The sequence below is a fragment of the Holophaga foetida DSM 6591 genome, assembly GCF_000242615.2.
Classification (GTDB): Bacteria; Acidobacteriota; Holophagae; order Holophagales; family Holophagaceae; genus Holophaga; species Holophaga foetida.
Genome location: NZ_KI912268.1, coordinates 1,584,551 through 1,640,998, shown reverse-complemented (window position 1 = coordinate 1,640,998; position 56,448 = coordinate 1,584,551). Strand labels below are relative to the sequence as shown.

Genomic DNA, 56,448 nt, shown 5'->3' with positions numbered 1-56,448 from the left:
GCCCCCGGCGGCGATGGCGGCGGCGGCGTGGTCCTGGGTCGAGTAGATGTTGCACGAGGCCCAGCGGACATCAGCCCCGAGAGCCTTGAGGGTCTCGATGAGCACGGCGGTCTGGATGGTCATGTGGAGGGAACCGGCGATCCTGGCGCCCTTGAGGGGCTGGGAGGCGGCGAACTCCTCCCGGATGGCCATGAGGCCTGGCATCTCGGTCTCGGCGATGGCAATTTCCTTCCGGCCCCAATCGGCCAGAGCCAGGTCGGCGACGAGGTATTGGGATGGGTTCAACGCAGTCATGGGGACTCCCGCAATGTGCCAGCAAGAACAGGCTCTGCTCACCTTGAATCAAACCGGCGGGTTTGTCTGGTGAGCGCCGTTGGACTGAGTCGGGGTCCGAGCCTGGGACGGGGTCTCGCAGCGCTCCTCGGACGAGGGAAAAGGATAATCCAAAACCCACCCACTCCGGCTAGACTCATCTCCTAAATTCTGCGAAAAGGCCATGCAACCTCACATCATTTTCCGAATCCACACCGATTTGCGACTTGGCCTTGGGCATGTGGCCCGGGCCCTGGTGCTCCAGGCACACTGGCGGGCCCTGGGGGGGCTCGCAACCCTCGCTGTATCGGGCGACGATCGGGCCCGCAGGCTGGGGGAGGGGCATCATCCCTTCCTGGACCAGGTTCTGGATTGCCCGGTGGTGGATCTCGGCGAGGATCTCCACGCCCCCATCCCCCAATCCCTCAAGGACCAGGCTCATCTGGTGCTGATGGACCAGTGGGATACGACGTCGGAGCAGATCCAGGCCCTGCGCCCCCTCAAGATCGCGGTGCTGGAGGACGATGGTGATGCCCACGAGCAGGCGGACCTCCTCTTTCAGCCCTTCCTGGAAGGCTGCCGTTGGCCCACGGCGCCTGTGAAGAGTGTGGGAGGGCGCAAGATCCGCCCCTGCGAGGCCCAGCACGGAGCCTGCCGTGTCCTGCGGGGAGCCGAGTACGTGGTGGTGAGCCCCGAGGCTCTCAAGCGGCGTCCCAAGCGCGAGATCTCCCAGCCCCTCTCGGTGCGCAAGCTCCTGGTGACCTTCGGGGGCAGCGATGGGGCCGACCTTTCGGGCCGGGCTTTCCAGGTGCTTCAGCGTCTTTCGAATGAGCAGCGTTGGATGGGGACCTGCACCATTCTCGCGCCCAGGGGGATCCAGGCAGCCCCCTTCAAGGGGTGCACCCTCCTGGAGGGGATACCCGGGTTGACGAACCGCCTCCCGGAATTCGATGCCATCTGGTGCTCTGCAGGGGTGACCCTGAACGAGGCACTGTGTATGGGCATCCCAGTGGCGGCCTGGGGGCAGAATGAACGTCAGCACGAAATCCTGTCGGATCTGGCGATGAATAACGGTTGTCTTGATCTGGGCGTGGGGCCCGGGGAGAGCCTTGAACCCACCTATCACTCCCTGGAACAGTGGCTTGGCCCTGAAGGGCAGGACAGCCGCCAGGAGCAGAGCCGGGATGGCATGGGCCTGATCGACGGCCAAGGGGCCTCCCGTGTGGCGCTGGAACTGTGGAATCTCACGAAACCAGCCCTTGACGTCGAAAAATATCCGAGATAAGGTGGTCCTTCTGTCATTCCGCCGCTGAGCGGATTGCAGTTCCTGCCCGCCCATCGGTTTCGGAGTTCGGCTATGAGCACTTATTTTCCCAAGGCACAAGAGTTGGTCGATCGCAAGTGGTTCCTCGTGGACGCCACTGGAGTGCCCGTCGGCCGTCTGAGCACCGTCATTGCTGACGTGCTTTCCGGCAAGACCAAGCCCACTTGGACCCCCTTCATCGATACCGGTGATCACGTCGTGGTGGTCAACGCCGCCAAGGCCATCTTTACCGGCAAGAAGGGCACCACCAAGATGTACCGCCGCACCACGACCCAGCCCGGTTCCATGAAGGAAGTCCGCGCTGACGTCATGAAGATCACCTTCCCCGGCCGCATCATCGAGAGCGCCGTGAAGGGTATGCTGCCCAAGGGCCCCCTGGGGCGTGCGATGTATCGCAAGCTCAAGGTCTACGATGGTGCCGAGCACCAGCAGTCCGCTCAGCAGCCCCAGCCCCTGACCATCAAGCTGTAATTCGATAGAGGCATACCATGGCGATTTCCCAGCACTACGGAACCGGTCGGCGCAAGACTTCCTCTGCCCGCGTTTTCCTGCGCCCCGGCAGCGGCAATGTCACTGTCAACGGTCGCACCCTGGAGCACTACTTTCCCAATGCCGTGCTGCGCATGGTGGTCCACCAGCCCCTGGTGATGAACGAACTGGACAACAAGTTCGACATGGTCATCTCCGTGGCTGGCGGCGGTCCTGCCGGCCAGGCTTCTGCCATCCGTCTGGGCATCTCCCGCGCTCTGCTGGGCTACAACGAGCAGCTCAAGTCGGTTCTGCGCCAGGCTGGTCTGCTCACCCGCGATCCCCGCATGAAGGAACGTAAGAAGCCCGGTCAGAAGGCTGCCCGCGCCCGCTTCCAGTTCTCCAAGCGCTAGTCTTTTCGGCGCTGCCGGGACGATTACCGTGTTTTCTCATCGGGGAGCTGCGGCTCCCCGAACTTACGCAGGGCCGAACCCTTCGGCCGATTCGGGCGGGACACCGCCTTTCATCCCACCGCGACCCCGGTCGCGACATTACGGGAGGCCATCATGGCTGCCATTCAAATGAAGGAACTGCTCGAAGCAGGCGTCCACTTCGGTCACCAGACCAAGCGCTGGAACCCCAAGATGAAGAAGTACATCTTTGGCGCCCGCAACAGCATCTACATCATCGACCTGCAGAAGACCCTCCGTCTCTGGAACCAGGCCACCAACTACCTGACCAAGTGCGCCGCCGAAGGCAAGACCTTCCTCTTCGTGGCCACCAAGCCCCAGGCCCAGGACCTGATTGCCGAGCAGGCCCAGCGTTGCGGCGCCTACTATGTGAACAATCGCTGGCTGGGCGGCATGCTCACCAACTTCACCACCATCAAGAAGTCCCTTGAGAAGCTGAAGGAGATCGAGGCCACCCTCAACGATCCCGCCAAGACTGGTCTGCTCTCCAAGAAGGAAATCCTGGTGCTTCAGCGCCAGCACGACAAGCTGGATGCCTCCTTCCACGGCATCCGTGACATGCGCGGCATCCCCGATGTCATCTTCGTGATCGATCCCCATCGCGAGGACATCACCATCACCGAAGCCAACAAGCTCGGCATCAAGGTGGTGGCCCTGGTGGACACCAACTGCGATCCTGACAAGATCGACTACGTGATCCCCGCCAACGACGACGCCATCCGCTCCATCCTGCTCTTCTCCGAGCGCGTCGCCGACTCCGTTCTCGAAGGCCGTCAGTCCTTCCAGGACAAGTCCGACACCGACGACATGAAGGCCATGCTGGCTGAGAAGGCCAACGAAGGCGCTGAATAGTCAAGTCTCCATTGGGCGAACGGTCTGCCGTCTGCGGCGCCGTTCGCCCATGTTCATTTTTGAAGCGACATTCGATCCAAGGAGAATTCCATGGCATTTACCGCTCAGGACGTGAAGACCCTCCGGGACCGCACCGGTCTCGGCATGATGGATTGCAAGAAGGCCCTCGAAGAGAACGATGGCGACATCGAAAAGGCCGGTGACTGGCTCCGCAAGAAGGGCCTTGCCGCCGCCGCCAAGAAGGCCGACCGCATCGCCGCCGAAGGCATCGTGGAGGCTTACATCCACCCCGGCGGCCGCGTGGGCGTGCTGGTGGAAGTGAACTGCGAGACCGACTTCGTGGGCAAGACCGAGGGCTTCCAGCGCCTGGTCAAGGAGATCGCCATGCACATCGCTGCCCACGATCCCGCCCCCCAGTTCGTCACCAAGGAAGAGGTCACCGCCGAATTCATCGAGAAGGAGAAGGAGATCGCCCGGGCCCAGGCTCTGGCCACCGGCAAGCCCGCCAACATCGTCGAGAAGATCGTCGAGGGCAAGATGGCCTCCATTTACAAGGATGTCTGCCTGCTCGAACAGAGCTTCATCATCAACCCCGATCTGACCATCGCCCAGCACCTCTCCACCAAGACCGCCGAGATCGGCGAGAAGCTCAGCATCCGCCGCTTCACCAAGTATGTGATGGGCGAGGGCCTGGAGAAGAAGGTCGACGACTTCGCCGCTGAAGTAGCTGCCCAGACCGGAATGTAAGCGTCCTTCGAATGCGAAGCACGTGAATGAAACAACGCGCCCCCGGTTGGGGGCGCGTTTGTGTGTCCAGGCTTCTTTTCTGAGGCTACTTTCGCTCCTCGGGCATCCCCAGGGGGGCCTCCTTGGCGAAGCTGGCGACGGCGGCCTTGGCGCGGTTGAGGGGGGCCAGGGTGCCGGGACCGCCGATGCAGCCCCTGGGGCAGCCCATGCCCTCCACAAGATGAGGAACGGGCTTCAGCTTGCCCTGCTGGATCTCCTTGAGCAGACCGAGGCAGTCCGCTAGGCTCTCGGCCGTGCGATGGACCAGGCCATCCAGGGGATCGCCCGCATGGTGCCTGGCGGCGGCGGCAATGGCCAGGGCCACGTTCCCTGCCACGGGATAGGCCCGACCGGCGGTGCTGGCTTCTGGGGCCGCGGCCTCGTCGGGGATCGAGGCAGGATCCACCCCGGCGGCCTGAAAAATGGCCCCCAGCTCCTCGTAGGTGAGGACGAAGTCCACGATTCTGGCCTCCCGCAGTTCAGAGACCTCGGCCTTTTTGGAGACGCAGGGGCCGATGAAGACCACTTTGGCATCTGGGACTTCCGCCTTGATCCGCTTGGCGGTCTCCACCATGGGGGTGGAGCTGTCCTGGATGCAGGTGGCGAGGTCAGGGAAGGCCTGCCGGGCGGCCCGGACCCAGGAGGGACAGCAGGAGGTGCCGACGAAGGTCTGGGGAGCGCCTGGATCGGCCTGTCTCGCACGGTAGACCTCCAGCACCTTCTCGCCCTCCTCCAGGATGGCAATATCGGCCCCGTAGGCCACTTCTGCGGTGCCAGCGAAACCCAGGGCCCGTACGGCGGCCAGGATCTTCTGGGGGGTGGCCAGGGGGCCGAATTGGCCGACGAAGGAGGGCGCCAGTTCGGCCCAGACCGGGAGGCCGCTCCGGATGGCGTGGAGCACCTGAGCCATTTCAGACTTCTCGCCAATGGCCCCGAAGGGGCAGGAGACCACACAAAGACCGCAGGACACGCACTTCTCGTTCCTTATCTCGGCGAAACCCTCGGCATCGGCTTCGATGGCGTTCACGCCGCAGGCGGACTCGCAGGGCCGCTCCCGGTAGAGGATGGCGTTGTACGGGCAGACCTGGGCGCAACGACCGCAGTTGATGCACTTTCCCTGGTCGATCCTGGACTTTCCTCCACTGACCTTTACGGCGTTCTTGGAGCACACGGAGACGCAGGGGCGGGCGACGCAGCCCATGCACTGGTCCGAAACGATGTAGGACTTTCCGGGACAGCGCTCGCAGGCGATCTTGATGACGGCGACGTAAGGCTTCTCTACCACCCGATGGTCAGTGAGGGAGGGTTCCGGGTGGTCGATGACCGGTTCGTGGGCACCGAACTCCCGGAGATCCTGCCCCAGCGCCAAGCGGACTCTCTCGCGGGCGACTGCCCGCTCCTTGAATACGCAGTCCCGGTAGGTGGGGGTGTTGTGGGTGATGATCTCGTAGGGGATGGCTTCGATGGCCTGGGGCGGCTTCCCTTCACGGATGAGGCGAGCCACGGCTACCAGGACCTTTCGCCGGATGCTCATCACGGGGGTGTAGAGCCCCCTCATTTTCTCGAAGATATCCAGCTGAGCCAGCGCCATCCCTATCCCTTCATCAAGCGCTCCAGGGTCTCCTGCAGTTGCTGAACTCACCCGTGAAAGGGTCTCGTTTCCGATCTGGACCACCGGGGACTGTTCGCCGTCCTGGCAGCACTGAAGACAGGGTACCGGCGCGACTTCAACCCGGCCCGCCAACTCCTCGCTCTCCTCGAGCATGGCCAGCAGCTCCTGTCCCCCGTGGGCCGCGCAATTGAGCCCACAGCACACCTTGATCTGAATCATGAGAACTCCTTGGGCGAACGTGGTGAACACCCCGGTTCCGTGAACTCCAGGTGTGAAGCCTGGACTCCTGCGCCTCCGGTTAGTGGGTGTCCACTCATTCTGGAGTGGTTCGGGAATGCAGTAAACTACCCGAGCCACACCAGAATGGCATTTGAACGAGGTGAGCATGAGCACAACCGCATGGCTGTTCCCTGGGCAAGGTTCCCAGGCCGTAGGCATGGGCCTGGCCCTGGCGGAAGCAGAACCCGCCGCAAAAGCCGTGCTGCGCGAGGCGGACGAGGCCCTGGGCTTCGCCCTGAGCCAGCTCATGGCCGAGGGGCCTGAGGAGACCCTCAAGCTCACGGAGCACACCCAGCCAGCCATCCTGACCCATAGCACCATGGTGGTGCGGGCCTATGGCGACCGCCTCCCCAAGCCCAACTTCGTTGCGGGGCACAGCCTGGGCGAGTACAGCGCGTTGGTGGGCTGCGGTGCCCTCGGCTTCGCCGATGCCGTCCGCACGGTCCGTGAGCGGGGGCGTGCCATGCAGGTGGCTGTTCCCGTGGGGGTGGGGGCCATGGCCGCCATCCTGGGGATGGCCTCTGTGGATGTGGAGGCCTGCTGCCAGGAGGCTCAAATCCAGACCGGCCAAGTGGTGGTGCCCGCCAACTTCAACGGCCCTGGCCAGATTGTCATCGCTGGGCACGCTGGGGCCGTGGAGGTGGCCATGGAGCTCCTCAAGGGTCGGGGTGGCCGCAAGATGGTCAAGCTTCCGGTGAGCGCTCCCTTCCACAGCCCCCTCATGGAGCCTGCCCAGGTCGCCATGACGCCTGTGCTCAAGGCCCTCGAATTCAAGACCCCGATCTGCCCCCTGGTCAACAATGTGGACGCCCAGCTGGTCACCGACCCCGAGGCCCTGCGCCAGGGTCTGATCCGCCAGATCCCCGGAGCGGTCCGTTGGGAGGCTATCACCGACCTCCTCCTGGAGCAGGGTGTGACGACCTTCCTGGAGCTCGGCCCCGGCAAGGTCCTCACCGGCCTCGTGAAGAAGCAGGCCAAGGAGAAGGGCATTGAGGTCAGGGCCTGCTCCATCGGAGGACCCGAGGACCTAGTGGGCCTGGAGTAGGAAAGATCGCTCACGCGGAGGCGCGGAGAGCGCGGAGGAAAAGCAGAATCTTTTCTCCGCGCTCTCCGCGTCTCCGCGTGAGCCTCCCTACTCTCCCGCCTTCTCCTCTTTCTTCCCGAAGCGTCCCTTGGACTTCTGGCGGGCGCTTTCGGCTTCGGCGGTGGCGGAGGAGAGTACGATGATGGAGATTCGCCGATTCTGGCCGTCCTCTGGCTCCTTTCCCTCCAGGGGGAGGGTGTCAGCGTAGCCGGTGACCTTGCGGACCTGGCCGGATCGCAGACCTGAGGACTCCAGGATCCGACGGGCCGCACAGGCCCGCTCTCCGCTCAGTTCCCAGTTCGTGAAGGCCTTGGAGGCATACTGGGCGCTATCCGTATGGCCCCCGATGGCGATGTGGTTGGGCAGCTTGCCCAGCTCCGCAGCGATCTCCTTGAGGATGGTCATGGTGTAGGGCTTGACGTTGGCGGAGCCCGAATCGAACAGAACCTGCGCGGCCTTGTCCTGAACCTGGATGCGCAATCCCTCGTCCGTGAAGTCCATGGAGATCTGGTCCTTGAATGCCTGGAGGAGCTTGTCGTTGGAGAAGGCGGCCTCGATGGCCTTGGCGGTCCCTTCCATGGCCTTCTGTTCAGCTTCCGCTGAATCGAAGCCTGCAGGTTTGGCGCCTTCCCCACCTTCCCCATCAGGTCCATCCTTCATTCCCCGGCCCCCCGGGAGGATGCCCTTGCCGTGGGCATCCAGGATGGCCTTGCCTGCGGCGGTCTCGAAGAAATTGGGGTCCTGGAACATGCCAGCAATACCGGCCTTGGTGTTGGCATTGGCAGACCCGAGGAGCCACATCAGAAGGAAGAAGGCCATCATGGCGGTCACGAGATCGGCGTAGGCAATCTTCCAGGCTCCGCCATGGGCGGCGGCGTGCCCTCCCTTCTTCTTGATGAACTTGATTTTGACTTCGGGTTGGGGATCCGCCATCTCGCCCTACCTCGGCTTGATCTGGCGGACGACTTCCTCAAGCTCCTGGGCGCCCGGGCGTTCGGAGGAGGGGATGGCGCGGCGGGCGAACTCCACGGCGGTGACCGGGGCGGCTCCATTTCCAAAGGCCACGAGACCGGCTCTCAAGGCGTTGAAGAAGTGGCTTTCGATGGCGGATACCTGGTCCATGTTCTTGGCCAGGGGGCCCACAATGGCATAGCCCACGAAGATGCCGAGCATGGTGCCCACCAGGGCGGCGCCCACCTTGGCGCCGATCACGTTGGGGGGCTGGTCCAGGAAGCCCATGGTGATGATGATGCCCACCACGCAGGCCACGATGCCGAAGGCTGGCATGGAATCCGCCAGATTATTGACCGCCGCCCCGGGGGCGGCGCTCTCGGTGTGATGGACATCCAGATCCCGGTCCATCACCTGATCGATCTCGTCGATCTTGGCGCTGCCGTTGATCAGCAGCTTCATGGAATCACAGAAGAAGTCCAGAGCGTGGTGATCGTGGAGCATGGCCTCGTATTTCTTGAAGATGCTTGAACTGTGGGGGTCGTTGACGTCCTGCTCCAGGGCCAGGAGGCCTCCCTTCTTGATGTTGACGTAGACCTCGTACTGCATCATGAGGGCTTCCATGTAAACCGCCTTGGGGTATTTGCTGCCCTTCAGGGGCTTCATGATATTGGCGGCTACCGCCTTGATGATGGGCATGGGGTTGGAGGCCAGGAATCCACCCACCGCAGCGCCGACGATCATTGTGCCCTCTGGCAGGAGAGGGTGGAGCAGGGTTGCGATCTTGCCGCCTTCCCAAAGGAAGCCGACCATCACGGCACCCAAGGCCAACACATAGCCAATGATCAAAAACATGCCCGATCCCTCTCATTCCTATTCGGCCAGATGGCCAAAGCCTTGACTACAGGGAATCCTTGCGGCTCAAACGCTTCAGGATGGCCGGCAGGCGGTTGAGGGCCGCCTGGCACTCCAGCCATTGGCGATGGGGTCTGGCCATGTAGCCCGCCACGAAGGAACCCTCTGGCAGGTCCTTGCCCACCATGGTGTTGCCCGCCACGATGCTTCGGGAGCCGATGTGGAGGTGCCCGATGACCCCCGCCTTGCCCGCCATGGTGACGTAGTCACCCAGCGAGGCGCTGCCGCTGATCCCCACCTGGGAGATGATGAGGCAGTGCTTACCAATCTGGACGTTGTGGGCCACCTGGCAGAGGTTGTCGATCTTGGTTCCCTGCTGGACGAGGGTGGCGCCCAGGACACCCCGGTCGATGGTGACGCAGGCTCCCAGTTCCACATCGTCTTCAAGCTCCACATACCCGGCCTGGGGCACCTTCTCGTGGCGGCCATTCACCAGGACATAGCCGTAGCCGTCGGACCCCAGCACCGAATTGGCGTGGATCCGGACCCGGTTGCCCAGGCGTGTGCGCCGGTAGAGCACCACGCCGGAATAGATCTCGCAGTCATCCCCGATCCGGCAGTCATCTCCGATATGGACCCCGGGGTGCAGGGTGCAGTTCTGCCCGAGGGTCGTCCTGGCACCGATGGTCACCCCAGGAGCGATCCGGCATCCATGGCCGAGGGTTGCGCTGGGATGGATGGGAGCTTCGGACCAGGCTGGTTCCGTTTCAGGGTGGAAGATTCCAACGGCCTGGGCGAAACCCCAGTAAGGGTTCTCCATGATCAGCTGGGGATGCTCCCCAAGCTGGGCCTTGGGGTCGGCCAGGATCAGCCCCGCCCGGCTTTCCTGGGCCTTCTGGGCGTACTTGGGATTGGCGAGGAAGCTGACGGCGCCCGCATCGGCCTCCTCCAGAGGCTTGACGCAGGTGAAAACGCGATCCGGGGCACAGTGCCGGAGGGCTCCCCCCAAACGCTGAGCCAGATCCTCGGCCTTGATTTCTATCTGGGACATGGAATCCTCCCCTACGAGACTAGCCTTGCAGCGGTCTGGAGCCAAGGACTGAGGCTCGGGAAGGGCCACGTGATCCGATTATTTCGGGCGGGACACATTAGAATATGGCTTAGCCGCTTGTGAACGCTCCCGGAACCCTCTGCAAGGACGCAAGGCATGGACCACTGCATGGACCATCAGATCCGCATCATCGTCTGCGAGGACTCCCTCGCGACGCGAATCTGTCTGGTGGACGGGCTTGAGGCCCTGGGGCTGGCAACCCGAGGGGTGAGCGACGGCCAGTCACTCGACCGGCTCCTTACGGAGGGCTGGGGCGAGATCCTGATCCTGGATATCAACCTGCCTGGGGAGGATGGTTTCTCCATCGCGGAGCGAGTTCGACGCCACTATCCCGACCTGGGGATTGTCATGCTGACGGCCCGGGACCCCCTGGAGGATCGCATCAGGGGATTGGAAGAAGGGGCCGATCTATACTTCGTCAAGCCCGTCGACCTGCGGGAACTGGCGGCTGCCCTACGCAGCCTCCATCGACGTCTGGTTCCCGGGCGGGATGCCACGTGGAGACTCCATGCTGACTACTCCCGGCTGGATACCCCCTCTGGTCTGGGCATTCCCCTGACGGACGGGGAGCTGCGGGTCCTGGTGCCGCTCGTGGAACGTGCCGGAGAGGTGGTGTCCCGGGATGAGATTCTGGCGGCCCTCGGGCAGGCCCCTGACTACTACGCTACGCGTCGGCTGGAGACCCTGCTGAGCCGCCTGCGGAAGAAGGTGCTGGCAACGAGCAGCGATGAACCCCTTCCCGTGCGGGCTCGCCACGGGGAGGGTTACATCTTTGCTGCGGACGGGGGCCTGGGGGCTACTGTGGCAGGATGACCTCGGTGCGGCGATTCAGGGCCCGGCCCTGGTCCGTGCCGTTGTCCGCCACGGGGTAGTCGCTCCCGAACCCCTGGATCTTGAGCCGATCCCGGTTCACGCCCCTGGCGCCCAGATCCTCCGCTACGGCCTTTGCCCGGTCCACCGAAAGGGCCAGGTTGTGGTCCCGATTCCCGGTGATGTCGGTATGCCCGCACACGAACACCTTGATGTCGGGGAAGCTTTTCTGGAGAAGGGAGGCCTGCCGAGCCAGGAGAGGAAGGAACTCCGGTTTCAGTTCCGCCCGGTCCAGCTCGAAAGTGACGCCTGCGCCATAGTCGAAGACCAGGATCCTCGGGAAGCCAAGGGTTCTGGCCATGGCCGATTGGTCCGCCCCGAAGATGAAGGTGACTTCTGCCGTGTTCATCGACAGGAAGCGGATGCGCTTCTCGACGGCGGGGGCCTTCTCCATGGTGGCATCGAGCTCCAGGAGCTCAGCCGTGCTGGCCACGGTCAGAGACCTGGGCGTGGGGCCCAGAGTCTTGCCCCCCATGGTCAGGAGGGCCTTGTCCGGGGTGGAGGTGATCTGGACCTGGATCGCCTTGGCCGGGTCGAGCCGGGGCCTGGAACAGCCCAGGGAGAGCAGGACGGGCATCGCAATGACCGTAAATGCGAAGGTTGTCTTCATGGCATCTCCGGGAAATCGATCGTGGCAGCGACAGTGGTGGCGATGGGTTTGCCTTCTGCGTCCATGGCTGGCTTGAAACGATACCGCATTCCGAGGGTCCGGGCGGCCTCGGCGCATTCTGGGCGGGCAGGAGAGATGACCCGGCAGGCTTTGACGGTCCCGTCCTCCCTGATATCAAGGGAGATGGTCACCCGGGAGCCAGCGCAGGGGAGGGCAGCCGGGAGACCCACCGGAGAAGCCTCTTCCAGGAGCTGGGGGTAGGTCATGGGTCTCCGGGGAGCGGATGGAATGGCAGCGGGTCTGGAGGGGGCCGGAGCCGGGCTGATTGCCATGGGGCGGGGGGGTGGGGGCTCAGGCTCCTTGGACTGCTTGACCGGGGCAGGAGTGGAGGCCCTTGCGGGGGTCGGGCGCATCCGCCACAGAACCCAGACCATTCCCAGAAGCAGGACTGCGGCCAGGCCCACCCATCGTCCTGATTTCGATCGTGGGGGGGCCGTAGGCAGATCCGCCGTGGGGGCAAAGGCATCGGCGGAGCTGGCTTTGCCCCCGATGGAGATGGAAAGGGGCTGGCTGCCTGGACGGAGGGCGGAAAGGTCCCCAAGGGGGCCGCTCGCATCGATTCCCGCGCCTCCGCAGGCCTCCAGCAGGGCCTCCTTCATGGCGGCGATGCTGGGCCAGCGGGCTTCGCGGTCCCGTTCCAGGGCGCGCATGATGAGGTCTGCCAGGGCTGGGGCCATTTGGGGGGCATGGACTTGGATGGGCGTGGGGGGCTGGTTGAGCCGCTGGACCAAGGTCTGGAGGAACTCGTCACCTGCAAAGGGGAGGCAGCCGGTGAGGGCCTTGTAGAGGGTGATGCCCAGGGCATACTGGTCCGCCCGGGCATCCACTCGCTCCCCCAGGGCCTGTTCTGGGGCCACGTAGGCTGGGGTACCCATCATCCGTCCCGTGTGGGTGTGGAGGGTGCTCTCGGTGGTCTTGGCGATACCGAAGTCTGTCAGGAAGGGGCGGCCTTCGGCACTGAAGAGAATATTGGCGGGTTTGATGTCCCGATGGACCACGCCGCGCTCGTGGCTGTAGGCCAGGGCGTCCATGATGGGGACCGCCATCCTTGCCAGGGCCGTCTGGTCCAGGGTCCGGCCCGACTCTATAAGGTCGGCCAGGGTGGGACCGTCCACCAGCTGCATGGAGTACCAATAGATGCCGCTATCGTGGCCGAAATCGTAGATCTTCACGATGCGGGGATGGTCCAGGGAGGCGGCGACCTTGGCCTCCTGTATGAAACGCTGGGATATGTCGTCCAGGGGGAAGCTCGGCGAGAGGACCTTAAGGGCCTCCATGCGGTTGAGTTGGAGATTCCGAACCTCGTAGACGGTCCCTGATCCCCCTTGCCCCAGCAGTGCGAGGAATTCATAACGTTCCGCCAGGCTATCCACGAGGCGGGGCAGGCGCGTATCTGTAGGCAGAAGGGTAAGCATAGGGTCGGAGGCCATTCTATCGATGTCCCCTCCATGTCAGAAGGTGTGGGTGTATTCTGCACCCGAGCCTAGCCATGATGTCAGGGTGATGCTGATGCCCGAGTTTCTCATCCATCTTCCGGATCTAGCGCCCATCCCCCTGGGGCGGGAGAGGCCCGAGTATCGTATCGGGCGCACGCCGGACCAGGACATCGTGATCGAGAACTCTGCCATCTCGCGCCATCACGCCAGGATCTTCTGGACCGAGGCGGGGGTCTTTCTGGAGGATCTCGGTTCCCGGCATGGCTGTCATGTCAACGGGGGGCGCATTCATTCCGCGGTCTCCATCGGGCTCCAGGATGAGGTGCGCCTTGCCCACATCCCGCTCCGCCTGGAGGTGTGCAGTGAGGCCCCGCCAGTCATGGAAGCCACGGTCTCCCTGGCCCTGCCCGTGGAAAGCATGGGGGGGTGGCGGGGAGCGGTGGGTATATTGCATGAAATAAGCATGCTTCTTGTCAAGGATCTCCCTGCGGAAGCGCTGCTGCACGAGCTGCTGGATCGGCTCTTTGGCCACCTGGGGGCCACCAGAGGTGCTGTGCTCCTGAAGGAAAGCGGCAGTGGACTCAGAATCCTCGGGACCCGTGGTGAAAATAGTAATATAAATATTTCATCTAAAACCATCCAGGCTGTCTTGGAGCGCCGCGAGGCTCAGCTCCTTCAGGACTCGACGACCGGCGGGGGACTTACCCTCACGGTCATGACGGTTCCGCTGGAATACGAAGGGGAGGTCCTGGGACTCGTCTACTTTGACGCCGAGACGGGTGGCAAGAGCTTTGCGGAAGAGGACCTCCGCTTCGTGGCGGCCCTGTGCAATCTGGCCACCGCCAAGATCGTGCACCAGCGGGTGGCGGAAGAGCTCCAGCGCAGGAGGGAGCAGGAACGGGAACTGGAGGTGGCCGAGGCCTCCGCGAAGGCCAAGAGCGACTTCCTGGCCCGGATGAGCCACGAGATCCGGACACCCATGAACGCCATCCTTGGATTCGCCCAGCTTGCTGCACAGCAAGAACTTCCCGCTCCCGGATCGGAGTACGTGCGCAAGATCGAATCCTCGGGCCGCCTGCTGATGGGTCTCCTCAACGACGTCCTGGACCTCTCCAAACTGGAGGCGGATCGGCTGGAGCTGGAGGCCATTCCCATGGACCTCTCAGGGATACTTGGAACCATAGAGGACCTTTTCCTGGCCCAGGCCCAGGCGAAGGGGCTGGCCCTTCGCCTGGAGAAGGCACCGGGGCTGCCGAATGCCCTCCTGGGGGATCCCCTTCGCCTGACCCAAGTGCTTGTCAATCTGATTGGCAACGCATTGAAATTCACAGAGGAAGGGGCTGTCTGCCTGAAGGTCGGTGCCCAGAGGCTCGGAGATGGCCGCTGGAAAGCCTTCTTCTCGGTTTCGGATACGGGTATTGGCATGTCCGAATCCTTCACCCACCAAATCTTTGACCCTTTCGTCCAGGCAGAGGCCGCAACCACCCGGCGCTACGGCGGGACCGGGCTGGGGCTCTCCATCTGCAAGCGGCTCGTGGATCTCATGGGCGGATCCATCCAGGTGGAAAGCCGTCCGGGGGTGGGCACCCGCTTCTCTTTCAGCCTTGTCTTGGCTGAGGGCGCGGAACGGATCCCGGTCCCTGTTTCTTCCCGCGAGGAGTGCCCCTCCCTGGAAGGGCTCCGGATCCTGGTGGTGGAAGACTATCCGATCAACCAGGAGCTCCTGGCCGCCATCCTCTCGAACATGGGGGCCGCGGTGGACATTGCTTCCAGTGGTCAGGAAGCCCTCCAGATGGTCCTTCCGCAGCGCTATGCCGCGGTGCTCATGGATGTGGAAATGCCGGACATGGATGGGCTGGAGGTCACGGGGCGTCTCCGGAAGGACCCGGCCCTGGCCACGCTGCCCATCATCGCCATGACCGCCCATGCTGACCTTGAGTGTCGCTGGCGATGCCTGGCCGCGGGCATGAACGAATACCTGACCAAGCCCGTCGATGCCCAGCACCTCCACCGGACCCTGACCCGCTGGATCAATCTCAAGGCCTCCTCCTCACGGCCTTTCCTTCATCCGGCCATCTTCGATCCCCTGGCTCCCCTTATGGATGCCCCCGCCGCCCTGGATCGCCTGGGAGGCAACGCTGGCTTGCTGTTGAAGATGCTCAGGGGCTTCCTCGGAGAAATAGAGGGGCTGGAGGCCATTCCTGGGGCCATGGCGGCGGGGAATCAGGCCGAAGCCATGCGGCATGCCCACAACTTCAAGGGCGGGGCCATGATGCTCTCCCTTGCGGAGGCCGCCGAAGCCGCCCACGCCCTCGAATCCTGTCTCCTGTCCCAAGAATGCGAGGGGTGGGAGGGGCTATACCGACAGCTGGTCGAGGCACTGCACGCCTTCCGGGAAGTGGCGGCCCCGCTTCTGTGGGAACCGGACAGATGATGTGACAAAGGAAAAGCCCTCGGTCGAGGGCTTTTCCTTTGGGGGACCCTCCTCGCTCAGTGGCCGCCCAGGGCCAGCTTGCGCTCGGCCTTCTCAGCGCTCCTGAACTCCTGGGGAGGGGTCAGGAAGAGGGAGACCAGGAAGCCACAGATGGCGACGATGGCGACCGCGACGATCGAGGCGTAGTACATCCCGGTCTTGTGCAAGAGGGTTGAGCCGACGATGACGCCAGCAGTGCCTCCGAAGATGCCCAGACCCATCCAGATGCCGGTCATCTTGCCGACGATGTGGGCGGGGAAGTTCATGGAGATGAAGGCCAGGCAGTTGGGGATGATCCAGCCTTCGAAGAAGCCGACCAGGAAGAGCACCAGGGGGAGGACCTTCAGGTTGCCGGCGATGGCTGGGGACTTGACCAGGTAGGCGAAGACGGCGAAGAGCACGAAGGCGGTGCCCACGGCGGCTTTGGTGTTCTCCCGGAAGAGCTTTTCCAGGATGATGCCGCTGAGCAGGGAACCGATCATCAGGGAGAGCTGGACCAGGCCCATGAACTTGCCCGCCAGGAGCACACCGTGGCCAGCCCCCAGGGGAGCCTGGGCGGAGAGGTAGACCGGGGTCAGGTCATTGAATGCCTGCATGATCCAGCTGGTGAAGAAGACGCAGAGGATGCCGATGTAGAAGACCGGCAGCTTGGCGGCCAGCTTGAAATCGCCATCCGCGTTGGTGGGCTCGCCGGTCTGTTCGGAAACGAAGACCGGGGGTTTGGGGCCCATGGCCACGGCCACCAGCAGCACCAGGGCCAGGATGGGGAAGATGGACATCCAGGAGGCGGCAGCCAGGAAGGATCCTGTCTTCACGAAGGCCATGGGCACGAAGGCGAAGCCCAGGGCCACGCCCAGAGAGACGCCGATGCCTTGGACACCCGCAACGGTACCCCGCTGATGGTGGGGGAACCATTCGACGGACACGGCACCCACGGCGGCCATGATGGGACCGGCACCGAGGCCCTCCAGGATGCGGGCCAGGATTAGCGGGCCAAAGCCCTTGCCAAGCATGGGCACGGCGAGGGTGGCCAGGGCCAGGAGGGTCACACTCACTAGGAGCGTCCGGACCCAGCCGAACTTGTCGCAGCAGATGCCGCCGACGATGGCGCCGATGGTGACGAAGATGGTGAAGGCCACCATAAGGGCCCCGGTGGCTGCCCCCAGATCGACGCCGTAGTGTTTGGCCACATGCTCCAGGAGGGGGGCGGGCCAGATGAGCACAACCCCCTGGGCGATGGTCGCGAAAAGCAACACGAATAGAATGAACCAACGATAGCTGGGGTAGGTCTGATCTGACATGCGGATCGCTCCTTAGGGGGTGGGTGGGCGCAACGAGGGACTGTGCTTTCCGTGATGCGGAAAGCTGCTTACTGGTGGCATATGGGAACTGGATGAGCATAGTGGGATGAGGCGTGTGCGCGTTAATCGGAATACGGGATGTCTGGTATGCGGCTTATCGATGGTCGATTTTTTCTCGGCTTCGTCCGCACAAGAAAAAGCCCCCCGGTTTCCGGGGGGCTAGGAGGAAGTGCTTGGGGGTGGTTCCTATCAGTGGCCGCCCAGGGCCAGGGTCCGTTCCTTCTTCTCAGCACCCTTGAACACCGCAGGGGGGTTCAGGAAGAGGGAGCAGAGGAAGCCGACGAGGCCCACGATCCCCACGGCGACAATGGAGGCCTGGTAGAGGCCGGTCTTGTGGAGCAGGCTGGCGCCGGCGATGACGCCCGCGGTGCCGCCGAAGATGCCCACACCCATCCAGATGCCGGTCATCTTGCCCACGATGTGGCTGGGGAAGTGCATGGCGATGAAGGCCAGGCTGGTGGGAACGATCCAGCCCTGGAAGAAGCCCGCCAGGAAGAGGCAGATGGGAAGGATCTTGAGGTTCCCGTTGACGAAGGGGAAGCGGACCGAAAGGGCGAAGATGGCTGCGCCCAGGAAACCGATGGCGATCACGGTCTTGTTGCTCTCCCGGAAGACCTTCTCCAGCAGGAAGCCGCTGGCGACGGAGCCGACCATGAAGGAGACCTGCACCAGGGCCATGAACTTGCCGGCCACTTCCACCCCGTGTCCGGCGCCGAGGGGGGCCTGGGCGGCGAGGTAGACGGGTGTCAGGTCATTGAAGGCCTGCATGACCCAGCTCAGGAAGAAGATGCAGAGGATGCCGACATAGAAGACGGGGAGCTTGGCGGCGATCTTGAAATCCTGGTCCGTGTTGACGGGGTCGCCCTCCCCGGAGATTTCCGCGTCGGAAAAGACGGGAGGCTTCTTGCCCAGGGCGACGACCACCAGGAAGAGCACACCGACGATGGGGAAGATGGACATCCAGGAAGCGGCTGCCAGGAAGGAGCCGGTCTTCACGAAGGCCATGGGGACGAAGGCGAAGCCCAGGGCGATGCCCAGGGAGACACCCATGCCCTGGATCCCCGTGACGATGGCCCGCTCCTTGTGGGGGAACCACTGGACGCTCACGGCGCCCACGGAAGCCATGATAGGACCGGCACCGGCGCCCTCGATGATGCGGGCCAGCACCAGGGTGCCGAAGCCGTTGCCGAAGAGGGGCACCAGGATGGTGGATACCGCCAAGAGCGTGACGCTGACGATCAGGGTGGGGACCCAGCCGAACTTGTCACAGCAGATGCCGCCGACGATGGCCCCCACGGTGACGAAGATGGTGAAGGCCACCATGAGGGCACCGGTGGCGGCGCCCAGGTCCACGCTGTAGTGCTTGGCGATCTGCTCAAGCAGGGGGGCGGGCCAGATGAGGACGACACCCTGGGCCACGGTGGCAAAGAGCAGTACGAAAAGGACAAACCAGCGGTAGCCCGGGTATACGCGTTCTGTCATAAAGACTTCTCCTTTAGGGATCCATTGATTATTTCGATGGTTAAATCGGATTTGTCGTTAGATAGCGTAAAGGGGTTGAAGGGGCCTCTTCAATATGGAAAGCGATGCTGAAAGATGAATGTGACTGATGTCATAATCGAATGATTTGATTGCTGCATGATTCAATCATATTATGGGTGCAAATGCTGAACAGGCCTGCTAGGCTCAAGCCATGCGTTTTCTGGGCAGCCACGTCATCCACTTCCTGGTTATGGGTCTCGGCATCGGGCTGGTGCTCGGTATGCTCACACCGACGGCCCGGCCCGAGCGCACCCGGGTGAGCGTCATCAAGCATGTGGCCGGCTTGGTGGGGATCGGACTTGTCCTCGCCTGGCTGATGTACCTCTTCCCCCGTAATCCGATCCGGTTCTGACCGTGCTTCAGGAAGGGGTGGCCCTGATCCGGGAGCTCTGGTCCCGGGTTCTCGTGGAACTCCGCAGGACTTGGCGCCGGACTGAATCCACCTTGCCCGCCTTGGCGAGGGGACTTCGTTTCGTGTGGGAAGTCCTGCGGAAATACCACCACGATGACTGTCTCACCTATGCGGCGGGCATCAGCTTCTTCCTGACCATTTCGGCCCTTCCCCTGGCCACCCTATTCTTCAAGCTCATGGCGCTGGTGCTGGGGAACCAGGCCTACAGCCAGACCATGCAGCGGGCCATCGGCCAGATCTATCCCTACCTTCCCGGGAATGTCCTGGGGGACGCGGTGAGGCAGAGTCGGCAGATGGAGAGCTGGGGCCTGGGTTGGCTGGTCCTCATCATCGGCGCCCACTGGGGGATCAATCAGCTGGACCGTTCCCTCTGTCATATCTTCGGCCTGCGCTTCAAGGTCCACCGCCAGACACGGCAATACCACGTCCTGCGTCGACTGGCCATCGTAGTCGGGGGACTGCTCTTCCTGACGATGCTCCTGACCGCTGGTTTCGAGTGGACCTTGCGTCGTCAGGCGCCATTCTCCCCGGTGCCCATGTTCACGATCCTGCCTCCGCTCCTGGTGTTGATCGTGGGGACCCAGGTGCTACAGCACCTGCCACGTCGCCATGTCCGTTTCCGTCACGCCCTGCTGGGAGGCCTGGTGACCATGGTGTTCTGGTGGGCGGCCAAGTGGGGTTTCGGGTGGTATCTGGCCCACACGCCCACCTGGGGCATTCTCTACGGAACCCTGGGGAGCCTGATGGCTGGCCTGGTGTTCCTCTACTACAGCTGCTGCATCTTTCTGCTGGGTGCCGAGGTGACCGCCGCCTTCTACCGCCACGACACCACCATGAATGTCAGGGTGCCGGACGAATTGAGGCAGCAACGGCTCTAGACCACTAGTCTTCCCGCCCCCGCTGGCTTTCAGGAATCTCGAAGCCCTGGGCCCTGTATTCGTTGATCTTGTTGCGTACCGTCCTGAGGGCGATGTCGAGCTGCTGGGCGCAATGGGTCCGGTTGCCGTCCAGGGCCGCCAGGGTGCTGAGCAGCCAGAATCGCTCCAGCTCCGGCAGGGAGAGCCCCAGGGGGAGGGCCACCATGGCCCCGAGGGGGGCGTTCTTCAGGGGGATCGAGGGATCTGCGGTCTGGACGCCGGAGGGGTGGGAGGACTCCCTGGAACTCTGGGGTGCCGCCAGCTGCTCTTGTGCCGCAGGCAGGGGTTCCGGCGGATCCTCGGGGAGGTTCTCCAGTTGCTCTGGAGCCAGAAGCCAGCGGAGGTCCTTCTCCGTCAGCATCTGTCCATGGTTCAGCACGACCGAACGCTGGATCGCGTTTTCCAATTCCCGGATATTGCCGGGCCAGGGATGGCGGGCCAGGGCCACCAGGAAACTGGGGGAGAGCTGGGGGGTCGGACGGTCGTTTTCCCTCGAATAGCGTTCCGCGAAGTGGGCCGCCAGGAGGGTCAGGTCGCTGCTGCGCTCCCGCAGGGGGGGGAGCCGAAGGGGGATCACATTGAGGCGGTAATAGAGATCTTCGCGGAAGCGTCCCTCCTTGACCTCGGTGGCCAAGTCCCGGTTGGTGAGGGCGATGACCCGCACATCCACCGGGATGGGGCGGGTGCCTCCGAGGCGATCCACGGTGCGTTCCTGGAGGGCGCGGAGCAGCTTTCCCTGGACCGGCAGCGGCAGCTCTCCGATTTCGTCCAGCACCAGGGTACCGCCTTCCGCCGCTTCAAAACGGCCCGGCTTGGCCGTGTTGGCACCGGTGAAGGCCCCCTTCTCGAATCCGAAGAGTTCCGACTCCAGAAGGGTCTCGGGGATGGCGGCGCAGTTGATGGCGACGAAGGGACCCTTGCGACGCGGACTGGCGGTGTGGATGAGCTTGGCCAGCAGTTCCTTGCCAGTGCCGCTTTCGGCCTGTATCAGGATGGTGGCACGGCTGTCGGCGGCCCGGCGGGCCAGGATGAGGGTTTCCGCCAGGACTGGATCCTGGGTGAGGATCACTGGGGCGTCCGCGGGCTCTTCGGCCCTGAGGCGCTCCTCGCTGCGGATGGCCTTCTTGACGGCCTGCACCAGTTCGTCCGGGCTGAATGGCTTGGAGAGGTAGTCGAAGGCCCCCAGGCGCATGGCTTCCCGGGCGGTGTCCAGGCTTCCGAAGGCGGTGACCAGGAGGACCGGCAGGCCCGGATCCAGGGCCTTGAGGCGGGCTGTCAGCTGGAGACCATCCATCCCGGTCATTCTCAGGTCGGTGATGACGGCATCGAAGGCACCCGGGCGAGTCATGCGGAGGGCGTCCTCGCCGGACCTTGCCTGCTCGCAGACGAACCCTGCCCGCTTGAGGCTGAGGGCCATGCCATCCCTCATTCCGGGGTCATCATCCACTACGAGCACTCTGAGAGGGTTAGCCATTGTTGCTTCCAGGAGGGGCCTTGGAGCCTATATCGGTGACCCTTCAGGTTACTGGAGTTTTGGTCTTCAGACCGTCACTCTCTCTTTTTCAGGCGCTTGAGGGGCGGGGCGACGGGCAGCGATCCGCGAACAGGATCGCCGTGGCGGTCGATCAGGAGGTAGAGCTGGCGGCGGCTTACCCCCAGCCGCCTTGCGGATTCGGCACGGTTTCCATAGCTCCGCCGAAGGGCCCGGTGCAGCAGCATGCGTTCCAGGGCATGGAGATTGGTGGCCATGCAATCCGTTTCCATGGGCAGCTGGAGGGGGGGATCCCCTTCTGGTGCTTGCCCAAGGAGCTTCCAGCGGAGCACCCGGTTGTGCAGTTCCAGCAGATTGCCCGGGCAGGGGAGGCGGCCTAGTGCCGGGGGCAGGGGGAGCGCCACCTCCAGTTCCCTCGCAAGAGCCTCCAGGCAGGAGGGAAGGGCGTCCGGCGCCTCGTCCACCGTCCAGAGCCGAAGTGGCAGGCAACGATGGATGGCGGGGGGGGGAGCCGGGTCCTCCGGTCCGCGATGGGCCCCCAGGACGCCTCCTGGATGGGCCTTGAGCCATGTCTCCAGCATGGCTGGGGACGCCTGGTCGGCGTCATCCATGAAGGGTGTCCCCCGGCGAAGGGCAAGCTCGCGGATCGCGTGACTGACTCCGGCGCCGGCGATCCCATAGACCCAGATGGGCTCGGGTCGGGCCAGCAGCACTTCCAGATTACGGCCCCAGGATGCAAAACCTGGAAGGGCTTCCAGCGGGATCAAGGGGGCTCCTGCAGGTCGAGAATCAGTCCACGGGGTGGCGCATCAGCCGCCATCTCACCCTCAGATCATAGAAGATGGGGCGGATGGCCAGGAAGGCCAGGAATGCAGCCAGGATGAGAGTGGTCTTGAAGCCGATGTGCTTGAAGCCGATGGCACCGAGCAGTCCGCCCCCGAAGAAGCTGACCAGGATCAGGGAGTGCAGTTTGAGCTTGTCCCAGTTGGCCTTGACCCGCTCCACACGGCGATTCTTGGTCACATCGATATAGAGGGCCCGCCCGAGCTCGATGCCGAGGTCGGTGACGATGCCGGTCATGTGGGTGGTGCGGACTTCGGCGCTGGAGATGGTGGTCACCACGGAGTTGTGCATGCCCATGATGAAGGACAGGAGGACTACCGTGCTGGGCAGGAAGAAGCGCTGAGTGGCCTGCAGCTTGTACCCCATGAGTCCGAAGATCATCAGCAGGACGGCCTCGATCATGAGGCTGAGGGCGTAATGGCTCTGGTAGCGATGGCGCTTCCCGTAGCTGATGAGAAGGGAGGCGCATATGGCTCCCGCACAGAAGCAGGCCACGGTGGCCGCCGCCCCCATGGCCAGGGCTTTATGGCCGAGGGCCAGCTCGTCTCCGATCCTGGAGAGGGTTCCCGAGACGTGGGAGGTGTAGGTCTGCACCGCGAGGAATCCGCCGGCATTGACTGCGCCCGCCACGAAGGCCAGGGAGGTGGCCAATTGACGATTCAGGAACTTGGCACGGGCGGCCCCCGCGCCCCCCATCAGCAGATCTGCGTCCAGGGGGATTAGATCCATGAGCCTGCCCAGGAAACGCTGCGTTCCCTTCTGGAGATGCTCGATATCAAGATTCCCCTGGAGTATCTGGGTCAAGCGGCGCTGGACGATCCGGAGGAAAGTGACTGTTCTGCTGCTCATGGTTACGCTGATTTCCTTATGTCCGATCTTAGCAAGGCCGATCAGTGTTTCGATAGCTCGATTATCACAAGTGAGTGCAACATTTGGTGGCCAATAGACCGGGGTTGTTGCCGTGAGCGAAACATTCGATTTACCTCATTTGAAAATACCAGTTATCACTATTAGCTGGTTCCCCACTCAGAACCCCGGCCCCCTGTGCCGCACACAATTCCATACTGGCCAAACCCTCAGCTGTCTGTTTCTGGGTCATCTGGAATAGGCAGAACGCGGTGTGATCTGTCCTTTATTACTTTTTGTTTATCAATACTGCGGGTTGGATTGCCAAATCGCGCAACCTTGCTGAAACCCGGCCGGTCCAGACCAGGCCATTGAACGGGAGGTACCTAAATGACAAGGTTCTTCAGTAACTACACCGCGCACGTGATCAAGATTGATCTCGAAAAGTGCGTGGGCTGCAAGAAGTGCTACAACACCTGTCACGTTGACGTGATTCGGTGGGACGAGAAGTCCAAGCGGCCCTTCCCCAAGTACCCGGAAGAGTGTGCCACCTGCAACTGGTGCGAGATCGTCTGTCCGGTGAAGTGCATCGAGGTTATCCCCCGCAACCCCTGGCGGATGCCCGAGCCTTACCCGAAAGAGGAATATCCCCTGTCCTACGTGGAAAAGTGATCTCTCAAAAACGTAAACAAGGAGACAGACGATAATGACGAACGTAACTGATTTGGGCACAGTTTATAGCAGTGATGTGCTGGTGCTGGGCGGCGGCATTGCCGGCCTCCATGCCGCCATCAAGATCAAGGAGACGGACCCCAGCCTGGATGTCCTCATCGCCGAGAAGGCCACCACCGGCACCGCTGGCAAGGCCAATAAGGGCGCCGGGGTGCTGCAGGTGGTGGACGAGAGCGACGATCTCGATGCCTACGTGAAATTCAATGTCGAAGACAGCGGCAAGTACCTGAATGAACAGGATCTTCTCCGCAAATACGCCGTGACGACCCGCACGGTGGTCAAGGACTACGAGCGCTGGGGCATCCAGACCATGCGCGAAGCCGACGGCAGCCTCTCCCGCGCCGCCGGATTGCCATACTGGTGCCTTACCGCTGTCGACCTCGACCTTCTATTCAAGATGGTGGATGTCGCCAAGAAGCTGGGCATCAAGTTCGTGAACAAAGTCCAGACTGTGGAACTCCTGACCCAGGGCGAGAAGGTCGTGGGTGCCGTGGGTTTCAACATCGTCACGGGCGAGTATCAGATCTTCAAGGCCAAGTCCACTGTGCTTGCCACGGGCTCTTGCTGCTGGAACGTGATGCACATGTGGACCTCCGCCCGTGGCGACGGAATCGCCGCCGCCTGGCGCGCTGGCGCCGAGATGCGCAACGCCGAGTTCTCCAACTTCTACAATGTCGGCCTTCCCGGCGGTAACGGTGTTCAGGTGGGCTCCCAGCACTCCCTCTACAACAGCAAGGGACAGCGTCTGGCTGACCTGGGCTACACCAAGCCCCACGAGTGCGACTTCAACATTGGCATCTTCCTGGGCATGGAGAAGGAAGTCATGGAAGGGCGCGGTCCCATCGTCTGGGAGGAGACCGAGTTCTTCAACGACAACCCCCTGGGCGTTGGCGGCTTCCTCTTCCGCTGGGTCCGCCCCTGGGCCGACATCTTCCACCACAAGGAGATGGACAAGGAGAACAAGTACACCGTCGACCACCGCTGGAAGCCCATCGTCCACCCCCTCTTCATCGGTGAGTTCGGGGCCGTCAAGACCAACGGCAACATGAAGACCAATCTGGAAGGCCTCTGGGCCATCGGTGATACCTCCCGCGCCGGTTCCGGCTGGGCTGGCGCCGTGCCCTCCCCCAGCCGCCAGCGCGGTTCGGGTCTCTCCTACGCCTCCGTGACGGCCATCTGGTGCCACGAGGATGTGGCTGCCACCACCAAGACCCTGCCCGAACCCGAGATCAATGTTGAGCAGGTCGCCAAGTTCAAGGAGGCGATCTTCGCCCCCCTGAAGGTGGAAAAGGGTTACGAGGTGCGGGATCGCATCCACTGCATCAAGGAAGTGGTGGCTCCCCCCCGCTTCTCCGTGCGCAAGCACTTCGACCGCATGGACGAGGCCTTGGACAAGATCCACTGGGTGCAGGAGAACATGGGCCAGATCGCCCTCTACAACGACTTCCACCTCCTGGGCCTCTGGCACGATCTGAAGAACATGGCCCTTTGCGCCGAACTCTACTTCACGGCCGCCATGGAGCGCAAGGAGACTCGCGGTTGGCACGTGCGCGAGGACTTCCCCGAGACGGACAACCAGAACTGGCTGAAGTGGATCGATCTCAAGAACGACAACGGCAAGATCGCTGTCAACTACGAGCGCGTTCCCATCGAGAAGTTCAAGTTCCGGCCCGAGGGTTTCTGAGACCAACCGACGATCCAATCTGGAGGATTCTAAATGTTTCTTGAACGCTTCAAACTGACGGAAGCCGAAAAGGCTCAGCCGTATGCCAAGTATTTCTACAAAGAGATCGCACCCTTCGATCCCGAGGCCATGGCCAAGATGGATCGTCCCATCGATCCTGCCCTGGCCCTGCCCATTGAGCGCATGAACGATCTGCTCAACCCCGGCTACCTGGACTGCGAGGCTGGCTGGTGCGTCATGCCCGACGGCTCCGGCTTCATCGCCAACCTCACCCAGTGGCCCGGTGCCACGGTGGACATGATCAAGTGGTGGTTCGCCTGGCATGCCCTGGGCGACAATCTCCGCTACAAGATCTGGTTCCCCAAGGGCCACTTCGCCATCTCCGTCTCGGAGGAGGATCGCAAGCGCGCCCTGGATCCCGCCACGGACATCGACCACAAGCTCTGGGGCATGACCCATCACGTGGTGGAGGCCTGTGACGGTCCCACGGAGAACATCTTTATCAACTTCCTCGCCCCCGAGGATATGGGCTTCGACATGAGCCGCTTCCACTCCCCCAACGTGGCCTGCGCCTGCGGCGGCTTCGGCGTCTCCCAGATGATCAACCCGCCCCTGGGCGCCCCCAACTTCAAGGGTGCGGCGGCCATGGTCCACTTCTTCCGGGAAGTTCCTGGTGGTCTGGAGCAGCGCACCCGTTTCTGGATGGGCAAGAAGTTTGTGAACGCCAAGCCCGTCCACTGCCTGCCCGGCGGCGTGAAGCTCCCCCCCTTCGTGCCCATGTGCCTGGCCAAGCACAACGTCAAGGAATTCGCCAACCTGAAGTCCTTCCTGCCCCAGATCTACGCGGAGCACGGCGGCACGTTCTAAGGGCTCCTACACAATGACCCAGTGATGGGTTTTCCGAGCTTGTCTCGCCACTGTCGCCCGCTTTCAAGGAGAAACGCTATGTCTGTAGATGGAACTTATAAGATCGTGTCGAAGACTCCGGTGGGTGATCAGCCCGCAACCCTCACCCTCAAGGTTGAAGGCGAGGTCCTGACCGGCAGCAGCGCTTCGGATCTCGAGGGCGTCGCCCCTGTGCTGGACGGCAAGGTGTCGGGGAACACCTTCACCTTCTCCCTGTGTCCGAAGAGCCCTTATGGCGATCTGAAGCTGGAGCTCTCCGGCAAGGTGGAAGGCGACACCATCAGTGGTGATGTCAATTCCATGTTCGGACCGGCCACCTTCACCGGAACCCGGATCTGATTCCTCTCCGAAAAAAGCAGAGGCCCGGACTCATCCGGGCCTCTGCTTTTTTCGGAGGTGTAGGCTACATCTTCGTCAGGATCCCCTTCAGCAGCTCCCAGAATCGCCCCACGGAGGAGATGCTCACCTTCTCGTCGGGGGTGTGGACGTCCCACATGTCGGGGCCGATGGAAGCCATCTCCATGCCGGGGTATTTCTCGCCGATGATGCCGCACTCTAGGCCCGCATGGATGGCTACGACCTTCATCTCCTTGCCCGTCATCTCCTGGTGGACGGCCTTTACCAGCTTCACCAGATCGCTGTCGGGCTCGGGCTTCCAGCCTGGGTAGCCGCCCAGGTGCCGGGCCTCGAAGCCGCCGAGGGCGCAGTGGGCGGAAACCCGGTCCACCACGGTCATCTTGGAGGCGTCGATGGAAGACCGGTGGAGCATGCAGAAGGTCACCGCGCCATCCTTGGTCTCCAGGACGCCCAGGTTGGTGGAGGTCTGCACCAGTCCGGGGATGTCCGGGCTCATGGCGATGACGCCGTGGACCATGGTGAAGAGGGTGTTCACCACCGTCTGGGCATCGGAGGAAGACATGACCTGTCCGGGCAATTCCACCGCTTCCAGGGTGATGGCGAGGCCGGGATCATAGGCCCCGATGGCCAGGCGACTTTCGGCTTCCACATGCGCCACGGCGGTTCTGATGGCCGCATCCTGGGCGGGGTCCAGGGCCAGGAGGGCGAAGGCCTCCCGGGGGATGGCGTTGCGCTTGTTTCCCCCCTGGACGTGGGCGATGCCCACTTCGAAGTGCTGCTGGAGGTGGTAGAGGGTGCGGGCCAGGAAGCGGATGGCGTTGCCGCGGTGGTTTGCGATATCGATGCCGCTGTGGCCACCCTTGAGGCCCGAGACCTTGAGGCGGTAGCCCTTGTTGCCAGCCTTCGGCGCCCCCCAGGCCACCTTGCGGGTGGCGATGGTATCGATGCCCCCGGCGCAGCCGATGGTGAGGTAGCCCTCCTCCTCGCTGTCGAGGTTCAGCAGATACTTGGCTTTCAATATCCCGGCCTGGACGTTTTCGGCCCCGGTCATGCCCGTTTCCTCGTCGATGGTCACCAGGACCTCGATGGGGCCGTGGGGGATATCGGTGGAGGCCAGCACTGCCAAGGCGGTGGCCACGCCGATGCCATTATCTGCCCCCAGGGTGGTGCCTCGGGCCTTCAGCAGATCCCCATCCCGATAGACCGGGATGGGGTCCTTCAGAAAGTCGTGCGGAGTGCCTTCGTTCTTTTCGCAGACCATGTCCACATGGGCCTGGAGGCAGATGGCGGGGCGAGCTTCCCTGCCGGGCGTCGCCTGCCTTTTGATGATCACGTTCCCGACGGGGTCCCGCAGCACCTCGCACCCCAGGGCCTTGCCCTGGTCTGCCACCCACTGGGCCGCAGCCTGTTCCTGCTTGGAGCCTCGGGGGATCTTGGAAAGCTCCATGAAGTAGTTCCATAGGAGCTTGGGTTCCATGCTGTTCATGACATGCCTCCAGAATCAAGACGATGGGATGCGGCTCACCATAACACCCGGAACTGCCGAGACGTATACTCTCGATAGCCCCGGGGACATCCCATGTGTTCAGTCTTCTATGCTGCGCTGGCCCAGGTTGAGGTGGTCGACCCCCGGGATGCCGTACGGGAGGCCACCGGAAGCTGCCTGGGCCAACTGATGGGGCGCAGGGCAGGGGCTGCCCTCCTCTTTGCAGGCGTGGGCCTGGATCACCAGATCCTACTGGAGGGCATCCAGGCCCAATGGCCGGGGATTCCGATCATCGGCTGTACGACCGATGGGGAGTTCTCTGGCCTGAAGGGCTACACCGAGGACTCCCTCCTGCTGATCATCCTGGGCTCGGAGACCGCCACCTTCGCATCCGCCTGTCTCGACCTGGCCGAGCCCCTGGGGCCTCAATGCGAAGCCTTCCGGGATCGGCATCTGGGGACCTTTCCTCGGGTGGGGATTCTTCTGGCGGATGGGCTTTCCTATGGGGGTGAAGAGGCCATGAACGCCCTCCAGGGGGCCTTCGGGGCCGGTATCCCCTGGCTGGGAGGGGCATCTGCGGATCGGTGGGAGTTCAAGGGCAACTTCCAGTTCCATGGCACCGGGGTGCTCACGGGTTCGGCCGTCTGCCTTCTCCTCGGCGGTTCCTTCCGCTACGGGTTTGCCGTGGATTCCGGGTGGAAGCCCATCGGTAGGACAGGCGTCGTGACGCGGGCTGACCGGAACATCGTCCATGACATCGACGGCAAGCCAGCTCTGGACTTCTACCGCGAACTGATGGGGGACGGGGCGCTTCCCTTCATTGATACCCCCACAGCTGTCTACGACCCCTGCGACAGCTTCCTTTTCCTGCGGACTTCCATCTTCCCTCTGGATCCCGAGGGCGACTCGATCCGTTACAGCGCCAGCGTGGCCGAGGGCTCCCGGGTGAGGGTCACTCTCGTGGACAGGGATGCCATAGTGGAGGCCGTCCGGCGATCCGTGCATCGCGCGAAGGGCATGTTCGGTGAGGGGAGTCCCGCCCTGGCGCTCTGCTTCTCCTGTGCCGTGCGTCGGGTGATCCTGGGATCCCGCACCCTCGACGAGAGTCGGACCGCCTGCTCGACCCTCGGTGGAGGGGTTCTTGTGGCCGGACCCTATCTCTACGGCGAGATCTCGCCTCTGGAGGCCGGAACTCCCAGCCTCTACCACAACGAATCCTTCGTCACGCTGTTGCTGGAATAGGGGTAGGCATGTCGCATCCTGATTCCGGCAAGCCCTCCGATTCCAACGCGCTGGAGCGGGAGGTCTTCCTGCTCAGGAGGAAGCTGGAGCGCACCCGCCTGGCCATGCGTCTGCTGGAGAATGCGAAGGACCGCTACGATTCGCTCTACTTCCAGGCCATCACCCACCTCAGCGAGTCGCTGGAGCTCAACGAGAAGATGGTCTCGGTCGCTCCCCTGGGGGTGGCGGTATTTGTGGCCGCAACCGGCAAGTGCATCATGGCTAATACCGCCCTGGCCCGGATCCTCGGGGCCGAAGACCCTGGGCAGATCTACGCGGGGGATTTCCGCGAGATGCCCAACCTGCAGGGGATCGGCCTCCTCGAAGCCGCCGGGAAGGCCTTGGCCTTGGGCAAGGAACAGCGCCTGGAGATCAACCTCGTCACCTCCTTTGGCAAACGGGTTTGGATGGACTGCGTCATGGCGCCCTTCGTCGCCCGTTCGGAAAAACACCTGATGGCCATGGTGAACGACACCACTGAACGGCATGTCGCAGAGGAAGCCCGGCGTCATGCCCAGAAGATGGAGAGCCTGGCTCTCATGGCCGGGGGCATCGCCCATGATTTCAACAACCTCTTCCAGGTCCTTCTTTCCAACCTGGAGATGGTCCACTCGGGGCGTTTGGGATCGGAGCATGCGGGGCAAGCCTTCGAACGGATGCTGGACTGTGTCAGCCAGGCCCAGACGCTTTCCGGGCGCCTGCTCGAATACTCGGGCAAAGGGTTCCGCAATTCCAGGACTCTGAATCTGTACCCGTTCCTGGCCGAGGATCTCCCCCGCCTTTCCAGCCTGGCTGGTCGAAACGTGCTGCTGGAGGATGCAACGCCCTCCTCTTCCCAGACTTTCCAGGGGGATCCAGACCAGTTGAGGCAGGTGGTGGGCAATCTGGTGGTGAATGCTGCCGAAGCCACGACCCAGAACCAGAGTCCTATTCTGCTCAGTGTCTCCTTTCTGGAGGATCCCTCCGGCCTACCCATCGGCGTGTGGGTGGTCCCTCCTCCGGAAGGGCCCTGCCTGTGTGTCGCCGTTTCCGATCGGGGCTGCGGAATTCCCGGGGAACAGATACTGTCCATATGCGACCCCTTCTTCACGACCAAGGAAATGGGGCGTGGCCTGGGGCTGTCGGCTGCCCTGGGCATCCTTCGCGGCCACGGGGCCGGCTTCCATATCCAGAGCCGACCAGGAGCGGGATCAACCTTCAGGGCCCTTTTTCCGGCGGGGGCTCCCCTGGCGGCTGAAAGCCCCGTCGTGGCAGCTCCGGGGTTGTCGGTGGCTCCCCGCACGATCCTGGTGGTGGACGACGATCCGGACGTGCGCAGCAGCAGTGGGGAAATCCTTCAGGAATTCTTCGGGTATCGGGTCATCGAGGCCGTGGATGGGGTTGACGCTGTCGAGGTGTTCCGGAGGCATGCCGACCAGATCCAGGTGATCCTGATGGATGCCTCCATGCCCCGCATGAACGGCGGGGAGGCCCTGGATGCCATCAAGGCCATCCGTCCGGAGGTCAAGGCCATCCTCGCCAGTGGGTACAGCGAGTCGATGAACAGGGAGACCTTCCAGGCCCACGGCTTCCTGACTTACCTCAAGAAACCATACCGAATAAAGGAGCTGAAGCAGGCCTTGGACTTTGTCTTTGGGGTTCCCTTGCAACTCTAGTGTTCGAGGCCTCCTCTGTCTGGTACACGATGTCTAGTATGGTGGCCCTGAATAACTGGGACCACCTCCATGAGGGGCCACCACACTAGCTGAACCAGTGGGGAGTCTTCGAGGTCCAGGGCGAGGAGGGGTGGCCTTGGTGCAGGAGCTGAAAACAGCGGCGGGATTGAGGGCCCGTAGCCTCATCCCCGATGCCGAAGCGGGAGCTTTTGACGGCCAGGTGCAGCATTTCGGGTACCAGGGGGTGCTGGGGGTGGGCCTGGGCGAAATCGGCGGTAGCCCGGCACAGCCAGGTGGGGGCCGCAGGAAGGGCGTGGAGTCTTACGCCTTCTGAAGTGGCCTGCTGGCGAAAAGCCTCGGTGACCCACGCCGGTGTCAGCTTCAGGCGTCCCAGGCCGGTCTGGATCTCCTCAACGCGTCCCTTGGAGGAGTAGTTCCAAGCGTTTGTCTCTGAAGGGATGGGCAGCCACCAGTTGTCGCGGTAGGAATCGATGCGTTCCACGGGAGTCTCCCTTGTCCACCCAGGTCTGGCCTGGGGGATGAAGCCGGGATGGCGCAGCAGGACCAGCAGGGCTTTTCCCCGGAGGTCTTCCTGGGTCCCGGGTTCCTTCAGGACGTCCGCCTGGGGAAACCTTGCCAGGAGGGCAGGGGCCACTTGCTGCACGGCATCGAGGCGCCCCAGGAGCAGGGCGCGGGTAAAGACCACCCTTTCCAATTGTCCCTGGAGGGAAGCCGGAAGAGCCTTCGCGCGCAGGGCTTTCAGAAGCTCGTTCACGGGCAGCTGCTCGTTCAGGACCGCCACGCCGGCGGGATCCCAGAAAACCTTGGGTACGCTTCGGCCAGGCTTGGGGTAGTGGAAATCTCCGGTTTTCTCGTCGAAGTCCGGGGGCTGGAAGGTGATGGTGTCGCAGAGGCCGGAGGCCGCCCGGGCAGAATGGCGCAGGAAATCCGGGAGGTTTCGGCTGGCGGCCATGCGCATGGTCAGGGCCTGGTTGCGCACCCCGATTTCCAGATTTCGCCTCTTGAGGAAGCCATCCATCAGGTTCCGTGCCTCTTCCTGGCGTCCCTGGAGGTGGAGCAGGCGTCCCGTGTGGATCAAGGCGTGGGCATAGCCAGGGTGGGATGGGGAGAGGGCCTGGGCTGCCTGGATCAGCTCGGAGGCTTCCGGGTCGGAAGCTTCGGCCTTCATCAGCGCCGCCACGAGCCAGACCGGGGCCTGACTGCCCTTCCAGCGATCCAGGGCATGTCGCTTTTCCGTGTCGGAATTTCCCTGGAGACAGAGGATCCAGTCCGTGAGTTCTGCTTCCCGGATGCGGGGCGGAGGGGGCTTCAGGCCCTTCCGATCCAGCCGCCAGGAGGTCCAACTGACCCCGCAATCGTCGTCCAGGAATCGGTCCAGGAGGAAGGTGTAGTCCTGGAGGTCCCGGTAGAACTCGTGGGGAGGACCGGGATTCAGGAGCTTCTGGGCCAGGTCAACCACCCGCTGCTCCGGGAAGGCACGGGCCAGATACCAAGCCCTGGCTCGGTAGTGCCACGCCTCTTCCTCCTCCCCCGGCTCGGAAGTGGGTTGCCCCTCTTTCCTGGCGGGAGTGAAAGGATTAGGGCCCAGGCGCCGGTCGAGTTCGGCCATGGCCGCTTCCCTGGCTTCACCCTTGAGCATGGCCTTGCGGAGCACGGCGCGGGTGGCCACCGTGCGGGCGGTTTCAGCCCAGGGATGGTCTGGTTCTCCTGCGATGAGATCCATGCGGCGCACGGTTTCGTCAAAGTCCTCGGCATAGAAGTGGGCGGCGGCGATCTGGTAATCACGATCCTGGCGTGCCCAAAGGGGAGCCGTTCCCGGCAGAGGGGTTGGAATCCTGGGTGCCCTGCGAGTGCTCTGGAAGACCAGATCCTGGGCCTCGACCCAGGCCAGGACCCAGGGATTGGCCTTCCCGTGCATGGCCGCCCGGGCATGAAGGGTCTCCGCTGCACTCCCGAAGGCCCCCCCAGGGATGCGGATGTACCAGGCCAGGCCATCGGGGCTCTCTATCGTGATCTCTGGGCCCTGCTCCCCGGTTTCCTGCTTCCGCACTTCCCGCCACTCCTCGGGCCAGTTGGCTGGGTCGCTTCCATGGGGCGAGGGCATGCGCTCCTGCCAATACTGGAGCAGGGTTGCCTGTTCTTCGGGACCAAGGGGACGATCCGAGAGGTAGCGGTAGGCAACCACCAGATAGGAACGGGCGAAGGAGGGTTGGAGGACCCCTAGGCGGCCTGCGGCGTAGGGTTTGAGGGGCAGGTCAGGGTGCCGCTCCGGGGCCAGGACGACTTGGTCGATGGAGGGAGCGCAGGCCTGGAGTCGCCAAGCCCCCCAGGCGAGGCCTCCCAGGAGCAGCACGGTGATTATCCAGAACCGGGTGCGACCCCGTCTGAGTTGGCCGAAGACCCGCAAGAATTGAGACTTTTCCATCGCCAGCATCCATCCTGGATTGAATTATTTCCAGTAGACTCTGGTTCTCAACCCATCATCCTCGAATTGCATTTCCACTCGGGCGTCATGGACGCCCTCCAGCAGGCCGAAGTCTTTGCCGGGGGCATAGGGCGGCATGAGAGGGCGAAAGGGGGTGCCGAACCTCTTGTGGAGGCGCTCCACGCCCGGGGCCTCGCCCAGAGAGTCGGGTCCGAATACCGGTGCGGAACCGAAGACTCGACGGCAATCCGACTGGGCCTCTTCCACCGTTGCACCGCCGGATAGCCAGGGGGCGAGCCAGCGTTGAGCGTTCCATACCCGGGAGGCCTCGGATTCCACCGATGCCTGGTAGGCCGCGGGGAGCCCCAGTTTGAGTGCGGCTGGGTGGATTCCCAGAGACACTTGGGCGGAAGACTGGGCCAGAACTCCGGACACGAGGCGGGGGGCGAGGGTCGTATCGTTGGCGATCACCAGCCAGCGGTCCTCCACCCTGAGAGAATAGCGCTGGGTGATCGTCCCAAGGATGGTGGTGCTCAGGATCAGACGTCCACCCTCCTCCCGGCTCACTTGTATCCGGAGCCACTCATCTCTCCACAGAGGAGACTGGGAGGTCGGCAGGTTGAGGGCATCCAGGGCCGCCCTGGCCTTCGCGGGGTCGTTTACCTCCACCGCCATGACCATGGGGCGGGTCAGGGGGCCGAGAAGGAGGGGGGCCAGCATGAGCCAGCGGTCCCGGCCAAGGGGCGAGGATGTGTTGAAGAGGGCGACTGGGGATCCCCCGCCGATCTGTGTCACGGGGGCGGCATCCGGGAAGGCGATGTGAACCGTCGAACCGAGCTGGGCCCCAAGGTCGGCCCAATAGGGCTCCATCCTGGAAATGGATTGCGGGAGCCTGTGCTGGACTCGTGTCCCCATGGGTGGAAGTTTCAGACTGATCTGAGCCACCATGGGTTGAGTCCAGGCTGGCAATGTCATGGGGGAGGACTTCTCCTCCGAGGCCACGATCTCTCGCCATTCCCGGTAGATGGAGTGTTCCAGGAGGGGCAGGATGAAGGTTTCCAGCGAGCGGCCACCATCGGCTCCGCTGTCGAGGCGAAAGGCGATGGGGTCGAAGTAGCGTTGCCAGTAGGAGGTGTAGGTCTCCTGGAAGGACGCATAGGTCTTGGCTTCTTCTTCGGTCACGGTCTTCAGGGCCACCTTGGCCAGGGGGCGGAGGTGGCTCAGGGTGCCCCAGGTCTGGGAGATGGGCTCCCCTCCCTTGCCTTGGCTCAGGCCTTCCATGGGGAAATCCGCTCGGAGATACCCCAGGCGTTTCAAGGTTTCATGGTCCCTGGCACCTCCTGGGTGGTCGAGGCGGCGCAGTTCCACAGCGGCGGCCAGCTCCTCCATCCGTTTCCGCTCCGTTCCTTGGCGCATCTGGAGGATCCGTTCTTCCGGGCCGACCAGACGGCGGATGAAGGGATCGGACAGGTAGACGAAGGCCTGGGTCTTGGGGGTTGGGGCCAGCTTCAGCCGCATGTAGCGGAACTCGTCGCTCTGGCCGAGGGAGCCCGTGCCTCGGGAGGCCTCCAGGGCCAGGGCCCGATCGAGTTCGGTGCGATTGGTGGAAAGGAAGAGCCGAGTGCCCCGGAGAGCCCAGTAGGCCTGCCCGCTGGAGGTGGGGACGGTCTTGACCGTTTCACTCCCCAGCATCAGCGCGCCGACGGAGCGGAGGGAAGGGTGCAGTTCCGCCACCACGGTCCATTCCGTGCCCGCAAGGAGGGCCAGATCCGTGGTGAAGGCCGCCGCTTCCTTGACAGCGCCCATCTCCAGCAGCTTGCGGCCCAGGGGACTGCCCAGGCCAAGATCCTCCTTGGCCCTGGCGATTACATCATGATCAAGCACACCCTCCCGGAGGAGGCCGCTCACCCGCTGGAGGAAGTTGGCGCCTCCCTGGGAAAGTTCCTCCAGGGCCTCCTTGGGATGGGGCAGGTAGATGAAGGAGCGGTCGACCGGCACGCAGTCGGCGAGGGGCAGGTCCATCACCTTGCGCCCCGCGAGCATCTGGTTGAAGGGGTGGGAAGCTACCGGGATACCCGGAAGGTCCTTCACGGGGACGGTGGCAGCACTCGTGGATTCCGGGGCCGTCGGGGTGCGATCGGTCTGAAGGGTCTCATCCACCGCGGCCCGTCCCCCCAGCAGGCTGAGAAGGGAGGGCCCCGCGGTGTCCTCCCGGCCCTCCTCTTCCATGAACCTGCGCCGTTCCGGCCAATGGTTGTCCTTGGTCCTGCCGTATAGCCTGGGCAGGGCTTCGACCCAGTACGGGATCAGGGGGGACATGGAACCCTGTCCCTGGCGCCAGGTCATGGCTCTGGCATAGGCCCAGCGGTAGAGCCATTGGCCACCCTCTGGATCCGTTTTCGGATTCCGGTCGAAGGCCCAGGACAGGGGCTGGGCCTGGCCTTCCCCGGTCTTGAGAAGCAGTTGGGCCGAGGGAGCGTTTCCCCGGCGAAGGGCCAGGACGGTCCAGGCCATGGGCGTGTCGGGGTCAGGCTCAGCAGGGATCTGGATCAGTCTTTTCCTGGAGAGGCTCAGGTGATGACGTTGCAGGAGAGCTGGATCCACTGGGACGCGTTCATCCGCTTCCAGGCTGCTGTCCAGGATCCAATGCCTGCCGTCCTCCACTTCAGGAGCGATCTCGATGAGGAGGGGGAGGGGCTTGTCTTCTTCCTGTCTGGTTGGGGCCAAGTGACCACTGAGGGGGACCTTCGGCACCAGGGCGAAACCTGCGAGGGCCTTCTGGAGCGTCTCCACCTGCTTGGCTTCCGGGCTGCCTGCCTTGTAGGGCGGGAGCTTCGCCCCCTTCACTGCTCCCTGGGCCACGGCCTGGAGCCAGGCGGGCTCCGTCAGACTGGTTGGGCCCTCCCCATGATGCGTGTCGGCATACCGCTTCAGGGCGGAACCGAAGCCCGCTTCCAGGATGCGGCTCTTGGCATAGGCCACAGCCTCCTGTTGCTTCCCAAGGGCTTCCTTCCGGCGCCAGGGCGCTTCCAGGAATGCCTGGGGCGGGATGAGAAAAACCTGGGCCAGCCCCGTCTCCGCAGGGAGCACAGAAAGACGGGGATGGGGTTGTCTCACGGGCAGCATCAACTCGCCCCGCACCACCTCCAGGCCCCGGAGGGCGTCCGTGGTGGTGCTCAGGTGACGGATCTGTTGGGCAGGCTGGGGTAGAGGAGCCGCTGCCAGCAGGCCTGGGAGGAGGAATGGGGCGATGTGATTGGGGTTCATGTCTGGATTATGACCCGGGCCTGGGGCAAAACGATACTACTCGGTGTGCCCACCTCGGGCCAGGGATGCCCAGACTCCCACAAGCGCGAAGAGGGCACCCACGACCATGGCTGTCTGGTAGCCGTGGGAGTAGGCTGCGGCTGCCTGGGGCGAGCTTCCCACCTTCAGAAGCTGGCGCCATCCGCCGTGTGCCAGGTGGCTGGAGGCGATGCTTCCCAGGATGGCGATGCTGAGGGCCTGACCCGTGACCCGCATGGTGGCCGTGAAGGCGCTGGCCAGTCCCATCTGGTTCTTGGGGACGCAGCCCAGGATGGCGCTGGTGTTGGGGGCGCTGAAGGAAGCCATGCCAACCCCGACTACAGCCAAGGCTGCCACCATCCCAGGCAGGCTGGCGGAATGCGCCGCCAGGGCCAGGGATACCATGCCGAGCGCCGTCAGGACCATGCCCAGGGTGGCCAGGATGCGGGAACCGATGCGGTCGCTCAGGCGTCCCGCAATCGGGCTCAGGATGGCCTGGACCACCGGCTGGCTCAGCATGATCAAACCCGTGCGCCGGGCCGAGAGGCCGTGGACCAGCTGAAGCTGGACCGCCGAGAGCATGGCCACGGCGAAGAGGGCCATGTAGTTGAGGAGGGCCGCCACATTGGCCGCGGCAAAGAGACGGTTCTTCCGGAGCAGGTTGAGGTCCAGCATGGGGGACTTGGCGTGGTGTTCTCGCAGGTAGAAGCCGATCCCGGACACCAGGGCCAGGGCTAGCAGGATCCACACGATGGGCCGGTGCCAGCCCCACTCCGGGGCGAAGGTGAAGGGCACCAGCAGGCAGATGAGCAGGGCTCCCAGCAGGGCCGCTCCCGGGAGGTCCATGCTGAAGTCATGGGTGCGGTTCCCCTCCTGGCGAGGCAGAAGGTGCCAGCCCCAGGCGAAAACCCCCAGGCCGATGGGGATATTGATGAGGAAGATCCAGGTCCATCCGAAGTTGTCCACCAGGAAGCCTCCCAGGGGCGGTCCCAGGCTCAGGCCCAGGTAGATGGCCATGATGTTGATGCCCACGGCCTTGCCCCGTTCCTGGGGTGGGAAGGCTGTGGCAATGATGGCGGCGGAGGTGGCGCTCAGGAGGGCCGCTCCCGCGCCCTGGACGAGGCGGCTCAGGATCAGGATGGTGCCGTCGGGGCTCAGGGCCGCCCCCAGGGAGCCCACAGTGAAGACAGCGACCCCTCCCAGGTAGTAGTGGACACGACCCCGCTCGTCAGCCAGGCGGCCCATGGGGATGAGCATCACTGCCATGGCCAGGAGGTAGGAAGCATGAATCCAGAGGGATGCGCCGAAGCTCATGCCCAAGGCGGGGACCATCTTGGGGATGGCTACTGAGACGATGGAAACATCCAGGGGGGCCATGAAGGCCCCGACACTGGTGAGGGCCAGAAGAGACCAGCGGATGGGGCTGACCTCGGGATCATGGGATGGCGCGAGTTCCGTGGCCATGGGCGCTCCAGGCATCCAGTATGCCTCAGGCCCTGGATGCCAGGACGTCTCCGATGACCCTTTCCAGGCTCTTGATGGAATAAGGTTTAGGCAGGAAGGCTGTGGGGGGGAGTCCCTGGGCATCCAGGAGGGACTCCTGCTCGCTGTAACCGCTGCACACGATGATCGGCAGTCCCGGGCGCAGATCCCTCAGTCGTCGGAAAGCCTCGCGCCCGTCCATGCGGGGCATGGTGAGGTCCAGTACCACCAGATCGATGTCCCGGCTCTGGAAGAACGCCAGGGCTTCCTCGCCATCCGATGCGAGGGTCACGTCCATGCTAAGGGCGCTGAGGACCATGCCCGCCGTCTCCCGGATCATGGGCTCATCATCCACCAGGAGCACCCGGGTTCCCTTGGCGACCGGGGAGGAGGCTCGGCTATCGGGAGCGGTGGCCTCCTCCGATTCGGTGGCGGCCGGGAAGAACAGGTCGAAACGGGAGCCCTTGCCTGGTTGGCTGTGGATCTGGATGCCAGCCTGATGGCCCCGCAGGATGCCCAGCATGGCGGAGAGCCCCAACCCGCGTCCCGTCATCTTTGTGCTGAAGAACGGATCGAAGATCCGGGCGACCACATCTGGACTCATCCCGCACCCGTTGTCCTCCACCACGAGGCGGACATAGGAGCCCTGGGGCAGGAATTTCCCGGGGTGGGCAGAGGGGACTTGGTTTTCGCTGAGCCGTTCTGAGCTGGAACGGATGGCGATGACGCCGGTCCCATCCCCGATGGCATCCGCTGCGTTGGTCACCAGGTTCATCACCACCTGTTGAAGCTGGGCGGCATCGGAGATCACCTGGGGAATGCCCGGGGGGAGGTCCAGGACAAGATCGATCTTCTTGGAGATGGAGACCTTGAGCAGTTCTGCCATCTCGTTGATGATCCGGTTCAGGTTGTTGGGCTTGACGATGAAACGCCCTTTGCCCGAATAGGCCAGCATCTGGCGTGTCAGATCGACGGCCTTGAGAATGGTCTTCTCGACGTTGGTCAGATAGTCGTGGGCCCGGTGCTGGTCATCAAGCTCGCTCTGGGCCAGATTGAGATTGCCGAGGATGGCTGTCAGAAGGTTGTTGAAGTCGTGGGCGATGCCCCCGGCTAGCACCCCCAGGCTCTCCAGTTTCTGGGTCTGGCGCAGAGCCTCCTCGGCCCTCTTGCTGGCGGTGACATCCTCGACGATGAAGATGGCGCCCTCCAGGGGCCGTTCTGGATCCAGGGCTTTGACCCGCAGGCGGGCCCAGAAGGAACTGCGGTCGAGGCGCATGAGTCTGCACTCGAGATCAGCCCACCCTCCTCCAGCCATGCCCTCCATGATCCTGGCCATCACCTCTTGGTCGGTCGTTTCATCTGTGTACGCGCGGGTTGGTGTCCCTTTGATCTGGGATGTCTCACCCCCCAGCATCTCGGCCAGTCTGGGATTGACCCACTCGTAGACCCGATTCCTCACCAGGGCGATGCCCACGGCGCTGTTCTCCAGGATGAGGGTCTGGAGACGGTTGATCTGTTTCAACTCTTCCTCGGCCGCCCTCCGTTCCGAAATGTCGCGGACGATGCTCTGCACCAGGGAGTGCCCCTGCATCTCCACCTGGCGGCTGCTCACCTCCACGGGGAAAACCCTGCCATCCCGGTGGCGGTGGATTGTCTCGAAGAAGTGGGCCCCGGCATCGTGGGCCGTCTTCCACTGCTCGGAGAAAGCCTGCATGCTCTCGGGGGCCCGGATATCCCGGATCGACAGGGCGAGCAGTTCCTCCCGGGTATACCCGTAGGCCGAGCAGGCCCGGTCGTTGGCATCCAGGATTCGCCCGTCCTCGTCCACCAGCAGGACGATGTCGTTGGCGAATCGGGATAGGTAGTCCAGGCGTTTCTCCAGAATCTGGTTTTCCAGGGCTTGGCGCTCCTGATGTTGGGTGTAGAGCTTGTGCTGGAGTCGCATCCAGAAGGTGATGAGGGCGGCCCCCGTGGCGACGAAGACGATCCCGAGCAGGACGACGTAACCCGCCAGACGCTGGGTGGCTTTGAATACAATCTCCGTGTCCTCGGTGGCCATGACCCCCCAGGGGAGTTGGCGGGACCAGGCCACCGTTCCCAGGTAATGGTCACCGCTGACAGGCTTGGGCTCTCCTCCGAGGCTCAGGTGGGAGAGGAGTTCCCGCTGGGCCTCACTTCGGAATGTCCGGAGGCGGGGGTTCAGGAAGCACGGGGTTCCCTGGCTGAATCCCACCAGGAGAATCTCGGCGGATATGGTTTCGCGCAGGGCTGATTCCAGGTCCGGGATCAGCTTCTGATCCGCATCCATGGCGAGGTGGATGCACCCGACCACCCTGGTCTCTTCGCGATGCATGACCGTCAGGGGGGTGAAGATATGCACCAGGGGAGGCCCCTGTGGACGGATCTCCGTCTCAACCCTCGTTTTCCCGTCATCCATGGACTTCCCGGCCGCTTCGAGGAAATGGGGTGCCTCGTTCGGGGTTCCGGCCTGGAGCCTCGGTGCCCCCTTCCGGTCCCTCATGATGACGAAGCGATGCTGGCCAGTCACCAGAAGATCCCTCATGCGTTTCTGGAGGCGGTCCCGGGTTTCGTCCTGGGGGTGACCCGCCTCCATCCAGGCATGGGCGGTGCGGGCCAGGATCGACTTGGTGGCGGCGTACTCCGTCTGGTGGATGCCGGTTTCCACCCAGGTATCCAGTTGCTGGGCCTTGAACTGGGCGATGGTGGACAGCTTGGCCTGCTCTTCCCGCTTGAATGCGCGCTTCTGGTGGCCCACCACCAAGCTTCCGACCGCGATGATGACTGCCGTGAGGATGCCGAAGGCCAGGAAGGGCCAGGCCATTCTCGGTGCCGGGGCCTCAAGGTCCCTTTGGGGGGTGGGGGCGGCGGATTCCTCTACCTGCTTTGAGATGGCCTGCTGAATGAGGCCGTAGAGCATCAGGGCCGTGATGGCCACGAAGGCCAGTCCCTTGTAAGTGGCGAACTGGGTCAGGAGGCGGGGATCCGCCACCAGGAGGCCCAGGAGGTGATCCGAGGCAAAGATCCACACTCCGGCGACGATCGCGTAGATGATCGCGATCCGCAGGGCAGAGATGACGCTGCGCTGGTTGGACTTGCGTCGGGGGGCTTTCATGGACTCCTTTGAGGTGGTTCAGGGGCGGCTGATCTCAATGCGCATCGACGGAAGCAGGGCCTCCCATGAACCTGGGGATCAGCCCTTCCTGGCCGCGAAATCCTCCATGAAGGCCACCAGGGTCTCCACGTTCTCAACGCTCACGGCGTTGTAGGTGCTGACGCGGATACCGCCGATATCGCGGTAGCCCTTGAGACCCACCATGCCGTTGGTCTTGGCTTCCTTCACGAAGAGGTCCGTCAGCTCTTCCGTGGGCAGGAAGAAGTCCACGTTCATGAGGGAGCGGTCGGCGGTTTCGGTGACGAAGGGGCGGTAGAAGCCCGGGTGGCGATCGATGCAGCCATAGAGGAGCTCGCCCTTCCTGCGGTTCTGCTCCTCCATGACCTTCAGGCCGCCGATGGCCTTGTTGTGGGCCAGGACATTGCGCAGAAGGTAGATGCCGAAGGTGGGGGGGGTGTTGTAGAGGCTGTTCTTCTCTGCATGGACGCGGAAGCGCAGGTAGGTCGGCAGGTTCTGGTCCTCGCACATGTCCAGGAAGTCGTCCCGCATGATGAGGAGGGTCACGCCGGAGGGGCCGAGGTTCTTCTGGGCGCCGCCGTAGATGAGGCCGAAGGGGCTGACGTCGAAGGGGCGCCACATGATGTCCGAGGACATGTCGCAGATGTAGGGGATGCCGCCGGTATCGGGCCATTCCTTGAACTGGGTGCCCTCCACCGTGTTGTTGGAGGTGAAGTGGACGAAGGCGCTGTCCTTCTGGAAGCTCAGCTCGCTGGCCTTGGGGAGGCGTGAATAGTGGAGATCCTTGGTGGAGCCCGCGACCTTGACCCGGTCCCCGGCGATGAGTCGGGCGTCCTGGTAGGCCTTCTCGGACCAGTTGCCGGTGAGGATGTAGTCGGCCTTGCGCCCGCCCTGGAGCAGGTTGAGGGGGATCATGCCGAAGGTCAGGTGGGCGCCGCCCTGAAGGAGCATCACCTTGAAGTTCTTGGGGAGGTCCAGCAACTCCCGCACCAGGGAGAGGGCCTCCTCGTGGACCGCGTCGTATTCCTTGGAGCGGTGGCTGATCTCCATGACGGACATCCCGGTGCCCGCAAAGTCCAGCAGCTCCGCCTGGGCCCGTTCCAGGGCCGGCAAGGGCAGCCCGGCGGGGCCCGCGTAGAAGTTGATGGCACGCTTGGTCATGGATTCTCCTCAGACATACCGTTTCTCTGGGGATGAAACCAGAGCAGAGGAACATGATAGCTTTTCCGGACCTCCAATCGCCCGGGGAAGCTGCTGGCCAACCCTGCCAGACTATTCCCATGACTGAACAGCGCCTCTATCTCCTTGATACCTTCGCATTCATCTTCCGTTCCTATTTCGCCAACCCACGCCTGAAGAACGGTGCGGCCTACACCTTCACCCGCATCGCCCTCCAGCTCCTGGAGAAGCACCAGCCCACCCATATCGCGGCGGTTTTCGATACGCCCGCACCCACCTTCCGCCATGAGATCTACCCCGATTACAAGGCCAACCGCCCGGACATGCCGGAGGACCTGAGGCCCCAGATCCCTCTGATTCGCGAGCTGATCCAGGCCCTGAACATCCCCATCGTGGAGCTGCCGGGTTTCGAAGCCGACGATGTGATGGGCACCCTGGCGGCCCAGAGCGCTGCGGCGGGCCTCCCGGCGGTCATCGTGAGCCCGGACAAGGATCTGCTGCAGATGGTGGACGATGCCGCCGGGATCACGGTGCTCAACACCAAGGACGGCGAGATATGGCACGACCGGGCGGGTGTCCGGGAGCGCATGGGGGTCTGGCCCGAGCAGGTGGTGGACTTCCTGACGATCCTGGGGGATGCCTCGGATAACGTGAAGGGCGTGCCGGGCATCGGCGAGAAGGGGGCTGCCCAGCTCCTGGAGAAGTACGGCAGCCTGGAGGCCATCCTCGCCGCCAAGGCCGAGCTCAAACCCAAGCAGCGGGAGGGGCTCGAAGCTGCGGCCCCCTGGCTGGACCTGACCCGGCGTCTGGTGACGGTGGTGAGGGACCTGGAGCTGCCGGTCACCCCCGAGGGGCTGCGCTATCCCGGTCTGGACGACGCCAAGGCCCGGGAGCACTTCAAGACCCTGGGCTTCCAGAGCCTGGTGAAGGAGTTCACCCCGGCCCAGACCCAGGCCGAGAAGGCCGCCCGCACCTATCGTCACGCCGCAACCCTGAAGGATCTGGAAGCCGCTGTGGCCGCCTGCCGCGCAGCGGGCCGCTTCGGCCTGGATACCGAGACCACCAGCCTGGACCCCACCCGGGGCCACATCGTGGGCCTGAGCCTGGCCTGGACGCCCAACGAAGGGCTCTACGTGCCCCTGGCCCACCTCAAGCCCAGCGAGAGTGATGTCGAGGGCGCCCTGCCGGGGCTTCTCGAAGGGTCAGGCCTGCCGGAGAGCCTGCTGGATCTGAAGGGCGATCCCGAGGCCTTTTTCAGGGAGCTTTCGCCCTACCTGGATGAACGCAACCTCCCCTTCAAGGAGCTGCGCCGCATCCTGGGCCCCCTCCTGGAGGACCGTTCGGTGGCCAAGTGTGGCCAGAACCTGAAATACGACCTCCAGGTGCTACAGCGCCACGGCCTGCCTGTGCAGGGGGTGGCGGACGACAGCATGGTGCGGAGCTTCCTCCTGGACAGCACCCAGCGCCACAACCTGGACGACATGAGCGCCCGGATCCTGGACCTGCGTCCCATCCCCTTCGAATCCGTGGTGGGGAAGGGGAAGGCCCAGAAGCGCTTCGATGAGGCGGATTTCGATACCGCCGTGCAGTACGCCGCCGAGGACGCCGATCTGGCCCTTCAGTTGTGCGATCGCCTGAAAGAGCAGATGACGGACGAGCGCCTGCTGCGGCTCTATCAGGAGGTCGATCTGCCCCTGGTGGAGGTCCTGGCGGATCTGGAACTCAGGGGCATCCGGGTGGATCCGAAGGTCCTCGAAGGGCTGGCCCAGGAGATGCGGGCCGCCCGTTCCGAGGCGGAAAAGCGGGTCCTGGAGCTGGCGGGGGAGCCCTTCAACCTCAACAGCCCCGCCCAGCTGGGGCGGATCCTCTACGAGAAGCTTGGATTGCCCGTGCTCCAGCGCACCGCCAAGACCAAGGCCCCCAGCACCGATGAGGATGTGCTGGTGGAACTCGCCAAGCGGGAAGACGGCGAGATCGCCCAGGTCCTCCTGAAGCACCGCCAGATGCAGAAGCTCCTGGGGACCTACGTCGAGGCCCTCCCTCAGCTGGTGAATCCTCTGACGGGGCGGGTCCACACCCGCCTCCACCAGGCGGCGGTGGCCACGGGGCGTTTGGCCTCCAGCGAACCCAACCTCCAGAACATCCCGGTGCGCACCCCCGAGGGGCGGGCCATCCGGGGGGCCTTCGTGCCGGAGCCAGGATGGGTGCTGCTGGACGCCGACTACGGCCAGATCGAACTGCGGGTGGTGGCGGCCCTGGCCCAGGACCCCATCCTCCTGGGGGCCTTCGCCAGCGGCGAGGACATCCATCGCCGCACGGCCTCCGAGGTCATGGGCATCCCCATGGTGGAGATTACGGCGGAGCAGCGCAGCGCCGCCAAGGCCGTGAACTTCGGCCTCCTCTACGGGCAGGGGGCCTTCGCCCTGTCCGCCAGTCTGGGCATCTCCATGAAGGAGGCCAAGGCCTTCATCGACCGCTACTTCGAGCGCATGCCTCGGGTCGCCCAGTGGATCGAGGGCACCAAGGAGGAGGCCCTGAAGGAGGGGCTGGTGCGCACCCACTGGGGCCGCATCCGGCGCATTCCCGAACTGGAGGCCGCCAGCCAGAACCTCAAGGCTGCCGGGCTCCGGGAGGCCGTGAATACCGTGGTCCAGGGCACTGCCGCCGATATCATGCGCCGCGCCATGGTGCGCCTCCACCGTGCCCTCCAGGCAGAGGGCCTGAAGGCCCGCCTCCTGCTCCAGGTCCACGATGAACTCCTGGTGGAGTGCCCGACCGAGGAGGTGGAGACCGCTTCCCGCCTCCTTCAGGAGGCCATGGAGGGCGCCGACGACCTGGGGCCCCTGGGGGTCAAGCTGGCCGCCGAAGTGCGAAGCGGGGTGAGCTGGCTGGAGTGCAAGTGATGCGTCGGACTGGGGCATTCCAACTGCTGGAACGCAGAGGGCGCAGAGGATGAAAAGAGAGGGCGCAGAGGAAACACAGGCTTGTCCGCGGGTGCATCGGATGGACAGGTCCCCCATGCTACTGGGCGCTCGCGCCACGCACACTGAGTCCAGGCCCGGCGGGCTTTTCTTTCTTCCTCTGCGCCCTCTCTTTTTGCCTTTCTCTGCGCCCTCTGCGTTGACTCCGTTCTCTTTCCTGTGGACGGCGCATACATGATCCGCACCCTCACGGCCATCGTCCTGCGCCCGACGCCCTTCCAGGAGGGGGGGCTGGTGGTGTCCTTTCTGACGGAGGAAGGGGAGCGGGTGGTGGGGCTGGCGAAGGGGGCCAAGAAGCCCTCGGCCAAGTGGGTCAGCGCCTTCGAGCCCCTGGGGCTGGTGAAGGTGGGGTTCTGGGGAAAGGAGCATGTGGAGCTGCGGCGCATCACCCGCTGTGAGCTGATGCATTCCCCCCTCACCCTCGGGCACCTGGAGTCCAATCTGGTGGTGGCCTGCCTGGCGGACCTCTTCGACCGCGTGGCCAGGGAGGGGGTGGAGGATGTCCGCCTCTTCCGCCTGCTCAGTGCTTGTGGCCGTGTCCTGAAGGCCCAGCCGGAGCGGGCCATGGCGGTGCTGGCCTATGCGGAGCACTGGCTCCTCCACTGCCTCGGCCTGCTGCCCCATCCCCGCCTCTGCGGTCACTGCGGCCGTGGCGATGCGCCCCTGGTGCTCCTTACCGAAGAGCATGGCTGGCGATGCGCTGCCTGCACCCCGGTGGACCCCATGGAAGCCCTGCCTCCGGGCACCCGGGAATACCTGCGGGAGCTGCGGACCCGGCCCGCCGAGGAATGTCCGGACCCCGAAGGCGACGAGGCCGCCCGGGTCATCACCCGTCTCCTGCGGGACCGCCTCCACCGGGAGCTGGGAGGGCGCCTGAAGAGCTACGATGTGCTGGAGCGGCTTATCTGACCTGATCCAAAACCGCCATCCGACGTAGCGTATCTGGTGGTCGTTCAGGGCAATTTATCTTCTGCCATGAAAGGGGGGACCGCCTGCTCGCTGCGCTCGCGATGTCCCCCCTTTGACCCCCACGTGGTGGCCGGGCAAAGCCCGACCATCACGTCTGCGTCCTGGGTGTCCCGGCTCATGCCTTCTTAGGTTGAGCGTATGCATTAACTGGGAACCGAAATGACCCATGAACGGTTACGATGTCAGATTCCCTGGAGTCTCCATGCCTTCCGTGAGCCGATCCGTCAGTGCCGCCTACGATCACATGGCTCGGATCCTCTTCACCCCTTTTGATATGGGGAAGTGGTTCATCCTGGGCTTCTGCGCATTCCTGTCCCAGCTGGGGGGCGGTTTCGGGGGGCTGACCAACATCCCGACCAATCTGGGATCGCCCTCTTCTTCCGGTAACGCGCCCTTTTCCGAGGCCCTTCCCTGGATTCAGGAGCACTTGATCCTGGTGATCGTCCTCGCCGTTCTGATCGTGCTGGTCATCTCGGCCATCGGGCTGCTTCTGGCGTGGATCGCCGTCCGGGGCGAGTTCATGTTCCTGGACGGCATCGTGCAGAACCGGGGGGAGATCGCGGAGCCCTGGACGCGTTTCCGGAAGCCCGCCAACCGCCTCCTGCTGTACCGCATCAACGTGGCGGTGGCCGGGATGGTCTTCCTGATGGTCATGGTGGGGATCGGAACCCTGCTGGTGCTGCCCATGATCCGCCAGGGGGCCTCCGATGAGATCTGGAAGCCCCTTCTCCTGCTGGCCCTGCCCACGGGGTTGGGGCTCTTCGCATTTGGCGTGTATCTCATGGTCCTCCGCGACTTTGGGGTTCCCATCATGTTCCGGGCCGAGGTGGGGCCCCGGGAGGCCATGGGCCTCTTCCGGACAGAGCTCCTGCCAGGCAATGGGGGGGCTTTCGTCCTCTTCTACCTGATGAAGCTGCTGCTCGGCATCGCGGCTGGTGTCCTCATCGTCATGGCAGGATGTCTCACCTGCTGCATCGGCTTCCTGCCCTACCTGAGTTCGGTCCTGACCCTGCCGGTGACCGTCTTCTTCCGCTGCTATGCCCTGGATCTGATGGCTCAGGTCGATCCGAAGTGGGATCTCTTTTCCGGACAAAACGGGGCGGAGCCCGGAGACACCGCCCCGGTCAGCTAGAGCCACCCCATCCTGATGCAGCCCAGGCTGGCGGAAGCGACCAGGATCCAGAGCGCCAGTCCAAGCACCAGGGGGCGAGGCCCCACACGTCGCAGGCCCGGGAGGTTGATGCCGATTCCGATGCCGAAGAGGGAGAGGGACATTCCCTTGTGGGCGACCGCCGTCACTATGTGCCCGAGGGGAGCAAGGTTCGGGATCCAGGTGAAGAAGGCGGCCATCAGGATGAACCCGAGGATGAACCAGGGGTGGCGGCGGGGAGCCCCGTTCCGGCCGACGAGGGCCGAGGCGCAGAGGGTGAGGGGGACGATCCAGAGGGCTCGGGCCAGCTTGACTGTGGTCCCCACCGCCAGGGCCTGGGGCCCGTAAGCCAGCCCAACCCCCACCACGGAGCTGGTGTCGTGGATGGCGAGGGCGCTCCACAGCCCGAAGTGGTACTGATCCAGGCCCAGAGCGCGCCCCACGGGGGGAAAGAGGGCGAGGGCCACGGCATTGAGAACGAAGATGGTGACCAGGGCGATGCCGGTATCCTCCTCCTGGGCATCAATGGCAGGGGCGAGGGCTGCGATGGCGCTCCCACCGCAAATGGCGGTGCCCGCCGCCACCAGGAATCCCATCTTTCCCCGGACCTTCAGGAGCCTTGAGCAGGCCATGCCGATGCCCAGGGTGCAGAGGATGGTGCAGAAGGTGAGGAGCAGTCCCCGGCTCCCGGCCCGCAGGACGGCACCCAGGTTCATGCCGGCGCCGAGTCCTGCCACGCTCCAGGCCAGGCTGCGTCGAGTCCAGGAGGCCGCTTGGCGGGGCCAGGGGTTTCCCACGGACAGGCTCAGGGCGATGCCCAGGAGGAGGGCCCCCACCGGAGAGACCCAAGGGCTCAGGGTCGCGAGGGCACCCAGTGGGAAGATGAGGGTCGGAAGGGGTGGGCGGGGTAGCGTATCCATGCCCCGAGTCTCCCGAGACTGGATCAGAAAATATAATCGTTGTTTTCAATGGATCATCATAAAATTGGATACATGATCGGCCTACTCGACCCCCGGCGCCTCGCCACCTTCCGGATGGTGGCCATTCATGGCCGCCTTTCCGAGGCCGCCAGGCGTCTCAACCTCTCCCAACCTGCGGTGACGGCCCAGATTCAGCAATTGGAGGCCGGGCTGGGCTGCCGCCTGTTTCTCCGCTCCCGGAGCGGCATGCAGCTCACGAAGGAGGGGCAGAGGTTGATGGAGACGGCGGAGGCGATCCACCGCCTCCTGGGGGAGGCAGAGCAGGCCCTGGCCGAGCCCGGCTCGGATCTCGGCCCGCTTCGTCTCGGGGCCAGCATGACGACGGCGGCCTACGTGATGCCCAGGGCGCTGGCGCTCTTCCAGCGGTGCCACCCCGGTGCCACCCTGCTCATGGAGGTGGGCAACACCGGGCAGATCCAGGCCTGGCTCCAGGAAGGGCGGATCGACCTGGGGGCGGTGGAGGGGCTCGAGAGGGCACCGAACCTGAGGCTGGAGCCCTTCCTGGATGACGAGCTGGTATGTGTCGGCCCCGGCAGGCTCCCGCTGGGATTCGTCATGCCCTCCACCTTGGCGGAGTTTGGCCGGGCCAGGATCCTCTGGCGCGAACCTGGTTCCGGAACCCGGGCCGTGGTGCTCCGGGCACTGAGTCGCCTCTCTCCTCCCCGTGTCCCCCGGGCCGACGATCCGGTCCTGGGGCAGACCGAGGCCATCAAGGCCGCCGTCCAGGCAGGGATGGGGCTGGCTTTCCTTCCGCTGTGTGCCATCCAGGGGGAGCTGGCTCGCCGGGAACTGCGGATCCTGGCGCTTCCGGGGCTTCGGATCCGGCGAACCTTCTCGTGGGTTGTGCCCCATGCGGGGCTGGTGGGGTCCGCAGGCCAGTTCCAGCGCCTGGTCCAGGACATGCTGGCACAGGACGGCTAAAGATAGCTCCGTGCCCCCAGGAACTGCTTCGATAGCACCGGATTCTCCAGGCTGTCTCGCCGGATGTTCTGGCCGGACCTGGGGGCATGGATGAACTTGCCGTCACCGATGTAGAGGCCTACGTGGTTCACCCTTCCAGAACCCCCTGTGGCGAAGAAGAGGAGGTCGCCCTTCTGGAGTTCTTCACGGCCCACGGCGCTGCCCCCCTGGAACTGGTCCCGGGAGCTGCGGGGCAGGCTCAGGCCGTTCAGCCGGTAGACCGACATCGTGAGCCCGCTGCAGTCGAAACCTGTCTCGGCGGAACTGCCACCCCAGAGGTAGGGCAGGCCCAGGTAGTTCTCCGCCGTGCGCACCAGTTCCTCCCGCAGGGCGCCGTCCCCCGTCACCGAGCGCCGGGCTGCGGCCTGGGTTTCCGGGGCCACCAGGTAGTAGGTCTCGATGACGCCTTTGGCTAGGAGGGTGTCAGCCCGTCTGCGCGCCGTCTCTCGGCTGGGGAAGTCGCCGAAGCGCACCTTGAAGAGTCCGTCCTTCGCCGCGAAATAGGTGGCTTCCAGGCCCTCTCCTTTCAGGCGTTCGGAGAGGCGGGCGGCATTCTCAACCTTGGCGAAGGCGCCCGCCTGAATGGTGTAGCCCAGCAATCGGGAAGCGGTTCTGCTGGAACGGGGGATCGGGGCGGGACGGCGACAGGCGCACAGGGGGGCCAGCATGAGAAGAATCGCGGCGGCCCAGCCCCTGAGACTCATCCCAGGACGCCTCTTTCCCGCAGCTGTCCGATGAGATGGCGGCTAACCTCCACGTGATGGCTGCTCCATTCCTCATGGGCATCCGGGCCCACTCGGTTGGCCACTCCCAGCACGGCACCCACCGGGATTCCGGCGGCACGGGCGGCTTCAAAGACACCGGAGAGCTCGAGGTGCTCGACCTCGGCCATGGTGGCAAGGGCCTGGGCGCCTTCCGGAGAGCGGGTGATCGCGGGGGGAGTGGCCACGACATGGGGGGGGAAGGGAAGGGGCAGATCCCCTTTCCAGAGGGTTCGCTCGATGGCAGGGCGGTAGGCGACTTCCCTGATTTCCTCCAGGGATGTCGCCAGGACCTCCGTGACTGAGATGCAGTCGCCGATCTTCAGGCAGGGGTCGTAGGCCCCACAGGTGCCGATGAAGAGCACTCTCGATGGCGCATGGGCCGCGATGAGGCGGGCGGTGCCCACTGCGGCGCATGCCACGCCGATGCCCACGCAGCCCGTGATCCAGCCTTCGGGAGGATGCTCGGCCAGATCCCCCAGCTCCGGGGGGAAGGCGGCCAGGAGGAGGCCGGGACGTGAGGTCTCTGGATGCGACATGACAAAATCCTACGCCTGATGCGAGCTCAAACGTTTTGGAAAACTTGGGACTCGCTGGAATTTCCACATGGGGTTTGCGATAGACTGGGCCTACGCCACCGCAATCACAGGGAGATGTCGATGTTCGGCCTGTTATTCAATCTCAGGATTCGATCCAAGTTCTTGGTTTTGTTCGGAATCCAGGCTCTTGCACTTCTCGTTGTTCTCGTCGTGGCCCTGGTGGGTCTTGGCGGCGCCAAGGAAGGACAGGCGGATGCCGTGGTGTCCTCGTTGCGCAACAGCCAGATCCTGCTAGTGATCGTTTTCGTCGTCCTGGGTGGCCTGGCCTACTGGCTGACAGACATGGTGGCCAGGCGCATGGAGGGCACCACCCAGGCCCTTGCGCGAACCGCAGACGCCCTCTCCCAGGGTGACCTCACGGTCTCGATTTCGGCCGATTCCCAGGATGAATTGGGGACCATCGCCAATCACATGAATCAGGCCGTGGCCAGGCTCCGGACGGATGTGGAGGCCATCGCCCTGATCGGCGAGCGCACCGCTTCGGGGACGACCCAGCTCTCCGCCACCGCCACCGAGGTGGACTCCGCCACCCATGAGATCAGCGTTGGGGCCGACGAGCAGCGGGCCGAGGTCGAGAAGGCCACCCATTCCATCAATCAGATCGCCACGACCATGCAGAAGATCCGGGAGGGCATCAACGCCGATGTCCGGCAGGTCAGCGGCATGCTCACCGTGAGCCAGCTCAGCTGCCGTAACGTGGAAGACACGACCCGGGCCATGGAGGCCATCCGGGAGAGTTCCTCCAAGGTGTCGGCCATCACCACGGTCATTGCCGAGATCGCCAACCAGACCAACCTGCTGAGCCTCAACGCCGCCATCGAGGCCGCGAAGGCCCGGGAATACGGCAAGGGCTTCGCGGTGGTGGCCGACGAGGTTCGCAAGCTGGCCGAGCGCTCCGCCAGCGCCGCCAGCGAGATCGCCCAGCTGATCCAGGAAAGCTTCTCCCGGGTCGAGGCCGGTGCCCGTTCCGTTGATACCGTCCATGAGGCTCTTGAGAACCTGATGCGCAGCATCCAGAAGCAGGCGGATGGAGCCAAGGGCGCCCTGCAGGCGGTTCAGCATCAGGTGGACGAAAGCGCCGTGGTCAGGGACCGCATGGCCACGACGCTCCAGATCACGGAATCCAGCGCCTCCGCCACCCACGAGCTGAGCGCCGCCATGTCGGAGACCGCGCGCACCATCGACGACCTGGCCACCACCGCCGGAGAGCTGCGGGCACTGACCCAGCGCTTCAAGCTCAGCTAGCTGAGTTCAGACGGACTGTCTTCCTGGGGTTGAGCATCGGGAGATTCCTGCTGCTGCCGCTTGCGGCGCTGGGACCAGAGAGACAGCAGGTGGAAGACGGACATGGCCTACTCCAGGATGGCGCCCCTGAGCTCTTCCAGCCAGGTTCTCCAGGCCTCCTGGCTGAAGGAGGTGGCCTGGGGGATGGGGAGGTGGGAACGGAACTGACGGAAACGGTCCAAGGCAGGACTCCACAGGGCTTCAGGCATTCCGGCGGCCGCCTTGGCACAGGCGTTGACCCCCTGGGGGGTCTGGCACACGAGGAGGCTCTCCTGGCCAGCCTCCAGGCAGAGGCGGACCCGATCCTCCCAGCTCCACTGAGCGCATCCGCCCATCTCCAGATCGTCCGGCAGCCAAAGGCCCCGGATGCCCCAGGGGTTGCCGGCCACGGAGCCGTGGTGAAGACTTGCGGGTAGGCCCTCGGTGTGGGGAGTCTTCAGGTGGGCCACCATGATGAGGCGATCCGGGCGGGCCAGCGGCAGGAAAGGCTCCAGGTTCCGGGCCACCTGGGCCGGATCGTCCAGTTCGGGCAGTGCCCTGTGGCTGTCGACCCGGGTACCCCCCAGTCCAGGGAAGTGCTTGAGGCAGCCCCGGACCCCCTGGGATTCCAGGCCGTTCAGGAAGGCCCCCACCGCCCGGGCCACCCTGCCTGGCTCTGTGCTGGCACAGCGGTCGCCCATGCCCGTGCCGATATGGCCATCCCAGAGGTCCGCCACCGGGGCGAAGTCCACATTGAAACCCAGGAGGCGGCAGCCTCGCCCCCAAAGGACGCCCCAATGGCGACAGGCCTCCGCACCTCCTTTTTCCCAGATGGAACGGAAACTGGGGGTCTCGCCCACCCAGGGGCGTAGGCGGGAAACAGCTCCCCCCTCCTGGTCGATGGCTACGGCCAGGGGGATCTCGCGGCCCCAGCGGGCCTGGAGGCCCTGGATGAGGGCATGGCAGCGCTCTGGCCCGCAAAGCGGGTCCGGGTCAAGGTTTCGGGCGAAGAGGATGATGCCGCCAGGGCGGAAGCCCAGCTCGACGTGTTCAGGGTCGAGGCCCTGGAAACCGGTCCAAAGGAGTTCGTGGGCAGCGTGAGTCATACCTTAAAGCTACCTGAAAAGAGGGGCTCACGCGGAGGTGCGGAGAGCGCGGAGAAAATCGAATCGGGAACGATTGTCGGCTTGCTTCGGCCAAACCCGCAGGCTTGGAAGGACTTTCGGCTGCTCCCGGCGAAGCCGCACGCGTTCCGGGAGGGACAGGTGGCTATGGCACGCTCGCGTGCCTCCGCCGCCTGCCCCGCCCGGAACCAGGCCTGAGTGTCCTGGTGGACCGCTGCATCTTTCTTATCCGCGTGTATCTAATCCATCCGCGGCCAAAATGCTCCGCGTGAAATTCAGCCGATCGTCTGTGCCCGGACGCGGTGCAGGGCGAAGAGGGCGGCTTCCAGATGTTTGCGCCAGAGTTCGAAGGACGGCTGCTCGGGGTGGAAGCTGGAGCGCTTCTCAAACCCCAGGGAAAGGGCTGCCATCAGGCAGTCGCCTCTGCGAAGGGGGATCAGATAGCTCTCAGGATCGTCCCACTCCCGGATCTTGATCAAGTCGCCAGGGGCGGGGAGCCTGATCCATTCACGCTCTGGGAACGGCCCCTCCAGGGTGGTCCAGGAGCGGTCTCCCTCGGGACGGAGTACCGCAAGGGTGTCGGGTCTGAAATGGGTTTTCAGGAACCGAAGGAACGGGGCCAGGATCGCTCTTTCGTCCGAGCAATCCAGGGTCTCCAGGAGGATGGCATTGAGTTCCAGAACCTCCTGGTGGAATGCCTGCTGCTCCTGCCATCGAGTCAGGACGCGGGCTTCCAGATCCTTCTGGTAGCCCTCCAGCTGGCGGAGCAGCATGGCGTGATCCAGAGCCCGGTCCAGCACCGCCTCCAATTCCGCCACCTTGAAGGGCTTGCGGATGAAGTCATAGGCACCCCGTTTCACGGCCTGGATGGCGGTATCCAGGGAGGCGTAGCCCGTGAAGAGGATGCAGAGCACTTTGGGATCCCTGGCCTTCACTGCCGAGATCAGTTCCAGGCCATCGGGGCCGCCGGGCATGTTCAGATCCGTCAGGACCACGGGATAGTGGCGCTGCTTCACCGCCTCCAGGGCGGCATCAGCGCTGCCCACCGCATCCACCTGGTAACCGTCCATCGAAAGGGTCTGGTGCAGGGTGGACAGGAGTTCGGCGTCATCGTCCACCAGGAGAATCGGGTCCTGGAGCATGCTATTGGGCCCTGGGGATGGTGAGCGTGTAGATCTGCCCTTCGATGAAGATCTTCAGGGCTTCGGCGTCCAGCAACCCTGCCTTGGCTTCGTCCTCCAGGATCTCCAGGCTTCGGGGTACCGTCACGGCCACCTTGTAGGGGCGATCAGCTGCCACCAGGGCGTCATAGACATCGGCGATGGCCATGAGCTTGCTCTGGGGTGGGATCTCCTCGGCCAGCAGGCGCCGGGGGTAGCCCCGGCCGTTCAGGCGCTCGTGGTGGGCGTAGGCGATGTCCGGAACCTGGGAGAGGCCGCCGGTCCAGGGGATCTGGCTCAGGAATCGCCAAGTGTGGGTCACATGGCTGTTGATCTCATCCCGTTCCTCATCGGACAGGCTCCCCTTGGCAATTCGGAGCGCCGCGATGTCCTCTCCTTCGAGGATCCGGGAGGCCTGGCCTTCCCAGTGTTCGAATTGGAGCTCATCCAGCTCCTCCAGGGCCTCCCGGATCTCCTGGGGCAGGATCCGGGGTTCGTTGCAGCGCTGGATCAGATCCACCAGGCGCTGGGTATCGCCCCGCCGCTCCTGGAGAAGGTGCTGGAACTTGCCGCTTTCGTAAGGGTGTCCCTCCTTCCAGGCCCCTTCCATCAGGCTGACGGCGATCTCCATGTCCCGCTGGTAGAGGCGCTGCATGATGCGCTCCAGGCGCTCGGGGGCCAGCTTCTTGGCCTTCACCAGCACCTGTTCCCGGACGCCGACCTTGCCGAAGTCGTGGAGGAGCCCGGCATAGCGGATCTCCTTGATCTGCTGGTCGCTGAATCGGATGGTTCCGTAGCTGCCTGTTGTGGTCCGGTTCACGGCGTCCGCCAAGCCCACGGTGAGTTCCGCCACGCGGGATGAATGGCCGGAGGTCGAGGGGTCCCGGGCTTCAATGGCGAGCACGGAGGCCTTCACGAAGCCGTCAAAGAGCTTCTCGATATCGTCCTTGAGCTTGAGAATCTCCTGGGTGCGCTCCAGCACCATCTCCTCCAGGCGGCTTTGGTAGGCTTCGTTCTCCCGGAGGCTCTTGTAGTGGTTGAGGGCTCGGTTGAGACTGGCTTCCATTTCCGCCAGTTGAACGAAGCCGCTCCGCGGCGGGGGTGGCGCCGTGTGGCGGGCCCGCGCAGTAAGAAAGCTAGCAATTCCATGTAAATGAAGGCTCCTTGGTCATCGCGATGTTGACGCATCGCCAGACGACTGTCAAGCGACATGAAAATTAACCCACCCGGCGACACGAATATTGACCCCCTTGTTGTATGAGCCCGTGGGGTGTCTGGAGCGTAGGCCGTAGGCCGAAGCGGAGGACACCCCACTGGGTGCGGCTCAGGTGGTGGCCGCTGGCACCGGGGCCGGGACGATCCCGGCTCGGCGCTTCTCCCGCAGGCGGTAACTCTCGCCTTTGATGGTGATGATGTGGCTGTGGTGCAGCAGTCGGTCCAGGATGGCGGTTGCCAGGATGGTATCCCCGAACACCTCGCCCCACGCACCCACTGGCTGGTTGCTGGTGATCACGAGGCTGCCCCGCTCATATCTCCGGTTCACGAGCTGGAACATGAGGTGGGCCGCCCGCCGCTCGAAGGGTAGATATCCTAGCTCATCCACAATCAGTAGTTTGGGCTTCGAGAAATGCAGGAGACGCTCCTCCAGGCGACCCTCTGCCTCGGCCCGCATCAGTCGACCCACCAGGGCCGTGGCGCTCACGAACAGGCAGCTCGCGCCCCGTTCGATGGACTTCCGCCCCAACCCGATGGCCAAGTGGGTCTTACCCACCCCTGGTGGCCCAAGGAGCAGGATGTTCTCCGCATGAGCGATGAAGGTCCCCGTCTCCAGCTCCCGGATCAGGCGGCGATCCAGGCTCGGCCGAAGGTCGAAGTCGTAGTCATCCAGGCT

Annotated in this window: 46 protein-coding genes and 1 riboswitch (1 of these 47 running past the window's edge); of the genes, 21 read left to right on the top strand and 25 right to left on the bottom strand. The window is 64.0% G+C overall.

Annotated elements, in window-relative coordinates:
* A protein-coding gene (gene ahcY / locus HOLFODRAFT_RS0207120) for an adenosylhomocysteinase (RefSeq protein ID WP_005035652.1) crosses the window boundary here: on the bottom strand, positions 1–294 show its 5' portion. 1,116 nt of this gene lie to the left of the window's left edge; the window shows 294 of its 1,410 coding nt (coding positions 1–294); its start codon is at positions 292–294; its stop codon lies off the left edge, out of view.
* A gap of 64 nt (positions 295–358) precedes the next feature.
* Positions 359–429: riboswitch (S-adenosyl-L-homocysteine riboswitch) on the bottom strand.
* A 67-nt stretch (positions 430–496) separates the two neighbouring features.
* On the opposite strand from ahcY, the gene HOLFODRAFT_RS0207115 reads away from it, so the two are divergent.
* The 5 genes from HOLFODRAFT_RS0207115 (at position 497) to tsf (ending at position 4,173) form a co-directional block, all read left to right on the top strand.
* Positions 497–1,597, top strand: coding sequence for a hypothetical protein (locus tag HOLFODRAFT_RS0207115; protein WP_005035654.1), 1,101 nt, complete (start codon positions 497–499; stop codon positions 1,595–1,597).
* Between the two features lie 72 nt (positions 1,598–1,669).
* Positions 1,670–2,107, top strand: coding sequence for a 50S ribosomal protein L13 (gene rplM / locus HOLFODRAFT_RS0207110; RefSeq protein ID WP_005035656.1), 438 nt, complete (start codon positions 1,670–1,672; stop codon positions 2,105–2,107).
* A gap of 17 nt (positions 2,108–2,124) precedes the next feature.
* A complete protein-coding gene (gene rpsI, locus HOLFODRAFT_RS0207105; protein WP_005035658.1) occupies positions 2,125–2,517 on the top strand; it encodes a 30S ribosomal protein S9 in 393 nt (130 codons plus the stop codon).
* Positions 2,518–2,670: 153 nt separating this feature from the next.
* Positions 2,671–3,426 carry a 30S ribosomal protein S2 gene (rpsB, locus tag HOLFODRAFT_RS0207100; RefSeq protein ID WP_005035660.1) on the top strand — a complete coding sequence of 252 codons (756 nt, stop codon included), beginning with the start codon at positions 2,671–2,673 and terminating at the stop codon, positions 3,424–3,426.
* Positions 3,427–3,516: 90 nt separating this feature from the next.
* The gene (gene tsf / locus HOLFODRAFT_RS0207095) at positions 3,517–4,173 is read left to right on the top strand and encodes a translation elongation factor Ts (protein WP_005035661.1); all 657 of its coding nucleotides are present in this window, start codon (positions 3,517–3,519) and stop codon (positions 4,171–4,173) included.
* An 85-nt stretch (positions 4,174–4,258) separates the two neighbouring features.
* Here the strand turns inward: tsf and HOLFODRAFT_RS0207090 are convergent, their stop codons facing one another.
* Positions 4,259–6,043: a monomeric [FeFe] hydrogenase gene (locus HOLFODRAFT_RS0207090; protein WP_005035663.1), complete on the bottom strand. Its 1,785-nt coding sequence runs from the start codon at positions 6,041–6,043 to the stop codon at positions 4,259–4,261.
* Positions 6,044–6,209: 166 nt separating this feature from the next.
* On the opposite strand from HOLFODRAFT_RS0207090, the gene fabD reads away from it, so the two are divergent.
* A complete protein-coding gene (gene fabD / locus HOLFODRAFT_RS0207085) occupies positions 6,210–7,148 on the top strand; it encodes an ACP S-malonyltransferase (protein WP_005035666.1) in 939 nt (312 codons plus the stop codon).
* Between the two features lie 87 nt (positions 7,149–7,235).
* Here the strand turns inward: fabD and HOLFODRAFT_RS19880 are convergent, their stop codons facing one another.
* From HOLFODRAFT_RS19880 to lpxD, 3 genes are read right to left on the bottom strand one after another with little or no spacing between them, the layout of a single operon-like run.
* Complete coding sequence (locus HOLFODRAFT_RS19880) at positions 7,236–8,120, bottom strand: flagellar motor protein MotB (protein ID WP_005035667.1); 885 nt, start codon at positions 8,118–8,120, stop codon at positions 7,236–7,238.
* Positions 8,121–8,126: 6 nt separating this feature from the next.
* Positions 8,127–8,993 (bottom strand): flagellar motor stator protein MotA, encoded by an 867-nt coding sequence (gene motA / locus HOLFODRAFT_RS0207075; protein ID WP_005035671.1) that lies wholly within the window; start codon positions 8,991–8,993, stop codon positions 8,127–8,129.
* 46 nt (positions 8,994–9,039) lie between these two features.
* The gene (gene lpxD / locus HOLFODRAFT_RS0207070; protein ID WP_005035672.1) at positions 9,040–10,044 is read right to left on the bottom strand and encodes a UDP-3-O-(3-hydroxymyristoyl)glucosamine N-acyltransferase; all 1,005 of its coding nucleotides are present in this window, start codon (positions 10,042–10,044) and stop codon (positions 9,040–9,042) included.
* A gap of 168 nt (positions 10,045–10,212) precedes the next feature.
* On the opposite strand from lpxD, the gene HOLFODRAFT_RS0207065 reads away from it, so the two are divergent.
* Complete coding sequence (locus HOLFODRAFT_RS0207065; RefSeq protein ID WP_084053751.1) at positions 10,213–10,917, top strand: response regulator transcription factor; 705 nt, start codon at positions 10,213–10,215, stop codon at positions 10,915–10,917.
* Here the strand turns inward: HOLFODRAFT_RS0207065 and HOLFODRAFT_RS22780 are convergent.
* Both HOLFODRAFT_RS22780 and HOLFODRAFT_RS22775 read right to left on the bottom strand, forming a co-directional pair.
* On the bottom strand, positions 10,901–11,584 hold the full coding sequence (locus HOLFODRAFT_RS22780; protein ID WP_005035675.1) for an OmpA family protein: 684 nt from the start codon (positions 11,582–11,584) through the stop codon (positions 10,901–10,903). The genes HOLFODRAFT_RS0207065 and HOLFODRAFT_RS22780 overlap by 17 nt on opposite strands.
* Complete coding sequence (locus HOLFODRAFT_RS22775; protein ID WP_005035677.1) at positions 11,581–13,074, bottom strand: protein kinase domain-containing protein; 1,494 nt, start codon at positions 13,072–13,074, stop codon at positions 11,581–11,583. The genes HOLFODRAFT_RS22780 and HOLFODRAFT_RS22775 overlap by 4 nt, the downstream gene beginning before the upstream one ends.
* A gap of 79 nt (positions 13,075–13,153) precedes the next feature.
* Between HOLFODRAFT_RS22775 and HOLFODRAFT_RS22770 the strand changes: the two genes are divergently transcribed.
* Entirely contained in the window at positions 13,154–15,514 is a 2,361-nt protein-coding gene (locus tag HOLFODRAFT_RS22770; RefSeq protein ID WP_005035679.1) for a hybrid sensor histidine kinase/response regulator, read from the top strand.
* Positions 15,515–15,570: 56 nt separating this feature from the next.
* On the opposite strand, the gene HOLFODRAFT_RS0207045 is transcribed toward HOLFODRAFT_RS22770, so the two are convergent.
* Both HOLFODRAFT_RS0207045 and HOLFODRAFT_RS0207040 read right to left on the bottom strand, forming a co-directional pair.
* Positions 15,571–16,854 carry an MFS transporter gene (locus tag HOLFODRAFT_RS0207045; RefSeq protein ID WP_005035681.1) on the bottom strand — a complete coding sequence of 428 codons (1,284 nt, stop codon included), beginning with the start codon at positions 16,852–16,854 and terminating at the stop codon, positions 15,571–15,573.
* Between the two features lie 249 nt (positions 16,855–17,103).
* A complete protein-coding gene (locus HOLFODRAFT_RS0207040) occupies positions 17,104–18,396 on the bottom strand; it encodes an MFS transporter (RefSeq protein ID WP_005035683.1) in 1,293 nt (430 codons plus the stop codon).
* A 211-nt stretch (positions 18,397–18,607) separates the two neighbouring features.
* Here HOLFODRAFT_RS0207040 and HOLFODRAFT_RS0207035 point away from each other — a divergent pair, with 211 nt between their 5' ends.
* A complete protein-coding gene (locus HOLFODRAFT_RS0207035; RefSeq protein WP_005035685.1) occupies positions 18,608–18,808 on the top strand; it encodes a hypothetical protein in 201 nt (66 codons plus the stop codon).
* A gap of 2 nt (positions 18,809–18,810) precedes the next feature.
* A complete protein-coding gene (locus HOLFODRAFT_RS0207030) occupies positions 18,811–19,746 on the top strand; it encodes a YihY/virulence factor BrkB family protein (protein WP_158412928.1) in 936 nt (311 codons plus the stop codon).
* A gap of 4 nt (positions 19,747–19,750) precedes the next feature.
* Here the strand turns inward: HOLFODRAFT_RS0207030 and HOLFODRAFT_RS19860 are convergent, their stop codons facing one another.
* The 3 genes from HOLFODRAFT_RS19860 to HOLFODRAFT_RS0207015 form a co-directional block, all read right to left on the bottom strand.
* Positions 19,751–21,259 (bottom strand): sigma-54-dependent transcriptional regulator, encoded by a 1,509-nt coding sequence (locus HOLFODRAFT_RS19860; protein ID WP_043485788.1) that lies wholly within the window; start codon positions 21,257–21,259, stop codon positions 19,751–19,753.
* Positions 21,260–21,333: 74 nt separating this feature from the next.
* Complete coding sequence (locus HOLFODRAFT_RS0207020; protein ID WP_005035696.1) at positions 21,334–22,044, bottom strand: helix-turn-helix domain-containing protein; 711 nt, start codon at positions 22,042–22,044, stop codon at positions 21,334–21,336.
* A 22-nt stretch (positions 22,045–22,066) separates the two neighbouring features.
* Complete coding sequence (locus HOLFODRAFT_RS0207015; protein ID WP_005035698.1) at positions 22,067–22,969, bottom strand: YoaK family protein; 903 nt, start codon at positions 22,967–22,969, stop codon at positions 22,067–22,069.
* 387 nt (positions 22,970–23,356) lie between these two features.
* On the opposite strand from HOLFODRAFT_RS0207015, the gene HOLFODRAFT_RS19855 reads away from it, so the two are divergent.
* From HOLFODRAFT_RS19855 to HOLFODRAFT_RS0206995, 4 genes are all read left to right on the top strand, one after another.
* Entirely contained in the window at positions 23,357–23,638 is a 282-nt protein-coding gene (locus HOLFODRAFT_RS19855) for a 4Fe-4S dicluster domain-containing protein (RefSeq protein WP_005035699.1), read from the top strand.
* Between the two features lie 34 nt (positions 23,639–23,672).
* Positions 23,673–25,382 carry an FAD-dependent oxidoreductase gene (locus tag HOLFODRAFT_RS0207005; protein ID WP_005035700.1) on the top strand — a complete coding sequence of 570 codons (1,710 nt, stop codon included), beginning with the start codon at positions 23,673–23,675 and terminating at the stop codon, positions 25,380–25,382.
* Positions 25,383–25,415: 33 nt separating this feature from the next.
* Positions 25,416–26,249, top strand: a complete 834-nt coding sequence (locus HOLFODRAFT_RS0207000) for a DAPG hydrolase family protein (RefSeq protein WP_005035702.1) — start codon at positions 25,416–25,418, stop codon at positions 26,247–26,249.
* Positions 26,250–26,327: 78 nt separating this feature from the next.
* Positions 26,328–26,627: a hypothetical protein gene (locus HOLFODRAFT_RS0206995; RefSeq protein ID WP_005035704.1), complete on the top strand. Its 300-nt coding sequence runs from the start codon at positions 26,328–26,330 to the stop codon at positions 26,625–26,627.
* 64 nt (positions 26,628–26,691) lie between these two features.
* Here HOLFODRAFT_RS0206995 and HOLFODRAFT_RS0206990 read toward each other — a convergent pair whose 3' ends face one another.
* Positions 26,692–28,131, bottom strand: coding sequence for an aminoacyl-histidine dipeptidase (locus tag HOLFODRAFT_RS0206990; protein WP_005035705.1), 1,440 nt, complete (start codon positions 28,129–28,131; stop codon positions 26,692–26,694).
* Between the two features lie 93 nt (positions 28,132–28,224).
* Between HOLFODRAFT_RS0206990 and HOLFODRAFT_RS0206985 the strand changes: the two genes are divergently transcribed.
* Positions 28,225–29,373, top strand: a complete 1,149-nt coding sequence (locus tag HOLFODRAFT_RS0206985; RefSeq protein ID WP_005035707.1) for an FIST signal transduction protein — start codon at positions 28,225–28,227, stop codon at positions 29,371–29,373.
* Positions 29,374–29,381: 8 nt separating this feature from the next.
* Entirely contained in the window at positions 29,382–31,067 is a 1,686-nt protein-coding gene (locus tag HOLFODRAFT_RS0206980; protein ID WP_005035708.1) for a response regulator, read from the top strand.
* 85 nt (positions 31,068–31,152) lie between these two features.
* Here HOLFODRAFT_RS0206980 and HOLFODRAFT_RS0206975 read toward each other — a convergent pair whose 3' ends face one another.
* The 5 genes from HOLFODRAFT_RS0206975 to serC all read right to left on the bottom strand — a co-directional run bounded on the left by HOLFODRAFT_RS0206975 (position 31,153) and on the right by serC (position 42,592).
* Positions 31,153–33,513 carry a hypothetical protein gene (locus tag HOLFODRAFT_RS0206975; RefSeq protein ID WP_005035709.1) on the bottom strand — a complete coding sequence of 787 codons (2,361 nt, stop codon included), beginning with the start codon at positions 33,511–33,513 and terminating at the stop codon, positions 31,153–31,155.
* Between the two features lie 24 nt (positions 33,514–33,537).
* The gene (locus tag HOLFODRAFT_RS0206970; protein ID WP_005035710.1) at positions 33,538–36,780 is read right to left on the bottom strand and encodes a hypothetical protein; all 3,243 of its coding nucleotides are present in this window, start codon (positions 36,778–36,780) and stop codon (positions 33,538–33,540) included.
* Positions 36,781–36,816: 36 nt separating this feature from the next.
* A complete protein-coding gene (locus HOLFODRAFT_RS0206965; RefSeq protein ID WP_005035711.1) occupies positions 36,817–38,262 on the bottom strand; it encodes an MFS transporter in 1,446 nt (481 codons plus the stop codon).
* 25 nt (positions 38,263–38,287) lie between these two features.
* Positions 38,288–41,413 (bottom strand): PAS domain S-box protein, encoded by a 3,126-nt coding sequence (locus HOLFODRAFT_RS22765; protein ID WP_005035712.1) that lies wholly within the window; start codon positions 41,411–41,413, stop codon positions 38,288–38,290.
* Between the two features lie 78 nt (positions 41,414–41,491).
* Complete coding sequence (gene serC, locus HOLFODRAFT_RS0206955; RefSeq protein ID WP_005035714.1) at positions 41,492–42,592, bottom strand: 3-phosphoserine/phosphohydroxythreonine transaminase; 1,101 nt, start codon at positions 42,590–42,592, stop codon at positions 41,492–41,494.
* A gap of 119 nt (positions 42,593–42,711) precedes the next feature.
* Between serC and polA the strand changes: the two genes are divergently transcribed.
* The 3 genes from polA to HOLFODRAFT_RS0206940 all read left to right on the top strand — a co-directional run bounded on the left by polA (position 42,712) and on the right by HOLFODRAFT_RS0206940 (position 47,692).
* Positions 42,712–45,513 carry a DNA polymerase I gene (gene polA / locus HOLFODRAFT_RS0206950; protein WP_005035715.1) on the top strand — a complete coding sequence of 934 codons (2,802 nt, stop codon included), beginning with the start codon at positions 42,712–42,714 and terminating at the stop codon, positions 45,511–45,513.
* 252 nt (positions 45,514–45,765) lie between these two features.
* Positions 45,766–46,500, top strand: coding sequence for a DNA repair protein RecO (gene recO, locus HOLFODRAFT_RS0206945; protein ID WP_005035716.1), 735 nt, complete (start codon positions 45,766–45,768; stop codon positions 46,498–46,500).
* 262 nt (positions 46,501–46,762) lie between these two features.
* Positions 46,763–47,692 carry a DUF7544 domain-containing protein gene (locus HOLFODRAFT_RS0206940; protein WP_005035717.1) on the top strand — a complete coding sequence of 310 codons (930 nt, stop codon included), beginning with the start codon at positions 46,763–46,765 and terminating at the stop codon, positions 47,690–47,692.
* Here HOLFODRAFT_RS0206940 and HOLFODRAFT_RS0206935 read toward each other — a convergent pair.
* Entirely contained in the window at positions 47,689–48,630 is a 942-nt protein-coding gene (locus tag HOLFODRAFT_RS0206935) for a YeiH family protein (RefSeq protein ID WP_005035718.1), read from the bottom strand. The genes HOLFODRAFT_RS0206940 and HOLFODRAFT_RS0206935 overlap by 4 nt on opposite strands.
* Before the next feature lie 72 nt (positions 48,631–48,702).
* Between HOLFODRAFT_RS0206935 and HOLFODRAFT_RS0206930 the strand changes: the two genes are divergently transcribed.
* On the top strand, positions 48,703–49,611 hold the full coding sequence (locus HOLFODRAFT_RS0206930) for a LysR family transcriptional regulator (protein ID WP_005035719.1): 909 nt from the start codon (positions 48,703–48,705) through the stop codon (positions 49,609–49,611).
* Here HOLFODRAFT_RS0206930 and HOLFODRAFT_RS0206925 read toward each other — a convergent pair.
* Positions 49,608–50,354 (bottom strand): C40 family peptidase, encoded by a 747-nt coding sequence (locus HOLFODRAFT_RS0206925; RefSeq protein WP_005035721.1) that lies wholly within the window; start codon positions 50,352–50,354, stop codon positions 49,608–49,610. The genes HOLFODRAFT_RS0206930 and HOLFODRAFT_RS0206925 overlap by 4 nt on opposite strands.
* Positions 50,351–50,950 carry a 5'-methylthioadenosine/S-adenosylhomocysteine nucleosidase family protein gene (locus HOLFODRAFT_RS0206920; RefSeq protein ID WP_005035722.1) on the bottom strand — a complete coding sequence of 200 codons (600 nt, stop codon included), beginning with the start codon at positions 50,948–50,950 and terminating at the stop codon, positions 50,351–50,353. The genes HOLFODRAFT_RS0206925 and HOLFODRAFT_RS0206920 overlap by 4 nt, the downstream gene beginning before the upstream one ends.
* A 162-nt stretch (positions 50,951–51,112) precedes the next feature.
* Between HOLFODRAFT_RS0206920 and HOLFODRAFT_RS0206915 the strand changes: the two genes are divergently transcribed.
* A complete protein-coding gene (locus HOLFODRAFT_RS0206915; RefSeq protein WP_158412927.1) occupies positions 51,113–52,255 on the top strand; it encodes a methyl-accepting chemotaxis protein in 1,143 nt (380 codons plus the stop codon).
* 107 nt (positions 52,256–52,362) lie between these two features.
* On the opposite strand, the gene HOLFODRAFT_RS0206905 is transcribed toward HOLFODRAFT_RS0206915, so the two are convergent.
* The 4 genes from HOLFODRAFT_RS0206905 to istB all read right to left on the bottom strand — a co-directional run.
* Positions 52,363–53,379, bottom strand: coding sequence for a glycoside hydrolase family 3 N-terminal domain-containing protein (locus tag HOLFODRAFT_RS0206905; protein WP_005035727.1), 1,017 nt, complete (start codon positions 53,377–53,379; stop codon positions 52,363–52,365).
* 293 nt (positions 53,380–53,672) lie between these two features.
* Positions 53,673–54,539, bottom strand: a complete 867-nt coding sequence (locus tag HOLFODRAFT_RS0206900; RefSeq protein WP_005035728.1) for a response regulator — start codon at positions 54,537–54,539, stop codon at positions 53,673–53,675.
* Between the two features lies 1 nt (position 54,540).
* Positions 54,541–55,623 (bottom strand): HD domain-containing phosphohydrolase, encoded by a 1,083-nt coding sequence (locus HOLFODRAFT_RS19845; protein WP_005035729.1) that lies wholly within the window; start codon positions 55,621–55,623, stop codon positions 54,541–54,543.
* 258 nt (positions 55,624–55,881) lie between these two features.
* On the bottom strand, positions 55,882–56,448 hold a 567-nt coding region (istB, locus tag HOLFODRAFT_RS0206890; protein WP_026939123.1), incomplete at its 5' end, for an IS21-like element helper ATPase IstB.

Coding starts and splice junctions, on each gene's coding strand:
- HOLFODRAFT_RS19880 (WP_005035667.1), bottom strand. CDS start 8,120: ATGGCGGATCCCCAACCCGAAGTCAAAATCAAGTTCATCAAGAAGAAG.
- HOLFODRAFT_RS22765 (WP_005035712.1), bottom strand. CDS start 41,413: ATGAAAGCCCCCCGACGCAAGTCCAACCAGCGCAGCGTCATCTCTGCC.
- lpxD (WP_005035672.1), bottom strand. CDS start 10,044: ATGTCCCAGATAGAAATCAAGGCCGAGGATCTGGCTCAGCGTTTGGGG.
- HOLFODRAFT_RS0206925 (WP_005035721.1), bottom strand. CDS start 50,354: ATGAGTCTCAGGGGCTGGGCCGCCGCGATTCTTCTCATGCTGGCCCCC.
- HOLFODRAFT_RS0207000 (WP_005035702.1), top strand. CDS start 25,416: ATGTTTCTTGAACGCTTCAAACTGACGGAAGCCGAAAAGGCTCAGCCG.
- rpsB (WP_005035660.1), top strand. CDS start 2,671: ATGGCTGCCATTCAAATGAAGGAACTGCTCGAAGCAGGCGTCCACTTC.
- HOLFODRAFT_RS0207005 (WP_005035700.1), top strand. CDS start 23,673: ATGACGAACGTAACTGATTTGGGCACAGTTTATAGCAGTGATGTGCTG.
- HOLFODRAFT_RS0207065 (WP_084053751.1), top strand. CDS start 10,213: ATGGACCATCAGATCCGCATCATCGTCTGCGAGGACTCCCTCGCGACG.
- HOLFODRAFT_RS0206920 (WP_005035722.1), bottom strand. CDS start 50,950: ATGTCGCATCCAGAGACCTCACGTCCCGGCCTCCTCCTGGCCGCCTTC.
- tsf (WP_005035661.1), top strand. CDS start 3,517: ATGGCATTTACCGCTCAGGACGTGAAGACCCTCCGGGACCGCACCGGT.
- HOLFODRAFT_RS0207115 (WP_005035654.1), top strand. CDS start 497: ATGCAACCTCACATCATTTTCCGAATCCACACCGATTTGCGACTTGGC.
- HOLFODRAFT_RS0206900 (WP_005035728.1), bottom strand. CDS start 54,539: ATGCTCCAGGACCCGATTCTCCTGGTGGACGATGACGCCGAACTCCTG.
- HOLFODRAFT_RS0206990 (WP_005035705.1), bottom strand. CDS start 28,131: ATGAACAGCATGGAACCCAAGCTCCTATGGAACTACTTCATGGAGCTT.
- rplM (WP_005035656.1), top strand. CDS start 1,670: ATGAGCACTTATTTTCCCAAGGCACAAGAGTTGGTCGATCGCAAGTGG.
- HOLFODRAFT_RS19855 (WP_005035699.1), top strand. CDS start 23,357: ATGACAAGGTTCTTCAGTAACTACACCGCGCACGTGATCAAGATTGAT.
- HOLFODRAFT_RS0207040 (WP_005035683.1), bottom strand. CDS start 18,396: ATGACAGAACGCGTATACCCGGGCTACCGCTGGTTTGTCCTTTTCGTA.
- polA (WP_005035715.1), top strand. CDS start 42,712: ATGACTGAACAGCGCCTCTATCTCCTTGATACCTTCGCATTCATCTTC.
- HOLFODRAFT_RS0207090 (WP_005035663.1), bottom strand. CDS start 6,043: ATGATTCAGATCAAGGTGTGCTGTGGGCTCAATTGCGCGGCCCACGGG.
- HOLFODRAFT_RS0206935 (WP_005035718.1), bottom strand. CDS start 48,630: ATGGATACGCTACCCCGCCCACCCCTTCCGACCCTCATCTTCCCACTG.
- HOLFODRAFT_RS0206930 (WP_005035719.1), top strand. CDS start 48,703: ATGATCGGCCTACTCGACCCCCGGCGCCTCGCCACCTTCCGGATGGTG.
- HOLFODRAFT_RS0206965 (WP_005035711.1), bottom strand. CDS start 38,262: ATGGCCACGGAACTCGCGCCATCCCATGATCCCGAGGTCAGCCCCATC.
- serC (WP_005035714.1), bottom strand. CDS start 42,592: ATGACCAAGCGTGCCATCAACTTCTACGCGGGCCCCGCCGGGCTGCCC.
- HOLFODRAFT_RS0207015 (WP_005035698.1), bottom strand. CDS start 22,969: ATGAGCAGCAGAACAGTCACTTTCCTCCGGATCGTCCAGCGCCGCTTG.
- motA (WP_005035671.1), bottom strand. CDS start 8,993: ATGTTTTTGATCATTGGCTATGTGTTGGCCTTGGGTGCCGTGATGGTC.
- HOLFODRAFT_RS22770 (WP_005035679.1), top strand. CDS start 13,154: ATGCCCGAGTTTCTCATCCATCTTCCGGATCTAGCGCCCATCCCCCTG.
- rpsI (WP_005035658.1), top strand. CDS start 2,125: ATGGCGATTTCCCAGCACTACGGAACCGGTCGGCGCAAGACTTCCTCT.
- HOLFODRAFT_RS0206905 (WP_005035727.1), bottom strand. CDS start 53,379: ATGACTCACGCTGCCCACGAACTCCTTTGGACCGGTTTCCAGGGCCTC.
- HOLFODRAFT_RS19845 (WP_005035729.1), bottom strand. CDS start 55,623: ATGGAAGCCAGTCTCAACCGAGCCCTCAACCACTACAAGAGCCTCCGG.
- HOLFODRAFT_RS0206980 (WP_005035708.1), top strand. CDS start 29,382: ATGTCGCATCCTGATTCCGGCAAGCCCTCCGATTCCAACGCGCTGGAG.
- HOLFODRAFT_RS0206940 (WP_005035717.1), top strand. CDS start 46,763: ATGCCTTCCGTGAGCCGATCCGTCAGTGCCGCCTACGATCACATGGCT.
- fabD (WP_005035666.1), top strand. CDS start 6,210: ATGAGCACAACCGCATGGCTGTTCCCTGGGCAAGGTTCCCAGGCCGTA.
- HOLFODRAFT_RS0207045 (WP_005035681.1), bottom strand. CDS start 16,854: ATGTCAGATCAGACCTACCCCAGCTATCGTTGGTTCATTCTATTCGTG.
- HOLFODRAFT_RS22775 (WP_005035677.1), bottom strand. CDS start 13,074: ATGGCCTCCGACCCTATGCTTACCCTTCTGCCTACAGATACGCGCCTG.
- HOLFODRAFT_RS0207035 (WP_005035685.1), top strand. CDS start 18,608: ATGCGTTTTCTGGGCAGCCACGTCATCCACTTCCTGGTTATGGGTCTC.
- HOLFODRAFT_RS0206975 (WP_005035709.1), bottom strand. CDS start 33,513: ATGGAAAAGTCTCAATTCTTGCGGGTCTTCGGCCAACTCAGACGGGGT.
- HOLFODRAFT_RS0206970 (WP_005035710.1), bottom strand. CDS start 36,780: ATGAACCCCAATCACATCGCCCCATTCCTCCTCCCAGGCCTGCTGGCA.
- HOLFODRAFT_RS22780 (WP_005035675.1), bottom strand. CDS start 11,584: ATGAAGACAACCTTCGCATTTACGGTCATTGCGATGCCCGTCCTGCTC.
- HOLFODRAFT_RS0206995 (WP_005035704.1), top strand. CDS start 26,328: ATGTCTGTAGATGGAACTTATAAGATCGTGTCGAAGACTCCGGTGGGT.
- recO (WP_005035716.1), top strand. CDS start 45,766: ATGATCCGCACCCTCACGGCCATCGTCCTGCGCCCGACGCCCTTCCAG.
- HOLFODRAFT_RS19860 (WP_043485788.1), bottom strand. CDS start 21,259: ATGGCTAACCCTCTCAGAGTGCTCGTAGTGGATGATGACCCCGGAATG.
- HOLFODRAFT_RS0206985 (WP_005035707.1), top strand. CDS start 28,225: ATGTGTTCAGTCTTCTATGCTGCGCTGGCCCAGGTTGAGGTGGTCGAC.